The organism is Amycolatopsis lexingtonensis (assembly GCF_014873755.1).
Taxonomy (GTDB): Bacteria; Actinomycetota; Actinomycetes; order Mycobacteriales; family Pseudonocardiaceae; genus Amycolatopsis; species Amycolatopsis lexingtonensis.
Window position 1 is genome coordinate 8,737,862 of sequence record NZ_JADBEG010000001.1, and the last position, 57,671, is coordinate 8,795,532.

Sequence of the window (57,671 nt, forward strand, 5' to 3'; positions counted from 1 at the left end):
ACCCCGACCGGCCTTACGTTGTACGACATCTCGGCGCTGAAGGCGGGACAGCCGGTGCAGCGCGACGGCGCGCGGTACCTGGGGACGGTCGTCAGCGCGCCGGACGGGGCACAGCGGCTGGTCGTCGCGGGTGCGGGCCTGGTCGGGTTCTCGGCCGCGGTGCACTACGGCGGGGTGTGGCTGGTCGTCGTCGCGTCGATCGGCGCGCTGGTGGCGGGCTTCGCGACGTGGCTGGTGGTGCGCCTGTCGCTGCGGCCGGTCGCGCGCATGCGGGGTTCGGTGCGGGCGCTGCCGCCGGGCGCGCGGCTGGCGCTGCCGGACTCCCACGACGAGCTGCGTGCGCTGGCGGAGGAGTTCAACGCGCTGCTGGCGCGGCAGGAGCAGGCGGCCGAGCGGCTCCGGCGGTTCACCGGCGACGCGGCGCACGAGCTGCGGTCGCCGGTCGCGTCGATCCGGGTGCAGGCCGAGGTCGCCGTGACGAACCCGGATCCGGAGCTGTCCCAGGAGACGCTGTCGGACATCCTCACCGAAGCCGAGCGGCTGTCGTCGCTGCTGGACGGGCTGCTGTCGCTGGCGCGCTCGGACGCGGGCGAGGTGCCGCCCGCGTCACCGGTCGAGCTGGTGAGCGAGGTGCGGTCGGCCGTGGCCCGGCTGCCGGCGGAGGCGCCGGAGACGCGGGTGAACCCGGCGGTGGCGCAGGCCTGGGCGTCGGCCGCGCACGCCGAGGTGGAGCTGGTGCTGGACAACCTGCTGCGCAACGCCTGCCGCTACGCGCGCGGGGAGATCGTGGTGTCGGTGCTGGCGACCCGATCGACGGTCCGGGTGGTGGTCGACGACGACGGCCCGGGCATCGCGCCGGAGCACCGCGAGAAGGTGTTCGACCGGTTCTACCGGATCGCCGACGACCGGGCTCGTTCGTCCGGGGGAACCGGGCTGGGGCTGGCGATGGTGGCGGAGACCGTCCGGCGGCGCGGCGGGCGCGTGCAGGTGGGGGAGTCCCCGGACGGCGGCGCGCGGTTCGTGGTGGTCTGGCGCGCGGCCGCGGGAGAGGCTTCCGGGTAGATTCCGGGGCTGTGAACGGTGTGATCGTGGGTGCCGCCCTGGTGCGGGACGGGAAGCTGCTCGCCCAGCAGCGCGGCTGGCCCGCCGACCACGCGGGGCAGTGGGAGCTGCCGGGTGGCCGGGTGGAAGCCGGCGAATCGGACGCCTTCGCGCTCGCCCGGGAGTGCAGCGAGGAACTCGACGTCGTCATCGAGGTCGGGGCGCGCGTCGGGGAGGACGTCCCGCTGCCCGGCGGGAAGGTGCTCCGCATCTACGCGGCTTCGCTCGTTTCGCCCGGTGGGGAGCCGCGGGCCGTCGAGCACCGAGCCGTGCGGTGGCTCGGGCCCGACGACCTCGACGACGTCGACTGGCTGCCCGCCGACCGGGTGCTGCTCCCGGACCTGCGCGCGCTGCTCAGTTAGCGCCGATCATCCGCAGGGCCGCGTCGAGCCGGTGGGAGCCGCGCTCCCGGGCACGCTCGGCGCCCGCCTTGCGGACCCGGTCCAGCTCCGCGGCGTCGTCGAGCAGCGTTAACGCTCGTTCACGCAGGGGTCGCAGCTCCTCGATCACCGCGTCGGCGACGGCGTCCTTCACCGCACCGTACGAGGAGAACTCCGAAGCCAGGTCCGCCGGCGAGCCGCCCCGGCAGGCGGCCAGGATCTCCAGCAGGTTCGCCATCCCCGGCCGGGTTTCCGGGGCGTGCTCCGGCACCGAACCGCCGTCGGTGACCGCGCGGCGGATCTTGCGGCGGATCTGGTCCGGCTCGTCCAGCGCGAACACCACGCCGGCCGCGTCGCGCGTCGACTTCGACATCTTGCGCGCCGGGTCGCTGAGGTCCTTCACCCGCGCGCCCGCCGGCGGGAGGACCGCCTCCGGGATGGTGAAGACCTCGCCGTACGTGCTGTTGAAGCGCTTGGCCAGGGTGCGCGTCAGCTCGACGTGCTGCCGCTGGTCCTCGCCCACCGGGACCTCGGCCGCGCCCTGGAGCAGGATGTCCGCGGCCATCAGCGCCGGGTACGTCAGCAGCGACAGCCGCACCCCGGCCTGGCCTTTCGATTTCTCCTTGAACTGGATCATCCGCGCGGCCTCGCCGTAGTTGCAGGTGCACTCCAGGACCCAGGTCAGCGCGCCCAGCTCGCGGGCCAGGTCGGACTGGACGAACACCCGCTCGGGGTCGATGCCGGCGGCGATCAGCACCGCCAGCTGCTCGTGGGCCAGTGATCGGAGTTTCGCCGGGTTGTGCGGGGTCGTCATGCCGTGCAGGTCGGCGACGAAGTACAGGTCGTCCGCGCCGCCCTCCAGCGCCCAGCGGCGGACCGCCCCGAGGTAGTTGCCGAGGTGGACGTGACCGGACGGCGTGATCCCGGACAGCTTGCTCATGTGTCTTCCTTTCGGGGTGGGGCCACCCCGGAGAAGGCACGAAAAAAGGCCGCCCGTCCGGGGCGGCCGCTGGGAGTTCAGCGCAGGACTAGACGGCCGCCGTGGGCGGCCACCAGCTGGACGTCTGCGCGCGCATACGGCGAGCATAGGCGCGAAGGGGCGCACGGGTCTACCGTCTAACCATGTATGTCGTCCTGCTGAACTACACGGCCCCGATCGAGCAAATCGACTTAGCGCTCCCTGACCACCAGGAGTGGCTGAACAAGCAGTACGAGCACGGTCATTTCCTGGCGTCCGGGCGGCGGAACCCCCGCGTCGGCGGTGTCATCATCACGCGTCCGCTGAACCGCGGGAAGCTCGACGCCATCCTGGCGTCCGACCCGTTCTGCGTCCAGCACCTCGCGCAGTACGAGGTCATTGAGTTCTCGCCGACCAAGACCGCTCCGGAGCTGCGCTTGCTCAACGAAGCGGTACCGCATTAGGCGGCCAGGTCCTGCTTCGCCTTCTTCAGAGCCAATACCGGGCACTTCTTGCAGCGCGGCTTCGACCGGCAGCACTTCTTCTTGACCTTGCCGGCCTTCATGAGCTTGCGCACGACCTTCCGCGGGTCGTCCGGCTGCTTCTTGCCCACGCGCACGCACCTTCCGGATCGGCGACCTTCACCGGGTTTCCACGTTAGGTCAGCCTAACCGTCATGGGGGCGTGGGGCCGCTCACAATGGGGCGGCAGGTATCCTGGGTGAGGTCCGCGTGTGACCAGAGCCGGTCACGGGATGCCTGAACGGCTTGCGCGGCCCATCCAACCCTTGAAGTTCAGGAGTTCTCGCGTGCCCGCAGCCAGCGCTACCGTCGAAACCGGCCGGCCGACCGGTAAGACCCGGCCCGACCTGCGCAACGTCGCGATCGTCGCCCACGTCGACCACGGCAAGACCACGCTCGTGGACGCGATGCTGCGCCAGTCCGGCGCCTTCGCCGAGCGGGCCGAGCTCGTCGACCGCGTGATGGACTCCGGTGAGCTCGAGCGGGAAAAGGGCATCACCATCCTCGCGAAGAACACCTCGATCCACCGCCAGACGCCCGAGGGCCAGGTGACGATCAACGTCATCGACACCCCCGGCCACGCCGACTTCGGCGGTGAGGTCGAGCGCGGCCTGGCCATGGTCGACGGCGTCGTCCTGCTGGTCGACGCGTCCGAGGGCCCGCTCCCGCAGACCCGCTTCGTGCTGCGCAAGACCCTCGAGGCCCGCCTCCCGGTGATCCTGCTGGTCAACAAGACCGACCGGCCGGACGCGCGGATCTCCGAGGTCGTCGAGGAGACCCACGACCTGCTGCTCGAGCTGGCCAGCGACATCGAGGACGCCGACCACGACGCGATCCTCGACCTTCCGGTCGTCTACGCCTCCGCGCGCGCCGGCAAGGCGAGCCTCGAGCAGCCCGCCGACGGCGAGGTCCCCGAGAGCGAGAGCCTCGACCCGCTGTTCGACACGCTGCTCCGGCACGTGCCGCCGCCCGCCGCCGACCTCGACGCGCCGCTGCAGGCGCTGGTCACCAACCTCGACGCGTCCAACTTCCTCGGCCGCATCGCGCTGATCCGCATCCACGCCGGCAAGCTGCGCAAGGGCCAGACCGTGGCCTGGATGCGCGAAGACGGCACGGTGCAGAACGTCCGCATCTCCGAGCTGCTGGTCACCGAGGCGCTCACCCGCGTCCCGGCGACCGAGGCCAGCGCGGGCGAGCTCGTCGCCATCGCGGGCATCCCGGACATCACGATCGGCGACACCCTCGCCGACGTCGACAACCCGGTCGCGCTGCCCCGGATCACCGTCGACGAGCCGGCGATCTCGATGACCATCGGCGTCAACACCTCGCCGCTGGCGGGGCGCAACGGCGGCGACAAGGTCACCGCGCGGCTGGTCAAGGCCCGCCTCGACCAGGAGCTGATCGGTAACGTCAGCATCCGCGTCCTGCCGACCGAGCGCCCCGACACCTGGGAGGTCCAGGGCCGTGGTGAGCTGGCGCTGGCCATCCTCGTCGAGCAGATGCGCCGCGAGGGCTTCGAGCTGACCGTCGGCAAGCCGCAGGTGGTCCTGCGCACGATCGACGGCAAGCTGCACGAGCCGTTCGAGCGCCTCTACATCGACTCGCCGGAAGAGCACCTCGGCGCGATCACCCAGCTCCTGGCCGCCCGCAAGGGCCGCATGGAGGACATGAGCGGCAACGGCACCGGCCGGATCAAGCTGGAGTACGTGCTCCCGTCGCGCGGCCTGATCAGCTTCCGCACCGACTTCCTCACCGAGACCCGCGGCACCGGCATCGCGAACCACGTGTTCGAGGGCTACTTCCCGTGGGCGGGCGAGATCCGCACCCGGCACAGCGGCTCCTTGGTCGCCGACCGCACCGGCCCGGTCACCGCGTACGCGATGATCCAGCTGGCCGACCGCGGCACCTTCTTCGTCGAGCCGGGCGCCGAGGTGTACGAGGGCATGGTCGTGGGCGAGAACCCGCGCTTCGAGGACCTCGACATCAACATCACCAAGGAGAAGAAGCTGACCAACATGCGTCAGTCCTCCGCCGACGTGATGGAGACGCTGGCCCGGCCGCGCAAGATGGGCCTGGAAGAGGCGCTGGAGTTCTGCTCCGTCGACGAGTGCGTCGAGGTCGCGCCCGAGGTCGTCCGGGTCCGCAAGGTCACCCTGGACGTCAACACCCGCGCGAAGGAGCGTTCGCGCGCCAAGAGCCGCGACAACGGCTGATCCTTCTCAAGACCGCGAAAAAGCCTCCCGGTGCGAGCCGCCGGGAGGCTTTTTCGTGCCTTCTCCGCTACCGCGGGTGGAAAAGCGGCGGACGGGCTGTCACGAAATCCGGTGTTCTTCTCCTTATATCTTTATGGTGGCGACGGCGGCCCGTCGCGTGTTCCGCCGTTCCGGAACGGTCCGGGAACCCGGACGGTGGTCCGCGCGTCCCTTTCCATAGCGGCACCATGGGGCAGTGGGCCCGGCCGATCCGGGTATGGGAATCTCGGTTCCGGCCGCGCGGGCGGTCGTGGGAGCATGGCTGACCCGATCGGCGGAATCTGGGGAGGAACGGGGCGTGCGGGTGAATCGCAAGGCGGTGCCGGTACTGGCACTGGCGGCCGTGCTGCTCACCGCGTGCTCCAACACCCCGCCACCCCCGGTGGTGTCCTCGTCGGTGGCGCCGGTGTCGACCACCGGCAAGACGCCGTCGCAGATCGTCGTCGGCGTCGACGACGTGCTCGGCGGGTACAACCCGCACAACCTCGCGGACTCGTCCCAGGTGACCTCGGCGCTGTCGCAGCTGCTGCTGCCCTCGGTGTTCCGCCAGAAGGACGACGGCAGCACCCAGCTCGACAAGAACCTCATGAAGTCCGCCGAGGTGGTCTCGCAGCAGCCGTTCGTGGTCGCCTACGAGATCCGGCCGGACGCGTCCTGGTCCGACGGCGCGCCCATCGCCGCCGAGGACTTCGACTACCTGCGCACCCAGATGCGCGACCAGCCCGGCGTCATCGAGCCCGCCGGCTACCGGCAGATCACCGACCTGCAGTCCCGCGAGGGCGGCAAGCGCGTCGAGGTCACCTTCGCCAAGCCGTACCCCGGCTGGCAGGCGCTGTTCTCCGGCCTGCTGCCCGCCCACCTGCTCAAGGACGCGCCCGACGGCTGGCGCGGCGCGCTCGCGGCGAACTTCCCGGCCGTCGCCGGCCCGTTCTCGATCAAGAGCATCGACACCGCCCGCGGCGAGGTCATCCTCGAGCGCAACGAGCGCTACTGGGAGAAGCCCGCGGCGATCGACCGGATCGTGCTGCGCCGGTCGGACCAGAACACGCTGCTCGCCGCGCTGCAGAGCGGCAACGACCAGTTCGCGCTGGCCCGGACCAGCGGCGACGAGCTCAAGCGGCTCGGCGAGCTGGGCTCGGCCGTGCGGCTGCACACGGTGGCCCGGCCGGTGGTGGCCGGCGTGCTGCTGCGCCCGGTCAGCGCCACCCTCCACGACGCCCAGGTCCGCGCCGGGATCGCCGCGTTCCTCGACCGGAACAAGCTGATCACCGAGGGCGTCGACGGCGGCCCGTCGTCGGCGCTGCACGCCGACGCCCAGGTCAAGGCGCCTTCGGAGACCGGGTACGCGGCGACCATCCCGCCCGGCCCGCCGACCGCGCCCGACGTCGCCAAGGCCGAGGAGTCGCTGAAGGCGGCGGGCTACGCCAAGACGGCGGGCACCTGGCGCAAGAACGGCAAGGCGCTCTCGCTGGTGATCGCCTCGCCGGGCACCCAGGAGCCCTACGCGTCGATCGCCAAGGAGCTCACCGCCCAGCTCGTCGCGCAGGGCATCGAGGTCAGCGCGATCACCCCGCCGCCGCGCGACCTGTTCGGCGGCCTGCTCGCGATGCCGGTCGCCGACGGCGTCCAGCAGCCGACCGGAGACTCGGCCGGCAACGTCGGGATCGACATCGCGGTCGTGCCGCAGGCGGTCGGCGGCGACCCGGCCGCGGTGCTCGCGTCGACCTTCGGCTGCCGCCCCGAGCAGACGGCCACCGGCGCCGACCCGGCCAAACCCGTCGTTCCGGGCAATTCGGCCGGGTTCTGCGATCCGGCGCTGCAGCCGTCGATCGACGCGGCGCTGTCCGGATCGACCCCGATCACCGAAGCGCTCACCACCCTTGAGCCTGAACTTTGGCGCCAGAACGTGGTGGTCCCGCTGTTCCAATTGGCTGACACCCTCGCGATCGGATCGGGCATCTCGGGCGTCACGCCAGGTCCTCCCATGGTGGGCCCATTCGGGTCCGCGGTGAACTGGACTCGCGGCCCGAAGTAATCGCGCGACTACGCATTCAGTACTACCGGGTGATCTTCGCTGACGCCTTCGAGTGGGTGGCTTTGAATCCGTGAGGTAACCGTCGTATTTCTGGATGTCCACTGGAAGTCACCCTTTGGTCACGATCGACCCTGAACTGGTGACTGTCGGTGCTTTTCCTTTCTAGCGTGCTCCCGCAGTGCGCCAGTTGAGTGTCGCTTGGCGTGTCGTAGGCTCCGGCCCATCCAAACCGGAGCGGTGTGGGCCCTTGTCCCGATATTCAAGGGTTCAGTGCTAGGAGGGCACACTTCATGAGGAGATCCAAAGCTGTCTCCGCTTTGTCGCTCGTCGCCGGCGCCTCGCTGTTGCTGAGCGCCTGCAGCGGCGGCGATTCGGGTTCGGGCAACACCGACCAGAACGGATCGTCGACCGACGTCAAGGCGATGGCTGCCGGCAAGGCCGAGACCGGCGACCTGTTCAAGCTCGCGGACACCCCGGGGTACGACGGCACGGTCACGATCGGTATCGACGACGGGTACTCGGGGTACAACAACCAGACCCCGGACACCAACAGCTCGTACAACAACTACGTCCTGACCGCGGTGCTCTCCGGTACGTTGAAGCTCGACGGCAACAACAAGGTGCTGCTGAACAGCGACGTCTTCGAGTCGTGGGACATCACGCAGAAGGACCCGCAGCAGGTCACCTACAAGATCAAGCCGAACGTCAAGTGGTCGGACGGGCAGCCGTACGACTGCAAGGACATGTACCTGGCGTGGCTGTCGCAGAGCGGCATGGCGAAGGGCCCGGACGGCAAGAACCCGTTCAACTCGGCCTCGACCACCGGGTACTCGCTGATCAAGACGGCGACGTGCAAGGACAACCTGACCTTCGTCACCGACTACAGCGAGCCCTACCTGGACTACAAGGGCCTGTTCAACGCGCCGGCGATCATGCCCGCGCACATCCTCGAGGCCAAGACCGGCATCGCGGACATCACGAAGCTGGCCCCGACCGGCGACCCGGCCCAGATCAAGGCCGCCGGTGACTTCTGGTCGAACGAGTGGAAGGGCTTCAAGGCGGACATCATGCCGTCGTCGGGCCCGTACAAGATCACCGCGTTCGACGCCAACCAGAAGGCCGTCACCCTCGAGAAGAACCCGACCTGGGTCGGCGGCAAGGGCGGCCCGTCGAAGATCATCGTCCGCGCCATGGAAGACACCAAGGCGATGGCGACCGCGCTGCAGAACGGTGAGATCGACGTCGCGGCGTCGACCCAGCCGGACGCCACCGCGGCCCAGACGATGAAGGGCCTCGCGGCCCAGGGCGTGGTCTACGGTTCGGCCCCGCAGCTGACCTACGAGCACCTCGACCTGAACTTCAAGCGCATGTTCGCCGACAAGGACCTCCGCAAGGCGTTCCTCGAGTCGGTCAACCGCAAGGAGATCACGGACAAGCTGCTCAAGGAGGTCCAGGCGGACGCGGAGCCGCTGAACAGCGTCGTCTTCTTCCAGGGTGAAGAGGGTTACACCGACCTGTACAGCAGCAAGGCGGGCCTGGGCGCCGACGCGGCGGCCAAGACGCTGACCGACGCCGGCTGGGTCAAGGGCGGCGACGGCATCTTCGCCAAGAACGGCCAGCGCGCCTCGTTCAAGATCACGCACAACCAGAACGCGCGCCGCAGCCAGACCGTCGAGATCATCATCTCGCAGGCCAAGGCGGCCGGCATCGAGGTCAAGGACGAGACCGACGCCAACTTCCTCAAGGGTGGCCGCGTCTCGACCGGTGACTACGACGTCGCGCTGTTCGGCTGGTCGGCCCAGCCCTTCAAGGCGGAGTCGAAGTCGATCTACGTCTGCCCGGACAACGGTGGTGAGCAGAACTACCAGGCGCTGTGCGACAAGAAGATCGACGACGCCTACACCGCCGCGGTGAAGGCGACCGACGAGCAGGTCAAGCTGCAGAAGTACCAGGAGGCCGACAAGGCCATCGCGGACGACTACGCGACCCTGCCGCTGTTCCAGACGCCGAGCATGTGGGCGTTCAAGGGCATCGACCGCGTCTACATGCAGTCGTACGACGGTGTGCTGTGGAACGTCGGCGAGTGGGAGCAGAAGAAGTAGGGCTCGTCCCGCCTCTTCTTTCCCCTCGCTCCAGATGACCTGGGAGGTACCGGGGTCCGGCCACAAGCCGGGCCCCGGTACCCACCGGAAGTAGCTGTTGACCGTAGGGTTACCGCCACTACGGTAGACAACCGGGTAGCGGTCCAGCGCACTTCTGACGACCAGGCCCGGATGAGGAGCAGTTCGTTGAACCTGGTGATCTACATCCTTCGCCGTCTGGCGATATCGATTCCCGTCCTCCTGGTCGGGACTTTCCTGTGTTTCGTCATGGTCGCCGGCACCGGCGACCCGCTGGGCGAGCTGCGCCAGAACCCGCAGATCAGCAAGGAAGCGCTGGCCGCCACGGCCGCCAAGCTCGGCCTCGACCAGGGCATCATCCCCCGTTACTTCTCGTGGCTCGGTGACTTCCTGACCGGCGACTGGGGCATCTCCATCGCCCAGGGCAACGCCCTCGCGCCGGTCGCCCCGAAGGTGATGGCCGCGCTCGGCGTCACCTTCAAGCTGGTCGTCGGCGCCGAGATCCTCGCGCTGATCATCGGCATCATCGTCGGTGTCCTGGCTGCCGTGAAGCAGTACTCGATCATCGACTACATCGCGACCACCCTCGCCTTCCTGCTCTTCTCGATGCCGATCTTCTGCGTCGCGATCGTGCTGAAGCGCTACGCGATCGAGATCAACGGCTGGGTGCGCGACCTCGGCCTGTCCGACGTCCTCGGCAACCCGTGGCTGCGCACGACCAGCCCGGAGCAGCTGCGGACGGACGGCGTCGGGGACTTCATAACCAGCACGATCGGCGCGTACCTGCTGCCGACGCTGTCGATCATGGCGATCAGCTTCGCCGCGTACAGCCGGTTCCAGCGCGCCTCGATGCTCGAGGTCATGGGCTCGGACTACGTGCGCACCGCGCGCGCCAAGGGCCTCGCCAACGGCCGGGTCATCTTCCGGCACGCGTTCCGCAACGCCCTGATCCCCGTGACGACGCTGTTCTCGGTGAACTTCGGCTCGGTCCTGGCCGGCGCCATCATCACCGAGACGGTCTTCAACTGGCACGGCATGGGCACGTTGCTGGTCGAAGCGGTCACGAAGAACGACACCCAGGTCATGATGGGCTGGCTCGTGGTGATCGCCTCCCTCGTGATCATCGCCAACCTGATCGCCGACCTGATGTACGGCATCCTGGACCCGAGGATTCGCGTTGGCTGACTTGAACTCTCTTCTCGCGACCGAACAGGCGACCGCCGACGGCACGCTCCCGCCGGACGCGCTCCCGGAACCGCGGAGCCAGGGCCGGCTGGTCCTGCGGAAGTTCCTGCACCACAAGCTGGCGATGGCGTCGACGGCGGTGCTGGTCCTGATCGTGCTGATCAGCGTGATCATGCCGATCTTCTGGAAGCACGGCTACCAGGACAGCTCGTTCCCGTCCTTCGCCAAGCCCAGCGGCGACTTCCCGCTCGGCACGACCCAGGTCGGCAAGGACATGGTGTCGCAGGTGCTGCGCGGGACGCAGTACTCGCTGCTGATCGCGCTCACCGTGTCGATCCTCGCGACCGTGATCGGCGTCGTGTTCGGCGCGGTCGCCGGTTACCTGCGCGGGTTCACCGACTCGGCGATCTCGCGGGTGACGGACCTGTTCCTGATCATCCCGCAGATCGCCGCGGCGGCCATCCTCGCCAAGGTGTTCGGCGGCGGTACCTGGTACATCGTCGCGCTGGTCCTGTCCGCGTTCGCGTGGATGCCGATCGCCCGGATCACCCGGGCCGAAGCGATGTCGCTGTCGCAGCGCGAGTTCGTCGACGCGGCGCGCGCTTCGGGTGCCGGCGTCGTCCGGATCATCTTCAAGCACCTGGTGCCGAACATGGTCGGCAGCATCACGGTCAACGCGACCCTCGCGGTCGCGCAGGCCGTGCTGGCGGAAGCCGCGCTGTCGTTCATCGGCCTCGGTGTCCAGCTGCCCGACACCTCGCTGGGCCGCGTCATCCTGGAGAACTACGCCCAGCTGCAGACGCGGCCGGCGCTGTTCTTCGGGCCGTTCATCGTGCTCGTGCTGATTTCACTGACGATCAACTTCATCGGTGACGGTCTTCGCGACGCCTTCGACCCGCGCCAGCGGAGAATGAAGGCCTGAACGCACGACGCGGGGGTGACCGGGGTTCCGGTCACCCCCGCGCTCGTTCTCGCCGCGGGATCGCCGGAACTGGGGGTTTCGGATGAACCTTGTGCTCTACGTGCTCAGGCGGCTGGCCATCTCCATCCCGGTCCTGCTGGTCGGCACGTTCCTCTGCTTCGTCATGGTGGCCAACACCGGCGACCCGCTGGGCGAGCTCCGCAGCAAACCGGGCATCAGCGCGGCGGCGATCGCCGAGACCGAGCACAAGCTCGGCCTCGACCAGAGCGTCCTCGCCCGCTACTTCACCTGGCTCGGCCACTTCCTGACCGGCGACTGGGGCATCTCGATCGCCCAGGGCAACGCCTTCACGCCGGTGGCGCCGAAGGTCATGGCCGCGTTCAACGTGACGCTGGAGCTGGTGCTGGCGGCGTCCGTGCTGGCGCTCGTCTTCGGCGTGCTGGTCGGTGTTCTGGCCGCGGTCAAGCAGTACTCGCTCTGGGACTACGCGGCGACGACGCTGGCGTTCCTGATGTTCTCGATGCCCATCTTCTGCGTGGCGATCGTGTTGAAGGGCTACGCGATCCGGGCCAACATCTGGGTCCGCGACCTGGGCCTGTCGGACGTCCTCGGCGATCCCTGGCTGCGCACGACGAGCCCGGAAAGCCTCTCGGCGACCGGCGTCGGCGACGCGCTCGCGAAGTACGTCGGCGCGTTCCTGCTGCCGACACTGTCGATCATGGCCATCACGTTCGCCGCGTACAGCCGGTTCCAGCGCGCGTCGATGCTGGAGGTGCTGGGCGCCGACTACGTGCGCACCGCGCGCGCCAAGGGTGTCTCCGGCAGCCGCGTGATCTGGCGGCACGCGTTCCGCAACGCGCTGATCCCGGTGATGACGCTGTTTTCGGTCAACTTCGGCGCCACGGTGACGGGCGCGATCATCACCGAGACGGTGTTCAACTGGCACGGCATGGGCACGCTGCTGGTGGAGGCGGTCAACAAGAACGACCCGCAGGTGCTGATGGGCTGGCTGGTGGTGATCGCGGCGAGCGTCATCGTCGCGAACCTGCTGGCGGACCTGCTGTACGGCATCCTGGACCCCCGCATCCGCGTGGGCTAGAAGCACCCCAATGTGGCGTTGGTTGCGTCTGACGCACCGAACGCCACATTGGGGTGCGTTGGACGCACCGAACGCCACATTGGGTGCGTTGGACGCACCGAACGCCACATTGGGGCGCACGGGCCCGGGACGGCGAAGGGCCCCGCCTGGTGACCAGGCGGGGCCCTTCAGCGTCAGAACCTCAGTCGGCCACGGGGGCCAGCTTGCCGGCCTCCCAGGCCGCGCGGCGCTCGGCCTGCAGGACCGGGTCCGCGACCGGGGCCGCCGACAGCAGGCGCTTCGTGTACTCCTGCTGCGGCGAGTGCAGCACCTGGTCACGGGTGCCGACCTCGACCAGCTTGCCGTGCTGCATCACCGCGACGCGGTCGGCGAGCAGGTCGACCACCGCGAGGTCGTGGCTGATGAACAGGCACGCGAACTGCAGCGACTGCTGCAGGTCGAGGAACAGGTCCAGCACGCGGGCCTGCACCGACACGTCCAGCGCCGAGGTCGGCTCGTCCGCGATCAGCAGGGCCGGGTCGAGCGACAGCGCCCGGGCGATGGCCACGCGCTGGCGCTGGCCGCCGGAGAGCTCGTGCGGGTAGCGGTTCATGTAGTGGCCGCCCAGCTCGACCTTGTCGAGCAGCGAGCGCACCCGCGCCGACAGCTCCTTGCCGGAGAGCACCTTGTGCAGCACCATCGGCTCGGCGATCGACTCGCCGATCGTCATCTTCGGGTCCAGCGTCGACGCCGGGTCCTGGAAGACGATCGAGAAGAACCGGCGCAGCGGGCGGATCTCCTTCGCCGACATCGTCGTGATGTCCTTGCCCGCGATCGCGATCGTGCCCTGGGTCGCGCGCAGCAGGCCGACGGCGCAGCGGCCGACGGTCGACTTGCCGGAGCCCGACTCGCCCACCAGGCCGACGATCTCGCCCTTGGCGATGGTCAGCGAGACGTCGTCCACCGCGCGGTTCTTGGCCTGGCCGCGGCGGCCCGGGTACTCGAGCACGAGGTTCTTGATCTCGAGGGCCGGCGCGGCCTCTTCAATCACGGCCTCCAGCTCGGCGTCGGCCAGCCGGATCTCCTCGGCGATCTTGGCCGCCTCGGTGCTGTCGCTGGCGATGCCCGTGTCGTCGAGCAGGCGGCGGCCCTCGGGACGCTGGCCGAGCACCGGCACCGCGGCGAGCAGCCGCCGGGTGTAGTCCTCCTTCGGCGACGCGAACAGCTCGCGCACCGGCGCCTCTTCGACGATCTCGCCCTGGTACATGACGATGACGCGGTCGGCCATGTCGGCGACGACGCCCATGTCGTGGGTGATCAGCACGATCGCCGTGTCGAGCGTGTCGCGCAGCTTGCGCAGCAGGCCGAGGATCTCGGCCTGGACCGTGACGTCGAGCGCGGTGGTCGGCTCGTCGGCGATGATCACCTTCGGGTCGCACGAGATCGCCATGGCGATGACGACGCGCTGGCGCAAACCGCCCGAGAGCTGGTGCGGGTACTGCTTGAACCGCAGCTCCGGGTTCGGGATGCCGACCAGGTCGAGCAGCTCGACGGCGCGCTTGTCGGCGGCGGCCTTCGAGATGTCCAGGTGCGAGCGGAGGGACTCGCGCAGCTGCCAGCCCACCGTGTAGACCGGGTTCAGCGCGGTCATCGGCTCCTGGAAGATCATCGCGACCTGGTTGCCGCGGATCTTCTGCATGTCCTTCTCTTTGAGATCCGCCAGGTTGCGCTCGCCGAGGCGCAGCTCACCGGCGATCCGGCTGGTCTTGGGCAGCAGGCCCAGCACCGACATCGACGTGACGGACTTGCCGGACCCGGACTCCCCGACCACGGCGACGATCTCGCCCGGCTGCACGTCGAACCCGATGCCCTTGACGGCGTTCACGACGCCGTCCTCGGTCTGGAACGACACGCTGAGGTCGGAGATCGACAGAACGGATCCGGACACGCCGGCGACGTCCGCCGAAGTTGCTTCAGTGCTCACCAAGATGCCCTTCGTGGGGGTACAGACGATCGCGACGCGGCGGTCGCGACTCGCGCGAGGATAACCGAGGGTGTCCCCGACGAAGGTCGGAGCACGGGAATTACGCTCAACCCGTGATCTCCCCGGTACCGCGCAGGCTGCTGCTCGTCCACGCCCATCCCGACGACGAGAGCATCACCACCGGCGCCACGATCGCACGATACGCCGCCGAAGGCGCCGAGGTGACCGTGGTGACCTGCACGCTGGGCGAGGAAGGCGAGATCATGCCGGGCCTGGCGGAGCTGTCCGGGCTGGGCGCCTGGGCCGCCGACCAGCTGGGCGGCTACCGCGTCAGCGAGCTGAAGGCCGCGTGCGCCGCGCTGGGGGTGTCACGGCATCGTTACCTCGGCGGGATCGGCCGGTGGCGCGATTCGGGCATGGCGGGCACGCCGGCGGCGTCGCACCCGCGGGCGTTCACCGGCGGCAGCGCCGAGGAGCAGGCCGCGCAGCTGGCGGAGATCCTCGACGAGGTGCGCCCCCAGGTCGTCGTCACCTACGATGCGTTCGGCGGCTACGGCCACCCCGACCACATCCGCGCGCACGAGATCACGATGGCCGCGGCCCCGCGGGCGGCGTCCGTGGCGCGCGTGTTCCACACGGTGGCATCGAAGAACGCGGTGCGCGCCGGGTTGAGCGCGCTGCGTGCGGGCACGCCCGAATACGGCGTCCCGGCCGACGATGAGCTGCCCACGACCCCGGACGAAGAGATCACGACGGTGCTCGACGTCGCCGCGCACGTCCCCGCGAAGGTGGCGGCCCTGCGCGCGCACGCGACGCAGCTCGCGGTGGTCGACGGGCCCGTGCCGTACTTCGCCCTGACGAACCAGGTCGCCCAGCCGATCGCCGCGAAGGACTTCTTCGTCCTGGCCCACGGCCCCGCCGAGGGCGCGGCGGACGACCTGTTCGGCGGACTGTGACCGTGGAACCGCTGACCTGGGAGCAGCGGTTGCTCCTCTTACTGCTCGTCTTCGACACGGTCCTGCTGGCGATCGTCGAGCTGTTCTTCCTGCCGCTGCGGGTCGGCGTGGTGCCGCTGCCGGTGACCGTCCTGGTCGGCGCCGTCACGACGCCGTGGCTGGTGTCGACCACCGCGAAGCTGGTGCGGCCCGCTCTTTCGTGGGTACCCCTCGCCGTGTGGGTGCTCGTCGTCTTCGGGGTCGGCATGCTGGGTCCCGGCGGTGACCTGGTGCTGATCCAGGATTGGCGGGCACTGCTGCTGCTCGGCGCGAGCGCGCTGCCGGGCGCACTGGTGCTCGGCGGCGGGCTGGGCCGTGCGGTGGGAAGGGGAGCGGGACGTGGCTGAGGCGATTTCCGACCGGCAGGTCGTGGCGGTGCTGCGGCCGTTCGTGCGCGCGTGCGGGCCGATGCTCGACGCGCTGCGCGAGTCCGACCCGTTCGGCCTGCAGGCCCGCGCGGCGGACGACCTGGCCGAAGTCGAGTCCGGCCTGAAGGCGAAGCTGATCCACGGCGTGACGTCGGTGAAGGTCCCCGGCACGGCGGCGTGGGCCCGGATGACGGGCTACGACCGGTCGAGCTGGTGGATGAACCGCGTCGGCCGCTTCACGGCGCTGCTGACGTCGATCCCGGGCCTCGGCGGCGCACTGGCCGACCGGCTCCCGGTGCAGGACGCGCTGGGCGCGGCGTCGCAGGGGCTGCTGCTGTGCGCGATCGCGGGCGAGTACGGCGTCACCGACGTCGGCACGCGCGTGCGCCTGATCGCCTGGGTGCTCTTCGAGCGCGACATCGACGCGGACCTCGCGGCGGGCAAGCACGCGGACCACGACGAAGCCGCAGAGGCGGACGAAGCCGCGAAGCTGACCGAAGAACTGACGGCGTCGGAGAAGAAGCACGGCAAGGCGACGATCAAGGCGGCCGGCCGCACGCTGTGGCGGCTCGGGCGGGGACTGCTCGGGATCACCGGGGAACTGGAGAAGCGCCCGCGCGGCAACTTCCTGCACCGTGCGATCGGCATGTTGCCGGTCGTCGGCGCGGCGGGCGACTACCTCGGCGAGCGGTCGGGGTTGCGGGTGGCGTGGAAACGCGCGCACGTCTGGCTGACGGAGCACCGCGGCTGAGTTTCCCCGCGGCGCTCCCGCCAAACCTCAGTTCCAGAACCGGAACACGCTGAACCCGATCTGCGCACCGTCCACATAGCCCCCGAAGGCGTCGAAGAGCGCGTACGAGCCGTTCCAGAGGGCCGCGTTCGCGGGCTTGAAGAAGAACAGGACCGCGAACAGCAGGATCGGCGCCCACGGGCGCACCTGCGCGCCGATTTCGCGGGCTCGCGCGGGCAGGTACGGCTCGATCGCGCCCCAGCCGTCGAGGCCGGGGATCGGGAGGATGTTGAGGATGAACGTGACGATCTGCAGCAGCGCCAGGTAGGACATCGCGATCACGAGGCCGCCCGCCATCGGGACCAGCGCGACCACCAGCGCCAGCGCCGCGCCGACCGCGAGGTTGCTCAGCGGGCCCGCCAGCGACACCCACGACGACGTCCCGCGCGAGCGCAGCGCGCCCCGGTTGATCCAGACCGCGCCGCCCGGGAGCGGGATCCCGCCGATGATGAGGAAGATCAGCGGCAGGACGATCGACAGGACCGGATCGGTGTACTTCCGCACGTCCAGGGTGAGGTAACCCTTGTGGGCGACGCTGTAGTCGCCGCCCCGGTAGGCGACCATCGCGTGGCCGAACTCGTGCAGCGACAGCGACGCCACCCAGCCGGCGGCGACGAAGATCACGACGCCCGCGATGAGCAGCGGGTCGCGGTCGCGGACGAAAACGGTGTTGATGTCGCCGAACGCGGCCATCGCCCCGCCGGCGACGGTGAGCGCGAGGATGCCGAGGAAGACCGGGCTGGGGCGCACTGCTGACTTCTGCACGACTCCCAGTCTTCCGTATGCCCGGTGTGAAGTTACCGGCGTGTCCCCTTGCGCGATCGGGCTCCGACGTCCCCCGAACTCGCTACTCCGCTTGACCTGACCGCACTACACGGGTGTAATCACAGTGATGTCATTCGCCGCCGGAGGGGGCGGCGAGTGTCGTTTCACCACCGCCAGCCTGGGGAGTGCTAGGGAGCGAGGAGGCGGACGTGCGGTTGGAAGCCGATGGTAAGGAATGGAGGCACGTCATGAGTTGGGGCGAGATCCCGGAGCAGGCTCTGGGAGATCTCACCGAGCTCATCGATGCCACCGAGGAAGAGCAGGATTGGCAGGAACGCGCTCTGTGCGCGCAGACGGACCCGGAGGCGTTCTTCCCCGAGAAGGGCGGTTCCACCCGCGAAGCCAAGCGGATCTGCCTGGGCTGCGAGGTCAAGGACGAGTGCCTTGAGTACGCGCTGGCCCACGACGAGCGCTTCGGCATCTGGGGCGGTCTGTCCGAGCGGGAGCGCCGCAAGCTGAAGAAACGCGTCGTCTGAGGGGCGGATCACCGGTGATGCGTGCGTCACCGGTGATTCCACGTGGTGAACACACGGCGTGGGTTCACCACCGGGTGACGGACCGGGGCCGTAGGGTGGCCGCACCGACCCGCCGCCTGATCTGGAGCGTTCGTTGCCCCGCACCGCCGCGCCGCCCGCCCTGCGCACCGCGCCCGTTCTGGCCATTGTGGTCTGTCACAACGGCGAAAACTGGCTGCCGCTGGCGCTTTCTTCGTTGCGCCGCAGCACCGTCCGGCCCCGGCACGTGCTCGCCGTCGACACCGGCTCCACCGACGCGACCGCGCGGCTGCTCGCCGAAGCGGCGGCCGATCCGGGTTCGGATTCTTCTCCCGTGCTGTCGGGGGTCATCACACTATCGAGCGATACCGGCTTCGCGGCCGCGGTCGCCGAAGCCGTCGAGCACGCCACCGAACGCTGGGGCGACCCCGGATCGTGGCTGTGGCTGCTGCACGACGACTGCGCGCCCGAGCCCGACTGCCTCGACGAACTCCTGCGCGTCGCCACGAAAACGCCGTCGGCGACCGTGCTCGGCGCGCTCGGGCTCGACTGGACCGACCCGCGGCTGATAGTCGAAGCCGGCCTCTCCACCGACGCGTCCGGGCACCGCCAGCAGATCGCCGCGCTCGGCGAAGAACCGGCCGAGGTGCTCGCCGTGCCCAGCGCGGGCTCCCTCGTGCGCCGCGACGCCTGGGACGACCTCGGCGGCTTCGACACCGGATTCCCGTTGCTGCGCGAGGATCTCGACTTCGGCTGGCGCGCCAACGCCGCCGGCGGGATCGTCCTCTCCGTGCCGACCGCGCGGGTCCGGCACGCGCGCGCCGTCACGACCGGCCGGCGCGCGGCGGACGCCGTCACCGCGTCCCTGTCCGCCGCGAACCGCGCCCACGGGCTGCGCGTCTTCCTGGTGAACTGCTCGCCGTTTTCCTTCTGGCTGGGGATGATCCGGCTCCCGCTGCTCTCGGTGCTGCGCGCGCTCGCGTTCGTCCTGCTGCGCCGCACCGGTGAAGCGCGGGCCGAGTTCGCCGCGGCCGCGTACCTCCTCAGTGGACGCGGCGGATTGCGCGCCGCCCGTGCCCGGCGGCGGCGGAATCCGCGGCCGGGCACGGTACGCGGGCTCTTCACCGGGCGCGTCACCCGGCTCCGCAACGCTTTCCGCGCGGGCGTGGTCGGTCTGGTGCGCCGGGGCGTCGAGAGCGACGTCGCGCTCGGCCGGGTCCCCGAGACCGTCGAAACCGAGTCGGCGTGGGTGACGCCGGAAGCGCTCGATGCCCGCGAGACGCGTCCCGTCGGGCCCGGCGCGCTGCCCGCGGGTGCGCTGCGCGGGCTCAGCTCGCGCGGGTCCGGGCTGCGCCGGCCGGGCACGCTCGTCGCCGTCGCGCTGCCGGAAACCCCGGTGCCGGCAGCGGTCTCCGACGAACCGGTCGTCGCCGAACCGGCGGAAGAGACCGAACCCGAGCTCGTCTTCGTCGAGGTGAACCGGCGGCGGGTGCTCGCGGCCACGATCTTCGCGCCGCCGGTCGTGCTGCTCGTCGTGATGACCGCGCTCGGGCTGGTCGTCAACCGTGCCCGGCTCGGCCTGGACCTCTTCGGCGGCAAGCTGCTCCCGGTCGGGGGGCTGGGGGAGCTCTGGTCGTCGTACCTCGCGCCGTGGCACGCGATCGCGGGCGGCACCGGCGCCCCCGCGTCGGCGACGCTGCCGGTGCTCGGCACGCTCGGCGCGGTCTTCGCCCCGATCGGCGGCCCGGCCGCGCTCGTCGCGATCCTGCTCCTCGGCGACATCCCCCTGGCCGCGCTGAGCGCGTACGCGGCAACGCGGCGGCTCCGCGTGCGCCGCTGGGTCCGCGCGGTCGTCGCGGCGACCTACGCGCTCCTGCCCGCCGCGACCGCCGGGGTGGCGCAGGGCCGGCTCGACGTCGTCGTGGTGCACCTCGTGCTGCCGCTGGTGGCGGCGGGCATCGCCGGGCTGCTCGTCCACGCGGACACGCGCTGGCTGCACGTGTCCGCGCTCTCGGCGTTCGGGGTGGCGCTGCTCGGCGCGTTTTCCCCGCTGGCGCACGGGCTCGCGCTCGCCGGGCTGCTGATCGGGTTCGTCGTGCTGCCCGCGCCGACCGGGCTCGCCCGGCGGATCGCGTCGGTCGGCATCGTCGTGCTGCTGCCGCTGGCGTTGCTGCTGCCGTGGCCGACCGTGCTGCTGCGGCACCCGGAACTGCTCGTGCAGGGACTCGGCGGCGCGGCCGCGGCGGTGTCCGGCACCGACCTGGCCGGCCTCGACCCCGGCGGGCCCGGCGCGTGGCCGATCGGCGTCGCGGTGATCGCCGCGGCCCTCGTGGCGGTGGTCGTCCGCCCGACGAAGCTCGCCGCGGGCGGGCTCGCGCTGGCGGCGCTGGGCGCGGGCGGGCTGGTCCTGGTGCGGCTCGTGACGGCGGCCCCGATGCAGGGCGGTCCCGCGGCGCACGGCTACGCGGGCATCCCGCTGCTGATCGTCGGCGCCGGGCTGCTGTGGGTCGTCCTCGGGTCGTGGCAGCGCGGCGGTTCGGCCGGCGTGCCGTCGCCGTGGCTGCCGCAGGTGATGGCGGTGGCCGGGGTGGTGGTGTTCCTCGCGCTGGCGGGCGGCGCGATCGCCGTCGGCGGCCAGGGCCCGCTGCGCGCGGGTTCACGGCCCTCGTTGGCGCCCGAGGTCGCGGCCGAGCTCTCCGCGTCCGGCCGGTCGGTGCTCGACCTGGCGTCCGACGCGACCCGCCAGATCGGCGGCCGCCTGCCGCACCACGGCGACGACGAACTGGCCCCGACCCCCGGCACCCCGGCCCGCCTGGCGGCGTGGCGTCACGACCTCGGCCAGGGCGACGCGGCGGCCGTCCAGCGGACCTTCGCCGCCGCGGCCGCCGCCGGGGTGGAGTACGTGGTGCTGCCGCCGGGCGCGGACCCGCGGGCCTACCCGCCGCTGGCGAAGGACCTGGTGTCGGTGGCCGCCCCGACGTCGGACGGCCGCGGCGTGCTCCGCCTACTCGCGCCGGCGGGCCAGGTGATCCTGATCTCGCCGGAGCAGGCGAAGGCGGCGGTCACCGGCGGCGGCGCACCGGGCCTCGCGCCGGGCGTGGCGCCGGTCCAGGCCGGGCTGCCGGACGTGCGCGTGCGGGTGTCGGACGGCCCGACCGGCCGCCTGCTGGTGCTGGCGGCGGAGCAGGAAGCGGGCTGGAAGGCCGCGGTGGGCGGCAAGAGCGTGCCGATCGTGCCGGCGTGGGGGCACCAGGTGGCGGTGTCGGTGCCGCCGTCGACGTCGGAGGTGACGGTGGAGTACCCGGGCACGGAACGGAACCTGCTCCTGCTGGCCCAGCTGGCGGCGGTGCTGTTCACGCTCCTGACGGCGGTCCCGGCCCGGCGGCGCCCCTGACCCGGCTCAAGCGCCCCAAGGTGGCCTTCGGTGCGTGAGACGCACCCAAGGCGGCCTTCGGTGCGTCAGACGCAACCAAGGCCACATTGGGGCGTTCGGGACCGGGCGCTACTCGCCTTCGATGACGTCCGGTTCCACGCCCAGGTAGCCCGCCACCTGCTCGACCAGCACGTCGTGCACCAGCTCGGCCAGCTCCGACGGGTCCTTCGCCCGTGCCTCCAGCGGCCGCCGGTACAGCACGATCCGGGCGCGCGTCGGCATGCCCGTGCGGTCCACCCCCGCCGGGACCAGGCGCGACAGCGGCACCGCGCCGTCGTGCAGCACGCCGTCCGCCGGGGAGTGGCCGTTCTCGCGGATCTCCGGGACGTCGTCCACCGCCACGTCGAGCTTCGTCAGCTCGTGGCGCCAGCGGGCCTCGATCGGTTCGAGCGCGTCCAGGACCAGCGCGTCGAAGCGTTCCGCGCGGCTCGCGGCGGCGGGCAGGGTCGCCGGGTACAGCGTCCCGCGCAGGCCCCGGCCGTGCCGGTCCCTTCGCAGGCGCCGCCGCTGTCGGTAGTCACGAGCCGTCGCCACTCCGGAAGTCTATGCGGTCGGCGCGTCCCAGCGCGTGTCGCTCCTCCTACCTTGCGGCGACGCGCTATCGTTTCGGATCGTGCGGAACGTACGGAAGTGTTCGCGTACCGGCTGTCTAGAGCCGGCTGTGGCCACGCTGACGTATGCCTACAGCGACTCCACCGCCGTCGTCGGCCCGCTGGCCACCGCCTCCGAGCCGCACTCCTACGACCTCTGCGAAGCCCACGCGCTGCGGCTGACCGTCCCCAAGGGCTGGGAAGTCGTCCGGCACGAAGGTGCCTTCGCCGCGCCGGACCCGTCGGCCGACGAGCTGACCGCGCTGGCCGAAGCCGTGCGCGAGGCCGGCCGCCCCGGCAAACCCGCGCCCGCCCCCGAGCCGGAGGGCCCGTCCGGGCGCCGCGGCCACCTGCGCGTCCTCCCCGGTCGCGCCTGAGCGCGTAACCCACGACCACCGCCGGTAGGCTTTCCGCGCGGCGCAGCGGGCGCCAGGACGACTAATCGCGGGGAGACGGCGTGCCAGACCTTTCGGGCATCGTGAAGGCCTACGACATTCGCGGCGTGGTCGGCGAGCAGCTCGACGCGGACCTCGTTCGCGACTTCGGCGCCGCGTTCGCGCTGCTCATCAAGCCCGAGGCGCCGTCGGTGGTGATCGGCCACGACATGCGCGACTCCTCGCCCGCCCTGGCGGCGGCGTTCGCCGAGGGCGTCACCTCGCAGGGCCTCGACGTCGTCAGCATCGGCCTGGCCAGCACCGACCAGCTCTACTTCGCCTCGGGCTCGCTGAACCTGCCGGGCGCGATGTTCACCGCGAGCCACAATCCGGCCAAGTACAACGGCATCAAGCTGTGCCGCGCGGGCGCGTCCCCGGTCGGCCAGGACACCGGCCTCGCCGAGATCCGCGACACCGTCGAGCAGGGCGTGCCCGGGTTCGAAGGCCAGCGCGGTTCGGTGACCGAGCGAGACGTCCTCGCCGACTACGCCGCCTACCTGCGCAACCTCGTCGACCTGTCCGGCAGCCGGCCGCTGAAGATCGTCGTCGACGCCGGCAACGGCATGGGCGGGCACACCGTCCCGACGGTGTTCGACGGGCTACCGATCGACATCGTCCCGATGTACTTCGAGCTCGACGGCACCTTCCCGAACCACGAAGCCAACCCGCTCGACCCGAAGAACATCGTCGACCTGCAGGCGAAGGTGCGCGAGGTCGGCGCGGACGCCGGTGTCGCCTTCGACGGCGACGCGGACCGCTGCTTCATCGTCGACGAGCGCGGCGAGCCGGTTTCGCCGAGCGCGATCACCGCGCTGGTCGCCGTCCGCGAGCTGGCGAAGGACCCGGGCGGCACGATCATCCACAACCTGATCACGTCGAAGGGCGTACCGGAGATCGTCGCCGAGCACGGCGGCAAGCCGGTCCGCACCCGCGTCGGCCACTCGTTCATCAAGGCCGAGATGGCCCGCACCGGCGCGATCTTCGGCGGTGAGCACTCCGCGCACTACTACTTCCGCGACTTCTGGCGCGCCGACACCGGCATGCTGGCGGCGCTGCACGTCCTCGCCGCGCTCGGCGAGCAGAGCGGTCCGCTCTCGGAGCTGACCAGCGCGTACTCGCGCTACGCCGCCTCGGGTGAGATCAACTCCACGGTCGACGACCAGGTCGCCAAGATGATGGCCGTCAAGGACGCCTTCGGTGCCCGCTCCGGCGTCGAGATCGACGAGCTGGACGGCCTCACCGTGCAGCTGCCCGGCGGCGCCTGGTTCAACCTGCGCCCGTCGAACACCGAACCGCTGCTCCGCCTGAACGTCGAGGCCGCGAACGCCGAGGCCGTGCAGGGCCTGGTGGACGAAGTGCTCGCGATCATCCGCAACTGACCCACCCCTAAGTAGGGTGCCTAGGGGCCGAACTGTGTCCTGAAGTGCTCTTCACCACAGTCCCCCGCGTGGTATGGAGGAACCATGGCCATCACGCTCGACGCCCAGCTCCTCGAGATCTTGGCGTGCCCGTCGCCGGATCACGCCCCGTTGCGCCCCGGCGCCCCGGACGATCCCGAGGCCGACGCGCTGACCTGCACCGAGTGCGGCCGGGTGTACCCGGTGCGCGACGGGATCCCGGTGCTGCTCCTCGACGAGGCGACGCAGCCCGGTACCAACGGAACCTCCGATGCCGACAGTGCTTGACGACACCCTGCTCGACGACCCGGCGCGGCTGGCCGAGGCCGACAGCGCAGGGCTGCTGCGGGCCGCGGCGATGGCCGGCGCCCAGGTGCGGGCGACCGCCGAGCTGGCCGCCGAGCTGGACCTGGCCGAGCGGCTCGACGTGGGGCGCCCCCGTGCCGTCGTGCTCCTCGACCGGCCGGGCGTGTCCCGCACGCTCACGCGGCTGCTGGCCGCCCTGCTGACGCCGTCGTGCCCGGTGCCGGTGGTCGTCGCCGAGGTCGTGCCGAGCTGGATCGGCGCGCTCGACGTCGTCTTCGCGCACACCGACGACCCCGGCGACCGCGAGCTCGCCGCGTCGCTGGAGCGGGCTGCCCGCTACGGCGCTTCGGTGGTGCTCTCCGGGCCTTCGGAGGGCCCGGTGGCGGCCGCGGTGGCGGGCAAGGGCCTGCTGCTGGCGCCGCGCGTCCCGGTGCCGCCGGAGCTGGCGTTCCCGCGCGGCCTGGCCGCCGGGCTGCTCACGGCGAACGCGCTGGGGCTGCTGCTCTCCGACGTCCAGGTGCTGGCCGACCAGCTCGACCTGGAAGCCGAGAAGGACTACCTGGCCCGAGAGTCGTTCGCGAATCCGGCGAAGGCGCTCGCGCTGCGGGTCGCCGACCGGGTGCCGCTGCTGTGGGGGCTGGACCCGGTCGCGGTCGCGGTCGGCGAGCACGCGGCGCACGCGTTCGCCGCGCACGCGGCCATGGTCTGCGACGTCGAGGACTATCGTCAGGCCCTGGCGCGGCCCGCATTGCGGCGAGCGGCGCAATCGGGGGGCTCCGAGCGTGACATCTTCGCTGATCCGGACGATCCCTCTGGTGACATCCCCACCCGGGTGCTGCTGCTCTCGGTGCGCACCGGTCCGGCGACGGACGCGGCGCGGTACCAGGCCGAGGACCTGCTGCCGGGTGCGGACGTCATCGCCCCGGCCGAGGAGATCGAGGCCGACGAAATCGTGCGGGCCGCGGTGCTGGCGCTGCGGTTCGAACTGGCGGCGGTCTATCTCGGGCTGGCGGCGGGCAGCATCGGCGGCGCAGGCCGCTACGCGCCCGCGACGGCGTGAGACCCGCCGAGCACCGGCCCCGGCCGGTGCCGAAGGAGTGGAGTTGAGGTGACAGTGGAGCTGCTGCGCAACGCGGTGCGGCCCTACGCCTGGGGATCGCGGACGGCGATCCCCGAGCTGCTGGGCCGCCCGGTCCCCGCGCCGCACCCCGAGGCCGAGCTGTGGATGGGTGCCCACCCGGGCGACCCGTCGCACGTCATCGGCCCGGACGGCACCGAGCGAAGCCTGCTGGAGCTGGTGGACGCCGACCCGGTGACGCAGCTCGGCGAGAAGTGCGCGAAGCGGTGGGGCGGGCGGCTCCCGTTCCTGTTGAAGATCCTCGCGGCGGAGGAACCGCTGTCGATGCAGGCGCACCCGTCGGCGGCACAGGCCGCGGAGGGGCACGCCCGCGAGGAGCAGCTGGGCATCCCGCGGGACGCCGCGAACCGCAACTACCCGGACCCGACGGCGAAGCCGGAGCTGGTCTGCGCGCTGACGGAGTTCCACGCGCTGGCCGGCTTCCGCGCCCCGGACCGCACGGTGAAGCTGCTCAAGGCGATCGAGACGCCGGGGCTGGCGAAGTACACCGGGCTGATCGAGGCCCAGCCGGACCCGGACGGGCTGCGGGCGCTGTTCACGACGTGGATCACGCTGCCGCAGGCGTCGCTGGACTCGCTGCTGCCGGAGGTGCTCGACGCGTGCGTCCGGCACGTCCAGGAGCACGGCGAGTTCGCGGTCGAGTGCCGGACCATCCTGGAGCTCGGCGAGGCGCACCCGCGCGACGCGGGCGTGCTGGCGGCGCTGCTGCTGAACCGGCTGACGCTGCGCGCGGGCGAGGCGATCTACCTGCCGGCCGGCAACCTGCACCTGTACCTGCACGGAACGGCCGTGGAGATCCTGGCGAACTCGGACAACATCCTGCGCTGCGGGCTGACGCCGAAGCACGTGGACGTCCCGGAGCTGCTGCGCGTGGTCGACTTCGCGTGCGGCGAGATGCCGGTGCAGTGCGGCGACAGCGGGGGGCGGCTGTCGGTGTACCGCACGGACGCGCCGGAGTTCGAGCTGTCGCGCGTCGAGTGGGCGGCCGGCCAGGACGACGAGATTTCGGTCGACAGCGTCGGCCCGCAGATCCTGCTGTGCACGGCGGGCGACTTGTTGGTGACGGCGGACGACGGCGAGAAGGTCGAGCTGCGGCGCGGCCAGTCGGTGTGGCTGCCGGCGGCGGACCCGCCGGTCCGGGTGCGCCCGCTGGACGGGGCGCGTGCGCAGCTGTTCCGTGCGACGGCGGGGACCTGCGAAGACTGAGTTCGGTTTCTTTTCGGCGGAGGCCTTTTTCGGGGCCTCCGCCGTTTTGTGTGCGTTCCGTGTGGCGGCGTGGGTGAGTATCTCCTCGACGGGGGGACCCTGGTGCGGTGGCGCGCGCTGCCGGTCCGCTGGGGGTGGCACCGGTCGGGTTTCCCGCCCGGCGCCTGTGGGCGTGGAGGTGGTGCCGCGAGGGGGCGGCACCACCTGGCCATAGGGGACGCGCAGCCGGGCTGGGGAGGGCTCGGGGGCGCTGCCCCTTGAGGGGGTGGGGTCGGCGCTGCCGGGGGGCGAGCGCTGGCCGGGCGGGGGTTCGGTGGTGTTGCCGGGGAGCGAGCGCTGGCGAGCGGGCCGCGCTTGCTCAAACCCGCTCGGTCAGCGCCAGCAATGCCCGTCTCAGCGCCGCAGCGCTGGCGTCGCGTGGGTCGGTGTACCGCGCGGCCTCAGCCGCCGCCGAAGCCGCGCCCTCCGAGTCGCCCACCGCTTCGCAAGCCCGGCCCAGCACGAGCCACGTCAGCCCCGTGGCGGACCGCCCGCCCATCTCGCGGAACTCCGTCAAGCACTGCCGCAGGACCGGGATCGCCTGCGCCGCACGGCCTTCGCCGATCCAGCCCGCGGCCAGTGCTCGGGTGCAGGACAGCTCCCGGGGCCGCTCATCCAGTTCACGCGCCAGCTCGCGTGCTTCCCCGAACGCCGCCAGCGCGCGGTCGCGGTCGCCCGTCGCGGCGGAGATCGCGCCGAGGGTGCGTAGCGACTTCGCCAGCTCCGAGCGTGCCGGTGTCGGGCGGAGGTGATCCACCGACTCCGCGATCGCCGCGGCCGCCCGGTGGTCGTCGCCGGTCAGGAGGGATGACCATGCGAAGCCGTGCAGGGCGATGGCGATCTGGCGGGTGTCGCCGGTTTCGCGGGCCGCGGTCAGGGCCGCGCGGTCGACGTCGCGTGCTTCCGTCACCCGGCCGAGCCGCAGGAGGGCCGCCGACTCCGCCGCGCGCACGCGGATCGGCTCCGGCTGACCGTCCATTGTGAACAGTTCGCGGGCGTGGGCCGCGGTCTCCAGGGCTTCTTCGGCCTGGCCCAGACCGATCAGGCAGTGGGCGAGGCCGGCCGTCACCCAGGCATGGGTGCGGTGGTCGCCACGCGCTTCCAGCTCCTTCGCGCACTGGCGGTACGCGGCCGCGGCCTCCTCGTACTGACCGCGTTCGTGGCGCAGCAGCGCGAGATTCGCCTCGGCGAGCAGGGTGACCGCCGGGTCGTCCGCCTTGGCCAGCACCGTTTCGTACGCCGCGCGCATCTCCGCGTATTGGCCGTGCAGGTACAAGTACACGCTCAGCTTGTCCAGCAGCCGCAACGCTTCCGACGCCGGCAGCCAGCCGATCAGCAGGACGAGGTTCGCGCGCTCGGCGGCGAACCAGTCGTCCGGGCGGGCCAGCAGCCGCGCCACCAGTTCGCCGGGCAACGGCTGGGGCAGCGGCGAGCCGGCCGGCGGTGGCATCGGCACCGTGCGTGGCAAGCGCGCCGCCGCCGCGTCGGCGAGGGCGAGCGTCGCCGACAGCACCGTCCGGAGGCCGCCGGTGTCTTCGGCGAGCTCGGCGGCGTACAACCGGACAAGGTCGTGCATCCGGTAGCGGCCCTCACCGGACGAGTCCGCGCCGCGCGCCTCCAGCAGGCTCGCCTCGACGAGCTCTTCGACGGCCTCGTCGGCGTCCGGGGCGCCGATCAGCGTCGTCACCGCCCAGGCCGGGAGGTCGGCGAGGCGACAGCGGCCGAGCAGCCGGAACGCGCGTTGCGCGGGTGGGCGGAGGCCTTCGTAGCTCAGCGCGATGCTGCTGCGGACGGCCAGATCGCTGACCGTCAGCTCGTCGAGCCGGCGGACCTCGTCTTCGAGGCGCCCGGCCAGCTCGCCGAGCCGCAGGTGCGGGCGGATGGCCAGCCGGCTGCCGGCGATCCGCAGGGCCAGCGGCAGCCGTGCGCACGCCGCGATGATCCGCTCGGCGTCGGCCCGCTCCCGGGCGACCCGCGACCCGGCGAGCCGGTTCAGCAGCTCGGCGGCGTCGGCGCCGGACAACGGCCCGAGCGGCAGCCGGTACGCGCCGGCGAGCCCGCTCAGCCGGCGCCGGCTCGTCACGAGCACCGCGCAGCCCGGCGTCCCCGGCAGCAGCGCGCGGACGTCGCCGGGGTCGGCGGCGTCGTCGAGCACCACCAGGACCCGCCGGTCGGTGAGCCGGCCGCGGAACACCGCCGCGCGCGCCCGGACGTCGTCGGGGACCGCCGGACCCGGTACGCCCAACGCGCGCAGCAGGTCTGCCAGCACGTCGCCGATGTCGCGGCCGGCGAGCGGGACGTACAGCTGCCCGTCCGGGAACCGCGCCCGCAGCCGGTGCGCGGCCCGCACGGCCAGGGTGCTCTTGCCCGCGCCCGGTTCGCCGCTGAGGACGGCGACTGGCACGCCCCGGTCGTCGCCCAGCACGCCGGTCAGTTCGCCGAGTTCGGCGTCGCGCCCGGTGAAGTCACCGATGTCCGGCGGCAGCTGGCACACCGGCCAGACCGGCGGCGGCAGCCGCGGCACGGGATCTTCGCCGCGCAGGACGGCCGCGTGCACCCGGCGGGCCTCCGCGCCGGGTTCGACGCCGAGCTCTTCGATCAACGTGGTCCGCAGCCGCCGGTAGACCTCGAGCGCGTCGCCCTGCCGCCCGGCGCGGTGCAGCGCGATCATCAGCTGCGCGGCGAGCCGTTCGCGCAGCGGGTGCTCGGTGATCATGGCCTGCAGCTCGCCGGTCAGCTCCCCGTGCCGGCCGGCGGTGAGCTCGGCGTCGACGCAGTCCTCGAACACGGCCAGCCGCTCGGACTCCAGCCGCGCGACATCGGCGTCGAGCCTCGGCACGTGCAGCCCGGCCAGCACCGGCCCCCGCCACTGCGCGAGCGCCCGCCGGTAGTGCCCCGCGGCGGTGACGGCGTCCCCCGCCCGCTTCCCCTCGGCGGCGGCCGACCGGAAGACGAGCAGGTCGAGCTCGTCCGGCTCGACGTGCAGCCGGTAGCCGAGCGGCCCGTGCTCGACGCGGAGGCCGTCGATCCGCTCGCGCAGCCGCGACAGGTAGGTGTGCAGGTTGGAGGTGTGGGACTTCGGCGGCCCGCCCGGCCACAGCGCTTCGACCAGCACGTCGACGTGGACGTGCTGGTTGGCGTTGACCAGCAGCACGGCCAGCAGCGTGCGCTGCCGCTCGCCCCGCAACGCGACCCAGTGCCCGGGCGGCCCTTCGACGGCGAGCGGCCCGAGCACGCCGAAGTGAGCCATGTCCGCCCTCCCGAGTACCGGAACGGCCACCGTAGCGAAGGGGTCCGACAGAAACCGGCGGCTGGCGCACGCTCGCGTCATCCAGGCGATCGATGCGCCGGCCGAGGGGCCCTGGTCTCGGGCGGCCGCTTGTCGACACCATTGCCGGGTCGAAGATCCAGAACCTGAAGGATCTGAAGGAACGTCAGGCAGGGAAGGCCGACCATGACGGAGTACAAGCGCTGGAAGGACGTTCGCGCGGCGCACGTCGAGCGGGCCGGTGGCGAGGAAGCGGTCGAGGCCGGCAAGCAGGAACTGCTCGCCACGGTCCACGGGCACCGCCTCGCCGGCTTCGAGGTGCTCGCCCGCTACGCCGCGGCTTTGGGGGGACGGCTGCACCAGGCGATCTCCTTCGACGACGGCGACATCGCCACCATCGCCTGACCGAACCGCGGGTGAAGGCCTGGCCGGTGGGGACCTGGCCGGGGCGGGTCCTCTAGGCTCCAAACCGGCAATTCGGGAACGTCGGCAGGGGAGCGGTCGTGTCAGCTGGAGGCGGAACCAAGGCGATCATCGCGGCCCTCGGGGCGAACGCCGGGATCGCGGTCGCGAAGTTCGCCGGCTTCCTCGTCACCGGGTCGTCGTCGATGCTGGCCGAGTCCGTGCACTCGCTCGCCGACACCACGAACCAGGGCCTGCTGCTGCTCGGGCAGAAGACGTCGAAGCGGGAAGCGGACGAGGAGCACCCGTTCGGCTACGGCCGCGACCGGTACTTCTACTCCTTCATCGTCGCGCTGATGCTCTTCACCTTGGGCTCCGCCTTCGCGATCTACGAAGGCATCCACAAGATCGGCCACCCGGAGCCCCTCGACTCGCCGATCGTCGCGGTGATCATCCTGCTCGTCGCGATCTGCCTGGAGGGCTACAGCTTCTACACCGCCATCGGCGAGTCGAGGAAGATCAAGGGCGACGCGAGCTGGTGGGGCTTCATCCGGCAGGCCAAGGAACCCGAGCTGCCTGTGGTGCTGCTGGAGGACGCCGGCGCGCTGCTCGGCCTCGTCTTCGCGCTCGCCGGTGTCGGGCTCGCGGTCGTGACCGGCGACCCGGTCTGGGACGGCGTCGGCACCCTCGCCATCGGCGCGCTGCTCGGGGTCATCGCGATCATCCTGATCGTCGAGATGAAGAGCCTGCTCATCGGCGAAGGCGCCAACGCCCCGGTGCTGGCGGTCATCGTCGACGAGCTCGCCGCCGGGAAGGTCGAGCGCGTCATCCACATCCGCACCCAGTACCTGGGGCCGGACGAGCTGCTCGTCGCGGCCAAGCTGGCGATGGTGCCCGGGCTCGACACCGCCGAGCTGGCCGCGGCCATCGACGACGCCGAAGCCCGCGTCCGCGCCAAGGTGCCGGTCGCGAAGCTGATCTACCTCGAGCCGGACCTCGACCGCAGCCTGGCGAAGTAGCTTCAAGATCCACTTCCGGGCGCTCGGCGAGCCGTCACGGACGTGACCCGTTAGGGTGACGTACCGCGATACACGCAGCTCAGCCGCAGGAGGTCAACGGTGCCCGGAACGGGATTGTGGCGCACTAAATCGATCGAACAGTCCATTGCGGACACCGACGAGCCGGACACCAAGCTCCGGCGGAACCTCAGTGCGTGGGACCTCACGGTGTTCGGCGTCGCGGTCGTCATCGGCGCCGGCATCTTCACGCTGACCGCGCGCACCGCCGGTGACTACGCCGGCCCGTCGGTGTCGCTGGCGTTCGTGTTCGCGGCGATCGCCTGCGCGCTGGCGGCGCTCTGCTACGCGGAATTCGCTTCGACGGTGCCGGTCGCGGGCAGCGCGTACACGTTCTCCTACGCCACCTTCGGCGAGTTCATGGCGTGGATCATCGGCTGGGACCTGATCCTCGAGCTCGCCGTCGGCGCCGCGGCGGTGGCCAAGGGCTGGTCGGTCTACCTCGAGACGGTGCTCGGCTACCTCTTCGGCAAGGGCACCACGACGACGTTCGTCGTCGGCGGCGTGACCGTCGACTGGGGTGCGCTGCTCGTCGTCGCGATCCTGACGACGCTGCTGGCGCTCGGCACGAAGCTGTCGTCGCGGGTGTCGATGGTGATTACCGGCATCAAGGTCGCCGTCGTGCTGTTCGTGATCATCCTCGGCATCTTCTACATCAAGGGCGCCAACTACACGCCGTACATCCCGCCGGGCGAGACCGGCGGCTCCGGCCAGACCGGTATCGACCAGTCGCTGTTCTCGCTGATCGCGGGCGGCGCGAGCAGCTCGTTCGGCGTGTTCGGCCTGCTCGCCGGCGCGTCGCTGGTGTTCTTCGCGTTCATCGGCTTCGACATCGTCGCGACCACCGCCGAGGAGACGAAGAACCCGCAGAAGGCCGTGCCGCGCGGGATCATGGGCTCGCTGGCCATCGTCACGGTGCTCTACGTCGCGGTGTCGCTGGTCGTCGTCGGCATGACGAACTACAAGGAACTCGCCACCAAGGCGGGCGACGGCAGCCACAAGACGCTCGCCACGGCGTTCTCCGACAACGGCGTCGACTGGGCGGCCAATATCATCTCCTTCGGCGCGCTGGCCGGCCTGACCACCGTCGTCATGGTGCTGATGCTGGGCCAGGTCCGGATCATCTTCGCGATGTCGCGGGACGGCCTGATGCCGCGCGGGCTGGCGAAGACCGGCGAGCACGGGACGCCGAAGGGCGCGACGCTGATCGTGGGCGGCCTGGTCGCGCTCGCGGCCGGCTTCTTCCCCGCGGACAAGCTCGAGGAAATGGTCAACGTCGGCACGCTGTTCGCCTTCGTGCTCGTCTCGGCGGGCGTGCTCATCCTGCGCCGGACGCGCCCGGACCTGCCGCGCGCGTTCAAGGTGCCGCTGATGCCGGTCATCCCGATCCTGGCGATCCTCGCCTGCCTGTGGCTGATGCTGAATCTGACCGTGCTGACGTGGCTGCGGTTCATCGCCTGGATGGTCCTGGGCGTGGTCATCTACTTCGCCTACAGTCGCCGTCATTCGCTGCTCGGCAAGCGGCAGGCCGACGGGACCGGCGATCCCGTGAAGCCGGCCTGATTCCCAGGTCGGCGGGGCTTTTTCGGCGCATCGTACGGAACGGCAGGTCACAAACGGGTTAAAACGATCTTGCGTAGCGCGCTCAAAGGGGGACCCCGCGTAAGAGGGGCAGTGACGTGCGATACCTTTCGTTCCTCCGCGTGCCACTGACGGGTGAATTACAGCAGTGTGGTTACACGCTCAGTGGTGCCGCGACCACAGATTTCGAAGTGCTGTCTCCCCCGCCGGTACAGGAGTTCCCCCTATGCGCAGACGTACCTTCCGCGGCGCCGTTGCAGTCATGGCGCTGACCACCGCCGCCCTCATCGGCACCGCCGGCTCCGCGCTGGCTTGCTACCCGTCGGACGGCCGCGCCACGCCGGTCCCGAAGAACGCGACCACCTGCGCGGACGCCAAGCTCCCCGGCAAGACGCTGGTCCGGTCCGACGAGCTGCCGACCGACGTCATCGACTTCACCGGCGGTGTTCCGGACAAGGACAAGTCCCTGACGATCACGGGGATCGCCAAGGGCGTCACCATCACCGCGGTCGTGGTGAAGGGCGGCGACGGCTACAACGTCTACGACGCCGGCAAGCTGGGCGACCTGCCGTGGAAGGACCTGATCTCGCCGAAGAACGGCGGGCGCCAGATCCCGACGATCAGCCACTGGTTCGTCTGCGGCACCACGAAGACGACGCCGCCGACCGAGACGACGGCGCCGACGAAGCCGTCCACCCCGGCCACCGAGACCACGAAGCCGAGCGCCCCGGCGTCTTCGGAGACGGTCGCGCCGACCAGCACCACCGCTCCGGCCGCCGTCCCGGCGGGCAACGAGTCGGGCACCGGTGGCGGCCTGGCCAACACCGGTTTCGACAACAGCTGGCTGATCTGGGTCGCGGCCCTGCTGCTGGTCGCCGGTGGCGGTCTGCTCGCGCTGCTGAAGTTCCGCCGCAAGGCTTCCGAGTAACCCTTGACGCACGAAGTTCCGTGAAGGCCTCCTTACCGGTCATAAAAGCCGGTAAGGAGGCCTTCACGGCTTTCCGAGGAAGTCGCCGAAGAGCAGGCCCTGCTCGCCGCCGGAGGGTTTGCCGAGGCCGGCGGCCATCGCGACGGCGTGGTCCCACTCCGCGTCGACCACGTAGTCCTGGTGCCGGAGCACCCCCGGCGCCCAGCGGTGCCGCCCGGTCGGGCCGCGCAGCGGGTCCGGCAGCCAGTGGTCGCCGCCGAGGATGAGGACGCCGTTCTCGTCCGCCTTCGCCTTCAGTGGCCCCGAGCCGCCGTCCGGCTGGAAGCCGACGCCGTACAGGCACCGGTCGGACACCTCGTGCCGCCAGGTCGTTACGCCGCCGCCGAAGATGTCGGTGCCGCGGCAGAGCGCGCGCCACCGGCCGTCGAGGTCGCCGAAGAGCTCTTCCAGCGCCTCCTGCGGCAGCAGCGCGGGGAACGCCCGCTGGTAACCCCACTGCAGCGGGGAGCCGGCGGTGAGCACGCCGACGCGTTCGAGGTCCGCCGCCGGCAGGTCGGCCGCGAGCCGGGCGGCCGCCATGATCGTGAGCAGGCTGCCGAGGTTGTAGCCGGAGAGCACCACCCGCGTCCCCGGTTCGGCGAGGTGCTCGCGGGCCCGCGCGGCCAGCTCCGGGACGACCTTCAGCGCGTAGCACGGCGGGACGGTCGGGTGCGCCGCCCGCGGCCAGAAGCAGACGAGGTCGGCCAGCGCGCCGAGGTGCCGGCTGCGCTGCGGGGTCCGCGCGGCCGTGTAGACCACGCGCAGCAGGCCCGCGGCCAGCGCGCCGAGCGCGACCACGCCGATCGCGGACAGCGGCTTGAACCAGCCGGGGACCAGCCCGAACCCGAAGCGCAGCACCAGCAGCGCCGCACCGCCCGCGGACATCGCCGACGCCACCGCGAGCGCCAGGTGGTGCAGGTGCCGCCGTTCCCACGCCGAGCGCGCCCACGCCGCCGCGGCCTGGGCCTCCTGGCGCTCGTCGTGCTCCATCAGCTCGACGATCTCCGGGACGCCCCGCCGCAGCCGGCGCAGCGGGACGGCGACCGCGAAGCCCAGCACGGCGAGCACGACGGCCAGTGCGAGGCCGGCGCCCCAGAGCACCGTGACCAGCAAGTACGTGTCGGGCACCCGCAGCGGCTCCGCGCCGGACAGCCGCCGGAGTGCTTCGGCGAGACCGGCGCCGAACCCGCCGCCGAGCAGCCCGGCCAGCGCGAGCACCGGCGCGGCCGCCCAGCCGCCCAGCCACGGCCGCAGCCGGCGCGGCTTGTGCCGCCAGCCGGGCCGGGCCAGCAGCGCGGCCGGGACCAGGAACAGCGCGAACAGCACCACGACGGCGACCAGGGCCGCGCCGAGGCCTTCGACGACGCCGTTCGTGCCCGGCAGCGGGCCGGTGCCGGGCCGCAGCCGCACCGCGGCCACGACGACCAGCAGGCTCGCGAAGGCGAGCACGCCGGGCCGGGCGAACCGGCCGGTGTCGACGCCGATCGCGGCCGCGACCACGACCGCGAGCACCACGGCCAGCGTGATGATCCAGACGACCAGGTCGAACGTGGCGCCCGGCACGCGGAACGGACCGCCCAGCAGCAGCAGCGCGACCGACGCCAGCGCCGCGACGGTGTGCAGGCAGCGCAGCGCCGGCGTATCCGGGTCGGCGCGCATCCGCAGCGGGCCGCCGACGAGGTCGCCGTCGGCGTGCACCGCCCACGTCGCCGACGAGATCCGGTGCAGCACGAAGATCACCACGAGCAGCGGGACGACGCCGAGCGCGATCCGCGCCGGAACCGTGCGGAGCACGTCGGGGACCACGGGCAGGCAGCCCGAACCGGGCGCGAGGCACTGCGTGGCGAACAGGTCGAGCGCGATCGCCGCGAGCTGGCCCATCAGCAGCATGGTGAGCAGCAGGGCGCCGACGCGCAGCAGGCCGCGGCACACGCCGCCGAGGACGCGGGGGAGGCGGCGGTCCGGCGGGACCGGCGGCAGCATCCAGAAGGCGACGTTGGCCAGCGAGAACGGGAACAGCAGCGCCCAGGTGGCCTTGGCGGCGCCGCCGGACGTCATGCCGTGCCAGAGGTAGCCTTCGAGGGTCCGCGGGATCGTCCGGCCCAGTGCCGGCAGCACCGGCCCGGGCGCGGGCCGGCGCAGCCGGTCGGCCGGGCGGATCACCCGGCCCAGCCCGTCGCCGGCGACGTCGACGGTCGAGACCGCGTCGAGCAGCGTTTCCCCGCTGGTACCCACGAGGCCGGCGACGCGGATTTCGACGACACGGGTGTCCGGGCCGGGCATCGGCACGGTAAGGGTCTCCTAACCGCTCTAGGGAAGGTCGAGCGGACAACGGTAGTGTTCCGGTGTCATCGAGTCTTGGAGGAATCGCCACTATGCCCCCCGAAAGCGTTGCGAAGCGGCACGAGACCCGCAACGGCATCGAATTCGCCGTCGCCGATCTCGAGGCCGCCGAGTTCGGCCGCAAGGAGATCCGCCTCGCCGAGCACGAGATGCCGGGACTGATGGCGCTGCGGCGTGAATACGCGGAGGTCTACCCGCTGCGCGGGGCCCGCGTGTCGGGCTCGCTGCACATGACCGTGCAGACCGCGGTGCTGATCGAGACGCTGGTCGCGCTGGGTGCCGAGGTGCGCTGGGCCTCCTGCAACATCTTCTCGACCCAGGACCACGCGGCGGCCGCGATCGTCGTCGGCCCGCACGGCACGCCCGAGGAGCCCAAGGGCGTCCCGGTCTTCGCGTGGAAGGGCGAGTCGCTCGAGGAGTACTGGTGGTGCACCGAGCGCATGCTCACCTGGGACGGCGAGGGTCCCAACATGATCCTCGACGACGGCGGTGACGCCACCATGCTGGTGCACAAGGGCACCGAGTACGAGAAGTCCGGCGTCGTGCCGACCCCGGACGAGAACACCTCGGACGAGTTCCGCGTGTTCCTCGAGCTGCTGCGCGCTTCGGTCGCCGCCGACACGAACAAGTGGACGAAGATCGGCGAAGGCGTCCGCGGCGTCACCGAGGAGACCACGACCGGAGTGCTGCGGCTCTACCAGCTCGCGGCGGCCGGCGAGCTGCTGTTCCCGGCGATCAACGTCAACGACGCGGTGACGAAGTCGAAGTTCGACAACCGCTACGGCATCCGCCACTCCCTGATCGACGGCATCAACCGCGGCACCGACGTCCTGATCGGCGGCAAGGTCGCGGTCGTCTGCGGCTACGGCGACGTCGGCAAGGGCGCGGCGGAGTCCCTGCGCGGCCAGGGCGCCCGCGTGATCGTCACCGAGATCGACCCGATCTGCGCACTGCAGGCGGCGATGGACGGCTACCAGGTCCGCACGCTGGAGAACGCGCTCCCCGAGGCCGACATCGTCATCACGACGACCGGCAACAAGGACGTCGTGCTGGTCGAGCACATGGCGAAGATGAAGCACCAGGCGATCCTGGGCAACATCGGCCACTTCGACAACGAGCTCGACATGGCGGGGCTCGCCCGTTACCCGGGCATCCGGAAGATCAACATCAAGCCGCAGGTCGACGAGTGGATCTTCCCGAACGGCAACACGATCATCGTGCTGTCCGAGGGCCGGCTGCTCAACCTGGGCAACGCGACCGGGCACCCGTCGTTCGTGATGTCGAACAGCTTCTCCAACCAGGTGATCGCGCAGATCGAGCTGTTCACCAAGCACGAGGAGTACGACAAGGAGGTGTTCCGGCTGCCGAAGAAGCTCGACGAGAAGGTCGCGAAGATCCACCTCGACGCGCTGGGCGGTGAGCTGACGAAGCTCACGAAGGAGCAGGCCGAGTACATCGATGTGGATGTCGAGGGCCCGTTCAAGCCGGAGCACTACCGGTACTGAGTTTTCCGCGTTTTCGCTGGTGAGGGCCGCCCCGAAAGTGTTCGGGGCGGCCCTTTGTTTTGCGCTTTGAACAGTGATAGCACGATTGGGTGACGTGTTATCATGGGGTGGTGAAGCAGTTGATCACGAGGATCGACGACGAGCTGCACGCCCGGCTGAAGGCGCGAGCCGAAGCCGAAGGGCGCAGCATGAACGACCTGGTCACGGAAGCGTTGAGGGGCGTTGTGGCGAAGACGGAAACCCGCGCGGAATGGAAACGGCGACTGATCGCCGAAGGCAAGGTCGTGCACGTGGAACCGCCGGCCCACGTGCCGACCCTGGACGAGATCGAAGACCTGTCCCGAGGCTGGGGCACGGCTGTGAGCGAAGCGCTCGACTGGACCCGAGGGGAGTGGTGACCGTGCTGTACGTCGACACCAGCGCGCTGGTCACGGCCTACCTTTCGGACGAGCCGGAGCACGACAAGTTCCGCAAGTTGCTGATCGAAGGCGATGCCCTGGTCGTGAGCAGTGACTTCACCCGCGTCGAGTTCGCCGGCGCCATGACGGCCGCCAAGCGGACCGGCCGGATTCCCGATCCCGAGACGGTGCTGGCGCACTTCGATCACCTCGCCTCGCCGGATGGGGACCTGGTGCTCATCCCGTTCAACCCGAACCGGATCATTCCCGCCGCACGGCGGCTGGTCACCGAGAACTACCCCGTGCGCACGCTCGACGCGATCCACATCGCCGTCGCGATGCACGACACCGCCGAGCTCACCGGCGGCGAGCCGGTCACCTTCGTCACCCGCGACGAGCGGCAAGCCGACGCCGCGAAGGCCAACGGATTCGAGGTGCTGTGACCGTCGAACTCTTCGCCGGCATCGCCGTCCGCGACTTCGCCGGTGCGCTTGCCTGGTACGAGCGGCTTTTCGGCTCCCCGCCGACGTTCGTCGTGCACGACACCGAAGTCCTGTGGGAGGTCACCCCGCACGGGTCGGTCTACGTCGTGCTGCGGCCCGAACGCGCGGGGCAGGCCATGCACACCCTCTTCGTCGAGGACCTCGACGAGCGCGTCGCCGGGATCTCCGCGCGGGGCATCGAGCCCGCGGATCGCGAGACCTACGGCAACGGTGTCCGCAAGATCATCTACCGCGACCCCGAGGGAAACGAGCTCGGCATCGGCGGCGGACCCGCGTAACGTTGTCCCGCAAGGGAAACCGGTGGCGCCAGGCTGATCCGTCACGCCTGGAGGTTTCCCGATGAGCGCTGTACCACGACGGCCGGTTCTGGGTCGGTGTCTACGAAACCCACGAAGACGGCCCGGTCCGCGCCGAGCTCGCGGCAGGGCGCGACTTCGTGCGCCTCGCCGATGAGGCCCGCAAGGCTCCGCCCGTTCCCGTCGAACGGCGGGCGAAGCGGACCTACGACGACGAGGGCATCGGCACCGCCGCCCAGCGGGCGTTGAAGCACGCCGTCACCGAGCGGGCGACCGAAAACAAGGCGGCCCGCAAACGCCGTGCCGCAGCCGAGGCCGCCCGTCGCCGCGCCCTCGCCAAAGCGAAGTCGCGCGCCAAGCACCGCGGTCACTGAAGCGGTGCTAGTTCCACTCCACCGCGACCCCGGCCAGCCCCGGCCCCGCGTCACTGAAGAACGCGCTGCTCACGCCGCCCATGTCGCACGCCAGTTCCTCCGCCACGACCGGCAGGGCGTCGTCGCGCGCGCGGACCTGGCGGGTGCACCGGGCCGGCAGGGCGTTGCGGTCGAACCGCAGCTGGACCAGGTAGCTCGCACAGCGATCGCGCAGCATCCGGTAGTACCCCGGCGACGCCGAGCCGGAATCGTCGCGGACCTCGAAGCAGAACACGTGGATGTCGCCCTCGGCGAGCTTGCGGTCGAACAGCAGCTCGGTCGCCATCGTGTCGGCGTCCGGGTTGCGGCGCATCCGCCCGACCCGGCAGCCCTCGTCCGTGATCAGCTCGACGTCGTCGATGCGGCAGCCCGGGTCGCCGTTGTACACCGTCAGGTACCGGTCCGGGCCGTGCCGCCGCGCCCGCGTCACCAAGCGCGTGCGCAGGCTGACCTGGCGGTGTTCCGCGTCGAACGTGATCGTGTCGTGCACCGACAGCAGCTCGAGGTCGGCGTTGTAGTGGTTCGACGACGGGTACGCGCCGAGCTCGGCGAGCAGGTCCTCCACGATCGAGCCCATGTCACCGGAACGCAGGTCGTGGAACGACGCCGCCGGCTGGTGGCCGCGGCGGACCAGTCGTGGTCCGATCAGCACCACGAGGGCGTCCGCGGGCAGCTGGAGGACCGATTCCAGGGCCCGGACCGCGGGCAGTGCTTTCGGCACCTCGGGCTGGCGGAGCCCGCGTTGCCAGTAGCTCAGCGTGGACTGTCCGATTTGGACCCCGCGCAGTGCGAGGTGCGCGCGCAGCCGGGCGAGCGACAGGCCGCGGTAGGCGATCGCCAGTCTCAGCGCGTGGTGGAACTCGCCGGTGCGGAGCGCCTCGGTCAGCTCTTTCGGCAGCTCGGCTACCGAAGCCCGGGTCGTGCGGGCGCCATCGATGATCAGTGGGAGGTTCCCGTCTTGTGCCACCGCTCGTCCCTTCACCCGACCAGTGTGTGCGCTGGGCGTGAACACCGCGGAACGTTCACGTTAGCAGCGTAGAGTGCCCCGGCCGACCCCCGTTCAGGGTGGTTGGCCACGTAATGGTGACTGTTCCGCGTTCCGGCTGTGCCCCGGAACGGTCCGTTCCTCCGGATGGCGTTCTTGCTCGGGGTGACCACGTTGTTCACCGTTGTGACCACCGCTGGTTCGCCCACGTTCGAGCAGGAGGCCGTCCGTGCTGGTGAAGTCGAGCCAGGTTCACGCCGTACTGGTTTTGAGCCTGATGATGTGCCTGGTCGCGCCGGCCACCGCCGGAGCCGCGCCCGGAGCGCCTTCGACCTACCGCAACCAGATCGTGATGCAGGCTCAGCAGAAGAGCCAGTGGTGCTGGGCCGGTGCGGGCAACACCATCGCCGCCTTCCACGGCGCCACCGTCGGCCAGACGCGGTTCTGCCAGCTGGCGCACGGCGAGTCCGGCCAGGACTGCGCCAACCTCACCGGCACGCTCGCCGACCCGCAGCGCGCCTTCGCCCGGCTCGGGTTCAGCTCGCCGGGCCGCTACCTCGACCGGCCGATCACCTACGCGGCGATCCGGGCGCAGACCGCGGCGGGCCGGCCGCTGGAGACCCGGGTCGGCTTCCGCTCGGGCGGCGGGCATTCGCACGTCGTCTACGGCTACGACACCGGCGGCGACTGGGTGTTCTGGGGCGACCCGGGACCGGCCAAGCGCTACAACTGGTCGACCTACGGCTTCTACACGCACAATTCGTCGTTCTCCTGGACGCACACGCTCACCGGGATCGCCCGATGAGCAGGCGAGTGGTGGTCCTCGCCGTGCTGACCGGCGCGGCGCTGCTGATGACGGCACCGGTGTCAGGCGCGGCCCAGGCCGCCGGCATCAGCAGCGCCGACGCCGTGGCCGCGCGGGCCGCGGCCGTGAGCCTCCAGGACACGCTGGTCCGGTTCTTCGCGCAGGCCCCGGACTCGCACGGGCCGGTCACGGTGCGGGTCGCCCAGGACGCCTACCCCGTCTACGAGCTGTCGGCGGACTTCGTCGCGGGCAAGCCGGGCGCGGCGCCCGGTGACTTCGCCTACTTCGCCGTTCCCGCCCAGGCCTCCGACGGCCGGACCGCGACGCTCTGGTCGGTGCGTGGCGACGACGGCGCCTGGCAGGTGGGCAACATCGCTTCGGGCGACGTCGAAGGCGCGTACGCCCGGCAGCTGCCCGCGGGGGCACAGCTCCTGCACGAACCCCAGGTCGACGCCTGGTACGCGGTGCGGGACGGCCGCCTCACCCCGCTGGCCGGCGGGACCGCGGTCACCGTCGCCGACTACCAGCGGACCGTCGGCGCGCGCTACGCGGACAAGCTGCCCGGCTCGGCCTACGCCCGCGACGGCGAGGCCGGCGGCTACGACGCGACGTCCCAGGTGATGCCCCGCGGCGACGGCGGCCCGGCGGCGCCGAGCCACGACACCGGCTGGGTGCCGCTGCTGATCCTCGTCGGCGTGCTCGCGGTCAGTGGCGCCGGCTACGTCTTCCACCTGCGGCGGCACGCCGCATAGACGAACCGGCGGGCTCGGCGTCGATCCCCTTCCACCGAGCCCGCCGGTCAACCACCGCTACTGTGACCACCCGTGGGTCGATTGGTGGTCATCGAAGGGCTTGACGGCGCGGGCAAGCGCACGCTGGCCGACGGGCTGACGGCGGCGCTGGGCGCCCGGGGCGCGAGCGTGGCGTCGCTGGCGTTCCCGCGCTACGGCAAGAGCGTGCACGCCGACCTCGTGAAGGAAGCGCTGCACCGCGGGCACGGCGACCTCGCCGACTCGGTGTACGGCATGGCCGTGCTCTACGCGCTGGACCGCAGCGGCGCCGCGGACGACATCCGCGCGCTGCGGGACACCCACGACGTCGTCCTGCTCGACCGGTACGTCGCTTCCAACGCCGCGTACGCGGCCGCGCGCCTACGCCAGGACGCGACCGGCGACGTCGTGAAGTGGGTGTACGAGCTGGAAGTCGACCGCTTCGGGCTGCCCCGCCCGGACGCGCACCTGCTGCTGCGCGTCGCCCCTGCGGTGGCGGCCGAGCGCGCCGAACGCCGGGCGGCGACCGAAACCGACCGGGAGCGCGACGCCTTCGAAACCGACGACGGCCTGCAGCGGCGCTGCGCGGCTGTGTACGACGAACTGGCTGCGGCCGGCTGGCTCGCGCCGTGGCACGTCTTGGACGGCGTCGCGGGCGTCGACCACGAAGCTCTCGCGACGACGCTGCTAGGCCAGTAGCCGGGCGGGGTCGAACCGCTCGATCGGGTGCGCGGTGGTGCCGTCGACCACCAGGTCCGCGAGGACCTCGCCGACCACCGGCGCGAACTTGAAGCCGTGGCCGGAAAAGCCGCAGGCGAGCAGCACCCGCTCTTCGGCCGGGTGCGGGGCGAGCACGAAGCGCTCGTCGGCGGTGTCGGTGTACATGCACGTCGCCGCGCGGAGGAACGCGCCGGGCAGCGTCGGCAGGTGCCGCTTCACGACCGTCGCGATCTCGTGGACCTCGTCGCCGGTCACCGCGCGGTCGATGCCGTCGGGGGTGCACACGCGGCCCCCGCTGTGCAACGCCACCTTGACGCCGTCCGCGGGCGCATTGTGCGCCGGGAAGCCGTAGAACGTGTAGCCGTCGCCCTCCCAGATGTACACCGGGTGCCGCTGGAACGGCGCGACCCCGCCCGAAGGCGCGAACCAGTACTGCACCTGCCGCCGCACGGTGAAGGCGACGCCGAAGTCGCGCAGCAGCTCGCCGGCCCACGCGCCGGGGCACAGCACCAGCCGGTCCGCCGTGTAGTAGTTGTGCGACGTCCCGACGCGCACCCCGCCGGCCATGGTGCTCCAGGTGAACACCTTCTCCTCGTGGTGCAGTTCGGCGCCGCAACGCGCGGCGAGCTGCAGGTGCGCGGCGACGCTGCCCTCGGGCGACACCAGCCCCGCGCCCGGTTCGTACAGCGCGACTTCGTCCGGCGACGGTGCCATGGTCGGGAACCGCCGCCGGAGCTCGCCCGCGTCCAACAGTTCGTGCGGGATGCCGAAAGCCGCCGCCGAAGCCAGGCTGCCGGTGATCGTGCGCGAATCCGCCGTGCCGACCATGACCCCGCCGCAGCGGGTGAACAGCCGCCGCCCGCTGTCGCGCTCGAGACCGTCCCAGAGTTCGTGCGCCCGCAGCAGGAGCGGCACGTACTCGGGGCCTTCGAGGTACGCCTGCCGCGTGATGCGCGAACCGCCGTGGCTGGACCCGCGGTTGTGCACCGGCGCGAACTGGTCGATGCCGAGCACCCGCTGCCCGCGCTGCGCGAGCCGGTACGCGGCGGCGCTGCCCATGCCGCCGAGCCCGACGACGATGACGTCGTAGTGCGTCATGGCACCCTTCCGAAGTTGCGTCTTCAGCAACAACGTGCGCGGTGCGCGACGCGGTTGTCAAGCGCGGGCGAACTCCATGACCCAGTTGGACTCCCAGGTCCGCCCGCCGTCCGCGGAGAACTCCTGTTCCCACCGCGGCGAGGACGTGGTCGTGCCCGTCCAGGCGTAGTGCACCTTGATGGGGGCCCCTTCGTGCGTGTCGTCGCCGTAGAAGTCGCCGCGGCCGTCGGCGAACCGGCCCACGACCGGCGGCTGCAGCACGCCGTCGCGGCTGCTGGCCCAGTACAGCGACCACTCCTCGCGCCCGACGTCGAAGAGCCGGAGGGTGCAGCCGCGGGAACCGAGGGTGGGGAAGGCGATTTCGTCCATGTTGCCGCCGCCCTCGAAGAGGGACCAGCAGGTCGTCGTGCCGGGGAACTCGGTCCAGTCGTCGCTGCCGGTGAGCGGCTTGGCGAGCCGCCGGTTCGTCACGGTCCAGGAGCCGAGGAAGAAGTCGAAGTCGTTCATGAGGGAGAGCTTGCACCGGTACCACTGACATCTTTTGTCAGTGGCTGCTGGCAGACTTCGCCGGGTGCGCGCGAGCCGGCTGGTGTCCCTGTTGCTGCTGCTGCAGAACCGCGGGCGGCTGAGCGCCGCGCGGCTGGCGGCGGAGCTCGGCGTGACCGCGCGGACGGTGTACCGCGACGTCGAGGCGCTCGCCGCCGCGGGCGTCCCGATCTACGCCGAGGGCGGCCCGAACGGCGGCTACCAGCTCATGGACGGCTACCGGACGCGGCTGACCGGCCTGACCGAGGGCGAAGCCGGTTCGCTGTTCCTCACCGGCCTGCCGCAACCGGCCGCGGAACTGGGCCTGGGCGCGCAGGTGGCCGCCGCCGAGCTGAAGCTGATGGCGGCGCTGCCGACGCCGTACCGCGACGCGTCGCTGCGCATCCGGCAGCGCTTCCACCTCGACGCGCCCGGCTGGTACCGCGAGGCCGACCCGGTGCCGCGGCTGCTCGAAGCGGCGGAAGCGCTGTGGCAGGACCGGGTCGTCGAGGTCCGCTACCGCCGCTGGTCGCCGTCGCCCGGCGTCGTGACGCGGCGGCTGCACCCGCTCGGCCTCGTCCTCAAGGCCGGCGTCTGGTACCTCGTCGCCGGGCCGGAGCCGCGGACCTACCGCGTCTCGAACATCGAAGACCTGCGGCCGCTCGACGAGCACTTCACCCGGCCCGGCGCCTTCGAACTCGCGGAGTTCTGGCGCGCGCACGTCGAACGCTACGAGGAAAGCGAAATCGACGAGACCGCCGTCGTCCGGCTGACGCCCGCCGGGATCGCCGCCCTGCCGGACGTCCTCGGCCCGAAGGCCGCCCGGCTCGTCTCCCGCACGCTCGAACCCGAGGACGCCGAAGGCTGGCGCCGCGCCCGCGTACCGCTGGAAAGCGTGCCCCACGCCGCCGCCGGGTTGCTGCGGCTCGGGGCGGACGCGCAGGCGCTGGCGCCGCCGGAACTGGTGGCGCACCTGGGAAAAACCATCGCGGCGATGGCCCGGCTGTACCCCTAGTCCCGGAAATACCCCAGCTGCGCGGAAAGTTCCTCCGCCGCGTCGGTCATCGGGCGCACGACCTGCTTCACCCGCTGCTTCGAAAGCCGGTACGCCGGACCGGAAGCGCTCATCGCGGCGACGACGTCACCGCCGGGACCGTGGATCGGCACGGCGACCGCGTGCATGCCGAGTTCAAGTTCCTCGTAGCAAGCCGCGTAGCCGTCTTCGAGCACCCGCTCCAATTCGGACAGCAGCTCTTCCGGCTCGACCGTCGTGCGCGGCGTGTACTGCTCCAGCTTCCGCTTCAGCACCCGCTTGCGCTCGGCTTCGCCCATGTACGCCAGCAGGATCTTGCCGCTGGACGTCGCGTGCAGCGGCGTGCGCTGGCCGGTCCAGTTCTGCGTGGTGATCGCGGCCGAACCGCGGGCCTGGCTGATGTTGATGGCGACGCCGTCGTCCGCGATGGCGATGTTCACCGTCTCGCCCAGCTCCTCGGCGAGCGACAGGCAGCTCGCACGGCCGAGCTTCGCCAGGTCCATGCGCCCGGTCGCGGCGCCGGCGAGCCGGACGACCCCGAACCCGATCGCGTACTTCCCGCGTTCCCCGAGCTGTTCGACGAGACCTCTGGACTCCAGGACGCTGAGCAGCCGCGACGCCGTCGACTTGTGGACGCCCAGCTCGCCCGCGATCTCGGTGATGCCGGTTTCGCCGTGGCGGGCGAGCAGCTCCAGCACGCTGATCGCACGGTCGACCGACTGCACCTGGCTCTGAGTTGCGTTGCCCGAGTCCTGGTTCCGCATAGCGCAACACTATCCGTTTCGTGCGTTTCCTATCGGCTGAGTGGGCGAATCTCTTGACGGGCGCGGCCGGGAGGCCCGATTGTTGCGCACGGGGCACGGAGTAGCGCGCTGCGCAACTTTCACGCACTGCCGCGCCATCCGGCCAGCCGTTTCCCTGAACTCGCCTCGCAGGTCCGCGGAGGCCGCGCGCGAAAGCCGCGCGGCCTCCGCGGACCGTCCAAAGCCGGAGGTACCGGCACCCGGATGGAGCAGGGAAGGGTCGCGATCTTGATCTTTCTGGTGGTCAAACACGCGGGTCGCGCGTGCGGCCACCGGAACTAGTGCGAATATGTGGACATGAAGGCACGTGTTCTCGTGGTCGACGACGACCCCGCCCTCGCGGAGATGCTCACCATCGTGCTCCGTGGGGAGGGGTTCGACACGGCGGTGGTCGCCGACGGCTCACGCGCGCTTCCGGCGCTGCGCGAGCTGAAGCCCGACCTCGTCCTGCTCGACCTGATGCTGCCCGGGATGAACGGGATCGACGTCTGCAAGGCGATCCGCGCCGAGTCCGGGGTGCCGATCGTCATGCTCACCGCCAAGAGCGACACCGTCGACATCGTCCTCGGCCTGGAGTCGGGCGCGGACGACTACGTCGTCAAGCCGTTCAAGCCGAAGGAGCTGGTCGCGCGGGTGCGAGCCCGGATGCGCCGCACCGAGGCCGAACCCGCGGAGTCGCTCACCATCGGGGACCTGGCGATCGACGTGCCGGGGCACGAGGTCACCCGCGAGGGCAAGGCCATCCCGCTGACCCCGCTGGAGTTCGACCTGCTGGTCGCGCTGGCCCGCAAGCCGCGCCAGGTGTTCACCCGCGAGGTGCTGCTCGAGCAGGTCTGGGGCTACCGGCACGCGGCCGACACCCGGCTGGTGAACGTGCACGTCCAGCGGCTGCGGTCCAAGGTGGAGAAGGACCCGGAACACCCCGAGGTGGTGTTGACCGTTCGCGGCGTCGGGTACAAGGCCGGCCCGCCGTGATGCGTCGATGACCTCCGCGACCGGCAGACGGATCCCCGCGTTCGCGCGTTCGACGGCACGCCTGGTGCGGCGTGTCGTCGTTTTCGCGCGCCGTCGCGCGGTCGCGTTCAACGAGCTGTGGAAGCACTCGCTGCAGTTCCGGGTCACCGTGTCGACCCTCGCGCTGTCCTCCGCGGTGGTCTTCGTGCTGGGCATGGTCCTGCAGAACCAGATCACCGAACGGCTGCTGGACACCAAGCGCGACGCGGCGATCGCGCAGACCCGCGCCGCGGCCGAGACGGCGGCCGGCGAGCTGGTCGGTCTCGGCGGCGAGACGCGCGACGCCACGACCAACCGGCTCGAGAACGCGCTGAAGAAGATCGCGATCACGCCGACCAGCCAGGACGCGGCCGGATCGGCGGCAGGCACGTTCGTCCCGGTGCTCGCCAGCGGCGGCCACGACCAGTCCGGCGACGAGCCGGCGTCCGCGGGCCCGTACGAAAACGTGCCGCCGCGGCTGCGCCAGTTCGTCGAGGCTGACCAGATGAGCTGGCTCGAGCACACCGTCCCCGACACCGCCGGCGGGCGCACGACGTACCTGATCGTCGGCATCCCGCTGAACACCGTGGCGAGCCCGTTGCAGCTGTACTTGCTGTTCCCGCTGACGACCGAGCAGAACACCGTCGCGACCGTGCAGAACACGCTGCTCGTCGGCGGGCTGGTGCTGCTGCTCCTGCTGGCCGGCATCACGAACCTGGTGACCCGGCAGGTGGTGCGCCCGGTCCGCCAGGCCGCCGCCGCGGCCGAGCAGTTCGCGGGCGGCGACCTCGACCAGCGGCTCGCCGTGCTCGGCGAGGACGACCTGGCGAAGCTCGCGGTGTCCTACAACGGGATGGCCGCCAGCATCCAGCGCCAGATCCGCCAGCTCGAGGAGTTCGGCGGGCTGCAGCGCCGCTTCACCTCCGACGTCTCGCACGAGCTGCGCACGCCGCTGACCACCGTCCGGATGGCCGCGGACGTGCTGCACGCCTCCCGCGAGCAGTTCCCGGCCGGGCTGGCCCGCTCGACCGAGCTGCTGGTCGACGAGCTCGACCGGTTCGAGGCACTGCTCGGCGACCTGCTGGAGATCAGCAGGCTGGACGCCGGCGTAGAGGAGCTGGCCGCGGAGTTCATCGACGTCCGCCCGATCGCGACCCGTGCGGTCGAGCAGGTGCGGGTCATCGCCGGCAACGCGGGCAGCTCGGTCGAGCTGGTGCTGCCCGACGAGGAGGTGATCGCCGAGGTCGACGCGCGGCGCGTCGAACGGATCCTGCGCAACCTGCTCGCGAACGCCGTCGACCACAGCGAGGGCCGGCCGGTGGTGCTCGCCCTCGGGGCGAACGAGGACGCCGTCGCCATCACGGTCCGGGACCACGGCGTCGGCCTGCGGCCCGGCGAAGCGGACCTGGTGTTCAACCGGTTCTGGCGCGCGGACCCGTCGCGCAACCGGCGCACCGGCGGCACCGGGCTCGGCCTGGCGATCAGCCAGGAGGACGCGCGCCTGCACGGCGGCGAACTCGACGCGTGGGGCGAACCCGGCTACGGCGCCTGCTTCCGGCTGGTGCTGCCGCGCCGCCAGGACGTGCCGGCCGGCGACCCGCCGCTGACGCTGCCGCCGCCGGACCACGTTTCGGCCGAGGTGCCGCTCGGGATCATCGACGTCACGCCGGCGCCCGAAGCGATCTTCGCGGAACGTGAGGAAATCGGTCAGTGAAACGGCTTCTGGTATCCCTGTTGTGCTTCGTGTTGCTCGCCGGCTGCGCGAACGTTCCGCTGGAATCGCAGCCCGTCGTGGTTCCCGGCGAGCGCCAGGGGCAGGGCTCGGGTGACGTCGTGGCCGAGCCGCGGCCGGACCTCGACCCGCTGACGCTGGTCCGGGAGTTCGTCCGCGCGACGCTCAAGCCGGGCCAGAACAACGCGGCCGCCCGCGCCTACCTGGACGACGCGGGCCGCGCGAGCTGGCGGCCGAGCCGCAGCCTGACGATCATCCAGAACACCTTCGGCACGGTCTACGACACGAACCCGCAGCCCGACCCGAACACCCAGGTCGTCAACGTGCGCGGGAGCGACATCGGCACGCTGGACCAGAACAACGCGTTCGTCCCGGACTTCAGCCCGGCGCTGCTGCAGGTCAAGGTGCGCAAGCAGCCGACCGGCCAGTGGCGGATCGTCGACCCGCCCGCCGACCTGTACGCGACCGAGTCCGACTTCAGCGAGAACTACACGCCGGTGCCGGTGAGCTTCTACTCGGAGTCGTCGAACACGTTCGTCCCCGACCGGCGCTACGTCGTCGCGAAACCGCAGTCCGGGCTGCCGGGCCGGGTGATGGACCTGCTGGTCAGCGGCCCCTCGACGAGCCTGGCCGGCGCGGTGAAGAACTTCCTCGGCGAGCCGGTCGAGATCGACACGAACGTCAAGAGCCTCGACGACGGCACGCTCGTGGTGCCGCTGAGCGGGCTGTCGGGGGTGTCCGACGACACCCGGAACCTGATCGCCGCGCAGATCGTCCTTTCGCTTCAATACGTCACGTCGGCGCGGATCCGGATCCTCGCCGACGGCGCCCCGCTGGTGCCGAACCACCCGGACTGGCGCCTGAACGACCTCCCGGCGTACGGCTCGACGCTGTCGCCGAACCTGGAGCTCTCGGGCCTGATGACGGTCGGCGGCCGCGTGCGTTCCCTCGGCGACGGCGCCCCGGTCCCCGGCCCGGCGGGCAACGGCGGCTACGACGTGGTGAGCGCGGCCCAGTCCCTCGACGGCAAGCGCCTGGCGGTGGTGGAGCGCGAAGGCGGCGGCGTCCGCCTGCGGATCGGCGACCTGGGGCACGAGCTGTCCCAGGTGACCCTCGGCGGCACGACACTGAGCCGCCCGACGTGGCGCCCCGGCACCGGCGAGGTGTGGACGGTGGTCGACCAGCTGTCGGTGGGCCGGATGGTGGTCAACCAGAACGGCGTCTGGACGGCGCTGGGCGTCAACGCGACGGACCTGAACCAGCAAGGCGAGATCTCGGAGCTCAGGTTCTCCCGCGACGGCGCCCGCGTGGCCGCGGTGATCAAGGGCCAGCTGTGGGTGGCCTCGGTGGTCGGCGTCGGCGACTCGGTATCGCTGCGCGAGCCCCGCCACCTCCAGCCCCACGACCTGGAAGACGTGGTCGACGTCGACTGGGTCGCCCAGGACAACCTGGTGGCGGTGACGAAGTCGTCGTCCCAGCCGGTGGTCCGCGTGACGGTGGACGGCCAGCGCATGGACGCGTTCAACAGCTCCAACCTGACGCCCCCGGTCCACGGCGTGACGGCGGCCCCGGGCCGCCAGATCGTGGTGGCCGACCTGAGCGGCCTGTGGACGGCCTCGGTGCTGGGCGAGGTGTGGCGGCCGCAGGCCCACACGATGAAGGACGCGGATCCGTTCTACCCGGGGTGATTCCACTCGTGTGGGTGACGGCTGGGTGTTCGAAACTGTCGGTGGTGGTCGTGAGACTGTCCGTGTGCTGGAGAAGCTGCTCGATCTGTTGATCCCGAGTCGCTGCGCTGCTTGTGGAGCGCGCGGCTTGCCGTGTTGTGCCCGGTGCGGGGAGGTTTGGGGGTCGGTCCGGGAGGTTTTCCGGGTGCCGACGACCGGGCTGGTGCGGGTGTTCGCACTGGCCCGGTACCGCGGCGTGGGGCGGCGGTTGCTGCTCGCGTACAAGGAGCGGGGGCGCCGGGATCTGGCGCCATCGCTGGGGCGGGCGTTGGCGGAGGCGGTGGTGGAGCTGCCACTCGGTGCTGCGGAGCCTGCGCTCACCGGCTTCGCTCAGCCAGCCGGACCTGCTTTTTCGGCGCGCGAGCCTGCGCTCACCAGCCTCGCCCAGCCGACCGCACCTCCACCCCGCTCGATCTGCCTGGTCCCGGCCCCAAGCCGCCCCTCGGCATCGCGGGTCCGCGGCGGCCCGCACGTCGAGCGCCTCGCGAACGCCGCAGCAGAAGCCCTCGCCGCCCGCGGCATCGAAGCAGCGGTCGCCCCAGCCCTCGAACTAGCCGGCAGCGCCCGGGACGCAGTCGGCCTGGGCCGCGCGGAACGGGTCGCCAACCTGGCCGGCCGCCTGCGGTTCCGCGAGGCAGGCCGCCCGCCGCCGGGTCAGACCGTCGTGGTGCTGGACGACGTGATCACGACCGGCGCCACCGCGGCCGCCTGCACGAGGGTGCTGGCCGCGGCCGGGGTCACGGTCTCCGCCGTCCTGACCCTGCTCTCAGCCGGGTGAAATTCCGGCGGGAACGCCCGGCCGTCACCCGGTGCGCGGGTGCCGGAGCCTCGGAGTCCGTCGGGTCCATGACCCCACCATGGCACCGCGGCCGCCGAAACGCACACCCGAAGCCCGGCAACGGACCTGGTCACCCACGCGACCCGCGAAACCGAACCCGCCGCGGTACCGGTTCCACCCGAACCACCCCCGCACCCGGGTGAACCCGCCCATCACCTACACGAGTGATGTCCGCCGGGAACGCGAGCGGCCCGGCGGCCGTTGTCCGGGCATGAGGGTGTCGATCACGACCACTCGGCCGCCACACCACTCCACCGGAGTGGCGGCTGTGCCGGACGTGGCCGTCACCCTCGGCGTCCACCTGGAGGAAGCGATGCGCCGTCCGTGTGAAAACACGCTCCGTGCACCGCGTCCGACCAGCGGGTGTTTTCTGGTGTTCATCCCGCGATCACTGCGCGGGGTGACGGAGTCTCATTCCTCGACATCCCCCGGCTCGGGGGCTGTTGCAACGGGCGTGAGGAAGCTAACGTGCTCCGCTATCAGCAATCCCCGCAGGCAGGGAGGTGACGAGCCCATGTCCCTGGCGCCGGAGGTGCGCTGAGTCCGCGCTCGGGCCCCGGCACGAGACGTCGTGAACCGTTCCCGAGTTCCTTCTCAGCCCGCGATCCGGGCTTCCGTCCCCGCAATACCGGCGCCGTGTGAAAACACAACAGCTCGCAGTCATCGAAGCGAGGGAGGTCGTGTATGGACATCGTCGTTAAGGGCCGCAACGTGGAGGTGCCCGACCACTATCGGGCGCTTGTCAGCGAAAAGCTGGCCCGGCTCGAGCGCTACGACAGGAAAGTCATCCGGTACGACGTGGAACTGTTCCACGAACCCAACCGACGCCAGGCCAAGAGTTGCCAGCGCGTCGAAATCACCGGAAAGGGGCGGGGCCCGGCCGTGCGCGCAGAAGCGTGTGCCGCCGACTTCTACGCAGCGCTTGATTCCGCAGTCACCAAGCTGGAAAACCGGCTGCGGAGGACACACGACCGGAGGCGTGTGCACTACGGGCGCAGCCGCCCGGAATCGGTCGCCGAAGCGACCTCGATGCTGCCCGGTGGTGGATCCCCGGCCGCAGCCAGTCCCGCCGCGCGTACCGCGGTGTTGGAGGCACCCGAAGCCCTGCCGCAGACGAACGGCTTCGCGAGTGCCGACGAGATAGACCTGCCCCAGCAGCAGAGCTGGGCCGACGACGACCTCGGTCACCTTCCCGGTCGCGTCGTTCGCGAGAAGCAGCACACCGCGGAGCCCATGACGGTGGACCAGGCTCTCTACGAGATGGAGCTGGTCGGCCACGACTTCTACCTCTTCAACGACTCCGAAGCGGGCCGGCCCAGCGTGGTCTACCGGCGGAAAGGCTTCGACTACGGCGTTATCCGGCTCGGCTGAGCCGGTCTAAGGAGGCCCGCCGGATGGCCCGCACGCGGCTCGCGTGCGGGCCATCCGCATGTCAGAACCTTATTCTGGTCAGGTCGGCGCTACGGACCGCAGGCCGCCCGCCCGCGGTGGCATTCGCGCCGGCCGACGGCTGAATAAGGTTCTCAGGACGTACGGCGTGTGCACACGACGGCCACCGTTCCCTACGATGGGGGTGGGAAGGTGGCGCCGAACACGGCCGCCACCGCGGGAGAACCTGCCCGGGACCGGCCTGGGCGTGCTCATATTCAGCTAGTGAGGTCGACCGGATGGTGCTGAACCGCCTGCTCCGCGCGGGTGAGGGCAAGATGGTGAAGCGGCTGCGCAACATCGCCGATCACATCAACACCCTCGAAGACGACGTCAAGGACCTGACCGACGCCGAGCTGCGGGCCAAGACCGAGGAGTTCCGCAAGCGGAACGGCGACGGCGAGTCCCTCGACGAGCTGCTGCCCGAGGCCTTCGCGGTCGTCCGGGAGGCGGCCAAGCGGGTGCTGGGCCAGCGTCACTTCGACGTCCAGCTGATGGGCGGCGCCGCCCTGCACCTCGGCCAGGTCGCCGAGATGAAGACCGGTGAGGGCAAGACGCTCACCTGCGTCCTCCCGGCCTACCTCAACGCCATCCCCGGCAAGGGCGTCCACGTCGTCACGACGAACGACTACCTGGCCAAGCGCGACTCGGAGTGGATGGGCCGCATCCACCGGTTCCTCGGCCTCGAGGTCGGCGTGATCCTGTCGGAACAGCAGCCGGACGTCCGGCGCGCCCAGTACAACGCCGACATCACCTACGGCACGAACAACGAGTTCGGCTTCGACTACCTGCGCGACAACATGGCGTGGAGCCTCGACGACTGCGTGCAGCGCGGGCACTACTTCGCCGTGGTCGACGAGGTGGACTCGATCCTCATCGACGAGGCCCGGACGCCGCTGATCATCTCGGGCCCGGCGGACCAGTCGTCGCGCTGGTACGTCGAGTTCGCCCGGCTCGCGCCGTTGATGCAGGGCATCGACACCACCACGATGGGCTCGCGCGAGCGCACCGAGAAGACGAACCTGATCAACTCGAAGTACCACTACGAGGTCGACCAGCGGAAGCGCACCGTCGCCGTCACCGAGAAGGGCGTCCGGTTCGTCGAGGACCAGCTCGGCATCGACAACCTCTACGAGGCCGCCAACACGCCGCTGGTCGGGTACCTGAACAACGCGCTGAAGGTGCAGGAGCTCTTCCACCGCGACAAGGACTACATCGTCCGCAACGGCGAAGTCATGATCGTCGACGAGTTCACCGGGCGCATCCTGGTCGGCCGCCGCTACAACGAGGGCATGCACCAGGCGATCGAGGCCAAGGAAAAGGTCGAGATCAAGGCCGAGAACCAGACCCTCGCCACGATCACGCTGCAGAACTACTTCCGGCTCTACGAAAAGCTTTCCGGCATGACCGGTACGGCCGAGACCGAGGCCGCGGAGTTCCACCAGACCTACAAGCTGGGTGTGGTGCCGATCCCGACGAACCGGCCGATGGTCCGCGTCGACCAGGCGGACCTGATCTACAAGACCGAGCAGGCCAAGTTCGAGGCCGTCGCCGAGGACATCGCCGAGCGGCACGAGAAGGGCCAGCCGGTCCTCGTCGGCACCACGAGCGTCGAGAAGTCCGAGCACCTGTCGAAGCTGCTGGTGAAGCTGAGCGTGCCGCACGAGGTGCTGAACGCGAAGCACCACGACCGCGAGGCGCTGATCGTCGCGCGCGCCGGCCAGAAGGGCGCCGTCACGGTCGCCACGAACATGGCCGGCCGCGGTACCGACATCGTGCTCGGCGGCAACCCCGACCTGATCGCCGACCAGGTGCTGCGCGAGCGCGGCCTGGACCCGGTCGAGCACTCCGAGGAGTACGAGGCCGCCTGGCCCGAGGTCCTCGAGCAGGTCAAGGCGGAGTCGAAGGCCGAGGCCGAGGAGGTCCGCGAGGCGGGCGGGCTCTACGTGCTGGGCACCGAGCGGCACGAGTCGCGCCGCATCGACAACCAGCTCCGCGGTCGTTCCGGCCGCCAGGGCGACCCGGGCGAGTCCCGGTTCTACCTCTCGCTCGGTGACGAGCTCATGCGCCGCTTCAACGCGACCATGGTCGAGCGCGTCATGACGACCATGCGGCTGCCCGACGACGTGCCGATCGAGCACAAGATGGTCTCCAAGGCCATCAAGAGCGCGCAGACCCAGGTCGAGCAGATCAACATGGAGCAGCGCAAGGACGTCCTCAAGTACGACGAGGTCATGAACGAGCAGCGCAAGGTGATCTACGCCGAGCGCCACCGCGTCCTCGCCGGCGAGAACCTGCGCGACCAGATCGAGGGCATGCTCGAGGACGTCGTCAACGCCTATGTGGACGGTGCGACGGCCAACGGCTACGCCGAGGACTGGGACCACGAGAAGCTGTGGACGGCGCTGAAGCAGCTGTACCCGGTCAGCATCGAGTGGGACGACCTGATGGAGGACGGCGACCTCGACGCGGCCGGCCTGCGCGAAGCCCTGCTCCAGGACGCCCGCAACGCCTACGACAAGCGCGAGGCGGAGATCAATGCGCTCGTCGGGCCGGACGGCATGCGGACCCTGGAGCACCAGGTGATGCTGACGGTGCTCGACCGCAAGTGGCGTGAGCACCTCTACGAGATGGACTACCTCAAGCAGGGCATCGGCATGCGGGCGCTCGCGCAGCGCGACCCGCTGATCGAGTACCAGCGCGAGGGCTTCGACATGTTCCGCGCGATGCTCGACTCGCTGAAGGAGGAGGCCGTCGGCTTCCTGTTCAACCTGCAGGTCGAGCGGGCCGAGGCGCCGCCGGCGGAGGACGCCGCGGCGCTGCCGACGGGGGTCGCCTCCGGCAACGGCCAGGCGTCCGAAGGCCGCCACGCGCGGCCGGCGCCGCCGCAGCCGCCGACGACCGACACCGAGTCCGTCCCGGCCGCGCTGCGCGGCAAGGGCCTCGGCGGCGGTGGCCAGCCGTCGGGCGTGACGCTGTCCGGCCCGGGCGAGGACGGCGAGGTCGAGTCCCACGCCGAGGGCGGCGCGCAGGCCGCGGGCGGCGGCGGGGGCACCCGCCGGGATCGCCGCGCCGCGCAGCGCGACGCGCAGAAGAAGGGCAAGAAGGGCCCGCGTCGCTGACGTGGGCAGGCACATCGGGGCGCGTGGCTCAGCCACGCGCCCCGATGTCGTGAATGGGGGTTCTCATGACGCAGGTCGTGGCCGAGCCGCAAGAGTTCTTCGCACTGTTCGCGGCCGATCGCCGGCCCGACCCGTACCCGCATTACGCGCATTGGCGCGAGCGCTGGCCAGTCGCGGAGCTGGCCGAGCGCATGTTCGCCGTCAGCGGTCTCGCCGAAGCCACGCAGGTGCTGCGCGACCCGGCGTTCGGGCACCCGGAACCGGAGTACCTGGATCCCGCGGACCGCCTCCCGGACCAGCCGGTCGACAAGTCGGGACGCGTGGTCCGGGCGTTCCTCTCGCTGAACCCGCCCGACCACACGCGGCTGCGGCGCCTGGTGGCGAAGGCGTTCACGCCGCGGATGGTGGAGCGGCTGGCGCCGCGGATCGAGGAGATCACGGCGGAGTCGCTCGACCGCGCGCCCGCCGAGTTCGACCTGATGACGTCGCTCGCGAAGCCGTTGCCGGTCGAGGTGATCGCCGAACTGCTGGGTGTCCCGCTGGACGACCGCGAGCAGTTCGCGGCGTGGTCGCACGCGATGGCGCGGGCCCTGGACCCGCCGTTCCTGCAGCGCCCGGAGACGATCGAGCCGGCGGTGAAGGCGCGGCAGTCGTTCGTCGGGTACTTCCGCGAGCTGGCGGACCGGCGCCGGAGCGAGCCGGGGGAGGACCTGCTCTCCGCGCTGGTGGCGGTCTCCGACGCGGGGGACGTGCTCACCGAGGGCGAGCTGCTGGTGACGCTCACGCTGCTGCTGATCGCGGGCCACGAGACGACGACGAACCTGATCGGCAACGGCGTGCTGGCGCTCCTGCACCACCCGGACGGTCTCCGCGCGGCGGCGGACGCCCCGGACCGCGTGGTGGAGGAGGTGCTGCGCTACGACTCACCGGTCCAGCTGACCGCGCGCACGGCACTGCGCGACACGACGCTCGGCGCGGTGCCGGTCCCGGCGGGCAGCCAGGCGATCGCCCTGCTCGGCGCGGCCAACCGCGACCCGGCGGCGAGCCCGGACCCCGACCGGTTCGACCCGGCCCGCCCCGCGGCCCGCCACCTGGCGTTCGGCCAGGGCATCCACTTCTGCCTGGGTGCGCCGCTGGCGAGGCTGGAGGGCCGGATCGTGTTCCGCGAACTGGCCCGGCGGCTCCCGGACCTGAAGCTCGCGGGCACCCCGGAGTGGAACCCGACGACCACCCTGCGCGGCCTGGCCACCCTGCCGGTCGCACGCTGAGACGGCCGGGACAGCCATCGGCGCGCAACCCGCCGATGGCTGTCCCGAACCCGTCATCCCGGCGGTGGTCGCGCCACTCCCGCTTCCCTCACGCCGCGCGCCGCAGGGGTCGGCCCGGCTGCTGGGGCTTCAGCAACGCGAACCGCACGCACCGCCACCCCGTCGGTGTGCGCGTGAAGCGGGCCGCCAGTGCGAACGAGCGGCCGTCGGCCTCCACCCGGGCGCACGCCTCGATCACGTCCGGGGCCGGGGTGCACGTGTGGATCGTCTGCGTGCGGTGGCGCGGTCGTGTCCTACTGGGACCGCTGAACCCCGCGTACACCTCCGGCGCCACCAGCGCGCGGACCTGCGCCGCCGGGCGGCGGCCGTCGTAGGCCTCCAGCAGCATGTTCAGCACGCGGCCGACTTCGCTCGCTTCGAGCTGACGGGGCACCGGGCAGCGGGCGCCGCCGCGGCGGTGTTCCAGTGGTGTCACCGACGGCGGCGGGTCCGCGCGCCTGGCCGCTTCGCAGTGGATCAAC

Annotated in this window: 51 protein-coding genes (2 of these 51 running past the window's edge); 39 read left to right on the forward strand and 12 right to left on the reverse strand. The window is 71.2% G+C overall.

The window, feature by feature from the left end; genetic code table 11:
- Together H4696_RS40780 and H4696_RS40785 are read left to right on the forward strand one after the other, a co-directional pair.
- Positions 1-1,062, forward strand: partial view of a sensor histidine kinase gene (locus H4696_RS40780; RefSeq protein WP_086859233.1) — the 3' portion only. The gene continues 261 nt to the left of window position 1, outside the view; 1,062 of the gene's 1,323 nt are visible here — the last part of the coding sequence; its start codon lies off the left edge, out of view; the stop codon is at positions 1,060-1,062.
- A gap of 11 nt (positions 1,063-1,073) precedes the next feature.
- The gene (locus H4696_RS40785; RefSeq protein ID WP_086859231.1) at positions 1,074-1,463 is read left to right on the forward strand and encodes a (deoxy)nucleoside triphosphate pyrophosphohydrolase; all 390 of its coding nucleotides are present in this window, start codon (positions 1,074-1,076) and stop codon (positions 1,461-1,463) included.
- Here H4696_RS40785 and trpS read toward each other — a convergent pair.
- Positions 1,456-2,421, reverse strand: a complete 966-nt coding sequence (gene trpS / locus H4696_RS40790) for a tryptophan--tRNA ligase (RefSeq protein WP_086859229.1) — start codon at positions 2,419-2,421, stop codon at positions 1,456-1,458. The two genes, H4696_RS40785 and trpS, sit on opposite strands and share 8 nt — an antisense overlap.
- A 182-nt stretch (positions 2,422-2,603) precedes the next feature.
- Between trpS and H4696_RS40795 the strand changes: the two genes are divergently transcribed.
- Positions 2,604-2,903 carry a YciI family protein gene (locus H4696_RS40795; RefSeq protein ID WP_086859227.1) on the forward strand — a complete coding sequence of 100 codons (300 nt, stop codon included), beginning with the start codon at positions 2,604-2,606 and terminating at the stop codon, positions 2,901-2,903.
- Here H4696_RS40795 and H4696_RS40800 read toward each other — a convergent pair.
- Positions 2,900-3,052: a hypothetical protein gene (locus H4696_RS40800; protein WP_169734962.1), complete on the reverse strand. Its 153-nt coding sequence runs from the start codon at positions 3,050-3,052 to the stop codon at positions 2,900-2,902. The two genes, H4696_RS40795 and H4696_RS40800, sit on opposite strands and share 4 nt — an antisense overlap.
- Positions 3,053-3,247: 195 nt before the next feature.
- On the opposite strand from H4696_RS40800, the gene typA reads away from it, so the two are divergent.
- The 6 genes from typA (at position 3,248) to H4696_RS40830 (ending at position 12,573) form a co-directional block, all read left to right on the forward strand.
- A complete protein-coding gene (gene typA, locus H4696_RS40805; protein WP_192782801.1) occupies positions 3,248-5,173 on the forward strand; it encodes a translational GTPase TypA in 1,926 nt (641 codons plus the stop codon).
- A 337-nt stretch (positions 5,174-5,510) separates the two neighbouring features.
- Positions 5,511-7,247 (forward strand): ABC transporter family substrate-binding protein, encoded by a 1,737-nt coding sequence (locus H4696_RS40810; protein WP_086856012.1) that lies wholly within the window; start codon positions 5,511-5,513, stop codon positions 7,245-7,247.
- 290 nt (positions 7,248-7,537) lie between these two features.
- The gene (locus H4696_RS40815) at positions 7,538-9,349 is read left to right on the forward strand and encodes an ABC transporter family substrate-binding protein (RefSeq protein ID WP_169734790.1); all 1,812 of its coding nucleotides are present in this window, start codon (positions 7,538-7,540) and stop codon (positions 9,347-9,349) included.
- Positions 9,350-9,535: 186 nt separating this feature from the next.
- Entirely contained in the window at positions 9,536-10,552 is a 1,017-nt protein-coding gene (locus tag H4696_RS40820) for an ABC transporter permease (protein ID WP_086856010.1), read from the forward strand.
- Positions 10,545-11,474, forward strand: coding sequence for an ABC transporter permease (locus H4696_RS40825; protein WP_086856009.1), 930 nt, complete (start codon positions 10,545-10,547; stop codon positions 11,472-11,474). The genes H4696_RS40820 and H4696_RS40825 overlap by 8 nt, the downstream gene beginning before the upstream one ends.
- An 82-nt stretch (positions 11,475-11,556) precedes the next feature.
- Positions 11,557-12,573 (forward strand): ABC transporter permease, encoded by a 1,017-nt coding sequence (locus H4696_RS40830; protein ID WP_086856008.1) that lies wholly within the window; start codon positions 11,557-11,559, stop codon positions 12,571-12,573.
- A gap of 181 nt (positions 12,574-12,754) precedes the next feature.
- Here H4696_RS40830 and H4696_RS40835 read toward each other — a convergent pair whose 3' ends face one another.
- A complete protein-coding gene (locus tag H4696_RS40835) occupies positions 12,755-14,536 on the reverse strand; it encodes an ABC transporter ATP-binding protein (RefSeq protein WP_169734789.1) in 1,782 nt (593 codons plus the stop codon).
- A gap of 113 nt (positions 14,537-14,649) precedes the next feature.
- On the opposite strand from H4696_RS40835, the gene mshB reads away from it, so the two are divergent.
- From mshB to H4696_RS40850, 3 genes are read left to right on the forward strand one after another with little or no spacing between them, the layout of a single operon-like run.
- Positions 14,650-15,492: an N-acetyl-1-D-myo-inositol-2-amino-2-deoxy-alpha-D-glucopyranoside deacetylase gene (gene mshB / locus H4696_RS40840; protein WP_086856007.1), complete on the forward strand. Its 843-nt coding sequence runs from the start codon at positions 14,650-14,652 to the stop codon at positions 15,490-15,492.
- Complete coding sequence (locus H4696_RS40845) at positions 15,489-15,878, forward strand: hypothetical protein (RefSeq protein WP_086856006.1); 390 nt, start codon at positions 15,489-15,491, stop codon at positions 15,876-15,878. The genes mshB and H4696_RS40845 overlap by 4 nt, the downstream gene beginning before the upstream one ends.
- Positions 15,871-16,650, forward strand: coding sequence for a hypothetical protein (locus H4696_RS40850; protein ID WP_086856005.1), 780 nt, complete (start codon positions 15,871-15,873; stop codon positions 16,648-16,650). Before H4696_RS40845 ends, H4696_RS40850 begins: the two co-directional genes overlap by 8 nt.
- A gap of 27 nt (positions 16,651-16,677) precedes the next feature.
- Here the strand turns inward: H4696_RS40850 and H4696_RS40855 are convergent, their stop codons facing one another.
- Complete coding sequence (locus H4696_RS40855) at positions 16,678-17,439, reverse strand: site-2 protease family protein (RefSeq protein WP_086856004.1); 762 nt, start codon at positions 17,437-17,439, stop codon at positions 16,678-16,680.
- A gap of 263 nt (positions 17,440-17,702) precedes the next feature.
- Here H4696_RS40855 and H4696_RS40860 point away from each other — a divergent pair, with 263 nt between their 5' ends.
- Both H4696_RS40860 and H4696_RS40865 read left to right on the forward strand, forming a co-directional pair.
- Positions 17,703-17,990, forward strand: coding sequence for a WhiB family transcriptional regulator (locus tag H4696_RS40860; protein WP_167441477.1), 288 nt, complete (start codon positions 17,703-17,705; stop codon positions 17,988-17,990).
- Between the two features lie 133 nt (positions 17,991-18,123).
- Positions 18,124-21,402, forward strand: coding sequence for a glycosyltransferase family 2 protein (locus H4696_RS40865; RefSeq protein ID WP_086856003.1), 3,279 nt, complete (start codon positions 18,124-18,126; stop codon positions 21,400-21,402).
- Positions 21,403-21,510: 108 nt separating this feature from the next.
- On the opposite strand, the gene H4696_RS40870 is transcribed toward H4696_RS40865, so the two are convergent.
- Positions 21,511-21,975, reverse strand: a complete 465-nt coding sequence (locus H4696_RS40870; protein WP_086865629.1) for a metallopeptidase family protein — start codon at positions 21,973-21,975, stop codon at positions 21,511-21,513.
- A 79-nt stretch (positions 21,976-22,054) separates the two neighbouring features.
- Here H4696_RS40870 and H4696_RS40875 point away from each other — a divergent pair, with 79 nt between their 5' ends.
- The 5 genes from H4696_RS40875 (at position 22,055) to manA (ending at position 26,512) form a co-directional block, all read left to right on the forward strand.
- A complete protein-coding gene (locus tag H4696_RS40875; RefSeq protein ID WP_086677666.1) occupies positions 22,055-22,408 on the forward strand; it encodes a DUF3499 domain-containing protein in 354 nt (117 codons plus the stop codon).
- A gap of 80 nt (positions 22,409-22,488) precedes the next feature.
- Complete coding sequence (locus H4696_RS40880; RefSeq protein ID WP_086865628.1) at positions 22,489-23,844, forward strand: phosphomannomutase/phosphoglucomutase; 1,356 nt, start codon at positions 22,489-22,491, stop codon at positions 23,842-23,844.
- 84 nt (positions 23,845-23,928) lie between these two features.
- A complete protein-coding gene (locus H4696_RS40885) occupies positions 23,929-24,150 on the forward strand; it encodes a Trm112 family protein (RefSeq protein WP_086865627.1) in 222 nt (73 codons plus the stop codon).
- A complete protein-coding gene (locus tag H4696_RS40890; RefSeq protein WP_169735244.1) occupies positions 24,134-25,228 on the forward strand; it encodes a hypothetical protein in 1,095 nt (364 codons plus the stop codon). Before H4696_RS40885 ends, H4696_RS40890 begins: the two co-directional genes overlap by 17 nt.
- 54 nt (positions 25,229-25,282) lie before the next feature.
- Positions 25,283-26,512, forward strand: a complete 1,230-nt coding sequence (gene manA / locus H4696_RS40895; protein WP_086865625.1) for a mannose-6-phosphate isomerase, class I — start codon at positions 25,283-25,285, stop codon at positions 26,510-26,512.
- Between the two features lie 358 nt (positions 26,513-26,870).
- Here manA and H4696_RS40900 read toward each other — a convergent pair whose 3' ends face one another.
- A complete protein-coding gene (locus H4696_RS40900) occupies positions 26,871-29,801 on the reverse strand; it encodes an AfsR/SARP family transcriptional regulator (RefSeq protein WP_086860513.1) in 2,931 nt (976 codons plus the stop codon).
- Positions 29,802-30,005: 204 nt separating this feature from the next.
- On the opposite strand from H4696_RS40900, the gene H4696_RS40905 reads away from it, so the two are divergent.
- The 4 genes from H4696_RS40905 (at position 30,006) to H4696_RS40920 (ending at position 33,806) form a co-directional block, all read left to right on the forward strand.
- Positions 30,006-30,224 carry a hypothetical protein gene (locus H4696_RS40905; RefSeq protein ID WP_086860511.1) on the forward strand — a complete coding sequence of 73 codons (219 nt, stop codon included), beginning with the start codon at positions 30,006-30,008 and terminating at the stop codon, positions 30,222-30,224.
- Between the two features lie 98 nt (positions 30,225-30,322).
- On the forward strand, positions 30,323-31,240 hold the full coding sequence (locus tag H4696_RS40910; RefSeq protein WP_086860509.1) for a cation diffusion facilitator family transporter: 918 nt from the start codon (positions 30,323-30,325) through the stop codon (positions 31,238-31,240).
- A 99-nt stretch (positions 31,241-31,339) separates the two neighbouring features.
- Entirely contained in the window at positions 31,340-32,860 is a 1,521-nt protein-coding gene (locus tag H4696_RS40915; RefSeq protein WP_086860507.1) for an amino acid permease, read from the forward strand.
- A gap of 244 nt (positions 32,861-33,104) precedes the next feature.
- Positions 33,105-33,806 (forward strand): LPXTG cell wall anchor domain-containing protein, encoded by a 702-nt coding sequence (locus H4696_RS40920; RefSeq protein WP_086860505.1) that lies wholly within the window; start codon positions 33,105-33,107, stop codon positions 33,804-33,806.
- Between the two features lie 63 nt (positions 33,807-33,869).
- Here H4696_RS40920 and H4696_RS40925 read toward each other — a convergent pair whose 3' ends face one another.
- Positions 33,870-36,128 (reverse strand): hypothetical protein, encoded by a 2,259-nt coding sequence (locus tag H4696_RS40925; RefSeq protein ID WP_192783118.1) that lies wholly within the window; start codon positions 36,126-36,128, stop codon positions 33,870-33,872.
- 92 nt (positions 36,129-36,220) lie between these two features.
- Here H4696_RS40925 and ahcY point away from each other — a divergent pair, with 92 nt between their 5' ends.
- From ahcY to H4696_RS40950, 5 genes are all read left to right on the forward strand, one after another.
- Positions 36,221-37,693 carry an adenosylhomocysteinase gene (ahcY, locus tag H4696_RS40930; RefSeq protein ID WP_086858418.1) on the forward strand — a complete coding sequence of 491 codons (1,473 nt, stop codon included), beginning with the start codon at positions 36,221-36,223 and terminating at the stop codon, positions 37,691-37,693.
- A 110-nt stretch (positions 37,694-37,803) separates the two neighbouring features.
- A complete protein-coding gene (locus H4696_RS40935; RefSeq protein WP_086858448.1) occupies positions 37,804-38,091 on the forward strand; it encodes a FitA-like ribbon-helix-helix domain-containing protein in 288 nt (95 codons plus the stop codon).
- Complete coding sequence (locus H4696_RS40940) at positions 38,085-38,534, forward strand: PIN domain-containing protein (RefSeq protein WP_086858419.1); 450 nt, start codon at positions 38,085-38,087, stop codon at positions 38,532-38,534. Before H4696_RS40935 ends, H4696_RS40940 begins: the two co-directional genes overlap by 7 nt.
- Complete coding sequence (locus H4696_RS40945) at positions 38,531-38,872, forward strand: VOC family protein (RefSeq protein ID WP_086858420.1); 342 nt, start codon at positions 38,531-38,533, stop codon at positions 38,870-38,872. Before H4696_RS40940 ends, H4696_RS40945 begins: the two co-directional genes overlap by 4 nt.
- A gap of 158 nt (positions 38,873-39,030) precedes the next feature.
- Positions 39,031-39,264, forward strand: coding sequence for a DUF2992 family protein (locus H4696_RS40950; RefSeq protein WP_249026937.1), 234 nt, complete (start codon positions 39,031-39,033; stop codon positions 39,262-39,264).
- A gap of 7 nt (positions 39,265-39,271) precedes the next feature.
- Here the strand turns inward: H4696_RS40950 and H4696_RS40955 are convergent, their stop codons facing one another.
- Complete coding sequence (locus H4696_RS40955) at positions 39,272-40,270, reverse strand: hypothetical protein (protein WP_003085563.1); 999 nt, start codon at positions 40,268-40,270, stop codon at positions 39,272-39,274.
- Positions 40,271-40,517: 247 nt separating this feature from the next.
- Here H4696_RS40955 and H4696_RS40960 point away from each other — a divergent pair, with 247 nt between their 5' ends.
- The 3 genes from H4696_RS40960 to H4696_RS40970 all read left to right on the forward strand — a co-directional run bounded on the left by H4696_RS40960 (position 40,518) and on the right by H4696_RS40970 (position 42,562).
- Entirely contained in the window at positions 40,518-41,093 is a 576-nt protein-coding gene (locus H4696_RS40960; protein ID WP_086858422.1) for a papain-like cysteine protease family protein, read from the forward strand.
- On the forward strand, positions 41,090-41,845 hold the full coding sequence (locus H4696_RS40965; RefSeq protein ID WP_086858423.1) for a hypothetical protein: 756 nt from the start codon (positions 41,090-41,092) through the stop codon (positions 41,843-41,845). The genes H4696_RS40960 and H4696_RS40965 overlap by 4 nt, the downstream gene beginning before the upstream one ends.
- 84 nt (positions 41,846-41,929) lie before the next feature.
- A complete protein-coding gene (locus H4696_RS40970; RefSeq protein ID WP_192783119.1) occupies positions 41,930-42,562 on the forward strand; it encodes a dTMP kinase in 633 nt (210 codons plus the stop codon).
- On the opposite strand, the gene solA is transcribed toward H4696_RS40970, so the two are convergent.
- Both solA and H4696_RS40980 read right to left on the reverse strand, forming a co-directional pair.
- Positions 42,551-43,681, reverse strand: a complete 1,131-nt coding sequence (solA, locus tag H4696_RS40975; protein ID WP_192782802.1) for an N-methyl-L-tryptophan oxidase — start codon at positions 43,679-43,681, stop codon at positions 42,551-42,553. The two genes, H4696_RS40970 and solA, sit on opposite strands and share 12 nt — an antisense overlap.
- Positions 43,682-43,738: 57 nt before the next feature.
- Positions 43,739-44,188 carry a hypothetical protein gene (locus tag H4696_RS40980; RefSeq protein WP_086858426.1) on the reverse strand — a complete coding sequence of 150 codons (450 nt, stop codon included), beginning with the start codon at positions 44,186-44,188 and terminating at the stop codon, positions 43,739-43,741.
- 64 nt (positions 44,189-44,252) lie between these two features.
- Here H4696_RS40980 and H4696_RS40985 point away from each other — a divergent pair, with 64 nt between their 5' ends.
- Positions 44,253-45,221, forward strand: a complete 969-nt coding sequence (locus H4696_RS40985) for a helix-turn-helix transcriptional regulator (protein ID WP_086858427.1) — start codon at positions 44,253-44,255, stop codon at positions 45,219-45,221.
- Here H4696_RS40985 and H4696_RS40990 read toward each other — a convergent pair.
- Positions 45,218-46,003, reverse strand: a complete 786-nt coding sequence (locus H4696_RS40990; RefSeq protein ID WP_086858428.1) for an IclR family transcriptional regulator — start codon at positions 46,001-46,003, stop codon at positions 45,218-45,220. The genes H4696_RS40985 and H4696_RS40990 overlap by 4 nt on opposite strands.
- Before the next feature lie 336 nt (positions 46,004-46,339).
- Between H4696_RS40990 and mtrA the strand changes: the two genes are divergently transcribed.
- The 7 genes from mtrA to H4696_RS41025 all read left to right on the forward strand — a co-directional run bounded on the left by mtrA (position 46,340) and on the right by H4696_RS41025 (position 57,150).
- A complete protein-coding gene (gene mtrA / locus H4696_RS40995; protein ID WP_005150760.1) occupies positions 46,340-47,017 on the forward strand; it encodes an MtrAB system response regulator MtrA in 678 nt (225 codons plus the stop codon).
- A gap of 7 nt (positions 47,018-47,024) precedes the next feature.
- Positions 47,025-48,749, forward strand: a complete 1,725-nt coding sequence (gene mtrB / locus H4696_RS41000) for an MtrAB system histidine kinase MtrB (RefSeq protein WP_086858429.1) — start codon at positions 47,025-47,027, stop codon at positions 48,747-48,749.
- Positions 48,746-50,455 carry an LpqB family beta-propeller domain-containing protein gene (locus tag H4696_RS41005; RefSeq protein ID WP_086858430.1) on the forward strand — a complete coding sequence of 570 codons (1,710 nt, stop codon included), beginning with the start codon at positions 48,746-48,748 and terminating at the stop codon, positions 50,453-50,455. The genes mtrB and H4696_RS41005 overlap by 4 nt, the downstream gene beginning before the upstream one ends.
- 67 nt (positions 50,456-50,522) lie before the next feature.
- Positions 50,523-51,272 (forward strand): ComF family protein, encoded by a 750-nt coding sequence (locus H4696_RS41010; protein WP_225957967.1) that lies wholly within the window; start codon positions 50,523-50,525, stop codon positions 51,270-51,272.
- Positions 51,273-52,016: 744 nt separating this feature from the next.
- Positions 52,017-52,703, forward strand: a complete 687-nt coding sequence (gene hpf, locus H4696_RS41015; RefSeq protein WP_086858432.1) for a ribosome hibernation-promoting factor, HPF/YfiA family — start codon at positions 52,017-52,019, stop codon at positions 52,701-52,703.
- Positions 52,704-52,999: 296 nt separating this feature from the next.
- On the forward strand, positions 53,000-55,882 hold the full coding sequence (gene secA / locus H4696_RS41020; RefSeq protein ID WP_086858433.1) for a preprotein translocase subunit SecA: 2,883 nt from the start codon (positions 53,000-53,002) through the stop codon (positions 55,880-55,882).
- Between the two features lie 65 nt (positions 55,883-55,947).
- Positions 55,948-57,150, forward strand: a complete 1,203-nt coding sequence (locus tag H4696_RS41025) for a cytochrome P450 (protein ID WP_086858434.1) — start codon at positions 55,948-55,950, stop codon at positions 57,148-57,150.
- An 88-nt stretch (positions 57,151-57,238) separates the two neighbouring features.
- On the opposite strand, the gene H4696_RS41030 is transcribed toward H4696_RS41025, so the two are convergent.
- Positions 57,239-57,671 carry the 3' portion of an Rv3235 family protein gene (locus tag H4696_RS41030; protein WP_086858435.1) on the reverse strand. It continues 26 nt past the right edge of the window, so only the last 433 of its 459 coding nucleotides appear in the window; its start codon lies off the right edge, out of view; it ends in the stop codon at positions 57,239-57,241.

Coding starts and splice junctions, on each gene's coding strand:
- mtrB (WP_086858429.1), top strand. CDS start 47,025: ATGACCTCCGCGACCGGCAGACGGATCCCCGCGTTCGCGCGTTCGACG.
- H4696_RS40925 (WP_192783118.1), bottom strand. CDS start 36,128: ATGCCCGGCCCGGACACCCGTGTCGTCGAAATCCGCGTCGCCGGCCTC.
- mtrA (WP_005150760.1), top strand. CDS start 46,340: ATGAAGGCACGTGTTCTCGTGGTCGACGACGACCCCGCCCTCGCGGAG.
- ahcY (WP_086858418.1), top strand. CDS start 36,221: ATGCCCCCCGAAAGCGTTGCGAAGCGGCACGAGACCCGCAACGGCATC.
- H4696_RS40860 (WP_167441477.1), top strand. CDS start 17,703: ATGAGTTGGGGCGAGATCCCGGAGCAGGCTCTGGGAGATCTCACCGAG.
- H4696_RS40980 (WP_086858426.1), bottom strand. CDS start 44,188: ATGAACGACTTCGACTTCTTCCTCGGCTCCTGGACCGTGACGAACCGG.
- H4696_RS40920 (WP_086860505.1), top strand. CDS start 33,105: ATGCGCAGACGTACCTTCCGCGGCGCCGTTGCAGTCATGGCGCTGACC.
- H4696_RS40830 (WP_086856008.1), top strand. CDS start 11,557: ATGAACCTTGTGCTCTACGTGCTCAGGCGGCTGGCCATCTCCATCCCG.
- H4696_RS40900 (WP_086860513.1), bottom strand. CDS start 29,801: ATGGCTCACTTCGGCGTGCTCGGGCCGCTCGCCGTCGAAGGGCCGCCC.
- H4696_RS40990 (WP_086858428.1), bottom strand. CDS start 46,003: ATGCGGAACCAGGACTCGGGCAACGCAACTCAGAGCCAGGTGCAGTCG.
- secA (WP_086858433.1), top strand. CDS start 53,000: ATGGTGCTGAACCGCCTGCTCCGCGCGGGTGAGGGCAAGATGGTGAAG.
- H4696_RS40815 (WP_169734790.1), top strand. CDS start 7,538: ATGAGGAGATCCAAAGCTGTCTCCGCTTTGTCGCTCGTCGCCGGCGCC.
- H4696_RS41025 (WP_086858434.1), top strand. CDS start 55,948: ATGACGCAGGTCGTGGCCGAGCCGCAAGAGTTCTTCGCACTGTTCGCG.
- H4696_RS40890 (WP_169735244.1), top strand. CDS start 24,134: ATGCCGACAGTGCTTGACGACACCCTGCTCGACGACCCGGCGCGGCTG.
- hpf (WP_086858432.1), top strand. CDS start 52,017: ATGGACATCGTCGTTAAGGGCCGCAACGTGGAGGTGCCCGACCACTAT.
- trpS (WP_086859229.1), bottom strand. CDS start 2,421: ATGAGCAAGCTGTCCGGGATCACGCCGTCCGGTCACGTCCACCTCGGC.
- H4696_RS40965 (WP_086858423.1), top strand. CDS start 41,090: ATGAGCAGGCGAGTGGTGGTCCTCGCCGTGCTGACCGGCGCGGCGCTG.
- H4696_RS40885 (WP_086865627.1), top strand. CDS start 23,929: ATGGCCATCACGCTCGACGCCCAGCTCCTCGAGATCTTGGCGTGCCCG.
- H4696_RS40795 (WP_086859227.1), top strand. CDS start 2,604: ATGTATGTCGTCCTGCTGAACTACACGGCCCCGATCGAGCAAATCGAC.
- solA (WP_192782802.1), bottom strand. CDS start 43,681: ATGACGCACTACGACGTCATCGTCGTCGGGCTCGGCGGCATGGGCAGC.
- H4696_RS40905 (WP_086860511.1), top strand. CDS start 30,006: ATGACGGAGTACAAGCGCTGGAAGGACGTTCGCGCGGCGCACGTCGAG.